General features: G+C 36.6%; 47 protein-coding genes and 1 other RNA gene. 26 read left to right on the plus strand and 22 right to left on the minus strand.

From position 1 onward, the window contains the following. Positions 1-147: 147 nt before the first annotated feature. The 5 genes from GGG_RS0110510 (at position 148) to GGG_RS0110530 (ending at position 6,679) form a co-directional block, all read left to right on the plus strand. Positions 148-2,199 (plus strand): hypothetical protein, encoded by a 2,052-nt coding sequence (locus tag GGG_RS0110510; protein ID WP_010114714.1) that lies wholly within the window; start codon positions 148-150, stop codon positions 2,197-2,199. A gap of 140 nt (positions 2,200-2,339) precedes the next feature. Continuing rightward, on the plus strand, positions 2,340-4,055 hold the full coding sequence (locus GGG_RS0110515; protein ID WP_010114715.1) for an AAA family ATPase: 1,716 nt from the start codon (positions 2,340-2,342) through the stop codon (positions 4,053-4,055). Positions 4,056-4,574: 519 nt separating this feature from the next. Then, complete coding sequence (locus GGG_RS0110520; protein ID WP_010114716.1) at positions 4,575-4,766, plus strand: hypothetical protein; 192 nt, start codon at positions 4,575-4,577, stop codon at positions 4,764-4,766. 340 nt (positions 4,767-5,106) lie between these two features. After that, positions 5,107-6,177 carry a RelA/SpoT domain-containing protein gene (locus tag GGG_RS0110525; protein WP_010114717.1) on the plus strand — a complete coding sequence of 357 codons (1,071 nt, stop codon included), beginning with the start codon at positions 5,107-5,109 and terminating at the stop codon, positions 6,175-6,177. 118 nt (positions 6,178-6,295) lie between these two features. Continuing rightward, the gene (locus GGG_RS0110530; RefSeq protein WP_010114718.1) at positions 6,296-6,679 is read left to right on the plus strand and encodes a 5-carboxymethyl-2-hydroxymuconate Delta-isomerase; all 384 of its coding nucleotides are present in this window, start codon (positions 6,296-6,298) and stop codon (positions 6,677-6,679) included. Positions 6,680-6,841: 162 nt separating this feature from the next. Here the strand turns inward: GGG_RS0110530 and thiM are convergent, their stop codons facing one another. The 3 genes from thiM to GGG_RS0110550 form a co-directional block, all read right to left on the minus strand. After that, positions 6,842-7,708 carry a hydroxyethylthiazole kinase gene (thiM, locus tag GGG_RS0110540; protein ID WP_010114719.1) on the minus strand — a complete coding sequence of 289 codons (867 nt, stop codon included), beginning with the start codon at positions 7,706-7,708 and terminating at the stop codon, positions 6,842-6,844. Positions 7,709-7,717: 9 nt separating this feature from the next. Next, the gene (locus GGG_RS0110545) at positions 7,718-8,878 is read right to left on the minus strand and encodes a hypothetical protein (protein WP_202945563.1); all 1,161 of its coding nucleotides are present in this window, start codon (positions 8,876-8,878) and stop codon (positions 7,718-7,720) included. A 283-nt stretch (positions 8,879-9,161) separates the two neighbouring features. Next, positions 9,162-9,425, minus strand: a complete 264-nt coding sequence (locus tag GGG_RS0110550; RefSeq protein WP_010114722.1) for a hypothetical protein — start codon at positions 9,423-9,425, stop codon at positions 9,162-9,164. A 1,020-nt stretch (positions 9,426-10,445) separates the two neighbouring features. Here GGG_RS0110550 and pepN point away from each other — a divergent pair. From pepN to GGG_RS0110580, 6 genes are all read left to right on the plus strand, one after another. Then, positions 10,446-13,055, plus strand: a complete 2,610-nt coding sequence (pepN, locus tag GGG_RS0110555; RefSeq protein ID WP_010114723.1) for an aminopeptidase N — start codon at positions 10,446-10,448, stop codon at positions 13,053-13,055. A gap of 233 nt (positions 13,056-13,288) precedes the next feature. Beyond that, positions 13,289-13,963: a 2'-5' RNA ligase family protein gene (locus GGG_RS0110560; RefSeq protein ID WP_010114724.1), complete on the plus strand. Its 675-nt coding sequence runs from the start codon at positions 13,289-13,291 to the stop codon at positions 13,961-13,963. Next, positions 13,951-14,472 (plus strand): bifunctional adenosylcobinamide kinase/adenosylcobinamide-phosphate guanylyltransferase, encoded by a 522-nt coding sequence (gene cobU / locus GGG_RS0110565; RefSeq protein WP_010114725.1) that lies wholly within the window; start codon positions 13,951-13,953, stop codon positions 14,470-14,472. The genes GGG_RS0110560 and cobU overlap by 13 nt, the downstream gene beginning before the upstream one ends. Continuing rightward, positions 14,469-15,521, plus strand: coding sequence for a nicotinate-nucleotide--dimethylbenzimidazole phosphoribosyltransferase (gene cobT, locus GGG_RS0110570; RefSeq protein ID WP_010114727.1), 1,053 nt, complete (start codon positions 14,469-14,471; stop codon positions 15,519-15,521). The genes cobU and cobT overlap by 4 nt, the downstream gene beginning before the upstream one ends. A gap of 46 nt (positions 15,522-15,567) precedes the next feature. Next, positions 15,568-16,197, plus strand: a complete 630-nt coding sequence (locus GGG_RS0110575) for a histidine phosphatase family protein (RefSeq protein ID WP_010114729.1) — start codon at positions 15,568-15,570, stop codon at positions 16,195-16,197. Next, positions 16,194-16,934, plus strand: coding sequence for an adenosylcobinamide-GDP ribazoletransferase (locus GGG_RS0110580; protein WP_010114730.1), 741 nt, complete (start codon positions 16,194-16,196; stop codon positions 16,932-16,934). Before GGG_RS0110575 ends, GGG_RS0110580 begins: the two co-directional genes overlap by 4 nt. Before the next feature lie 147 nt (positions 16,935-17,081). Here GGG_RS0110580 and GGG_RS0110585 read toward each other — a convergent pair whose 3' ends face one another. Both GGG_RS0110585 and GGG_RS0110590 read right to left on the minus strand, forming a co-directional pair. After that, entirely contained in the window at positions 17,082-18,575 is a 1,494-nt protein-coding gene (locus GGG_RS0110585) for an amidase (protein ID WP_010114732.1), read from the minus strand. Between the two features lie 61 nt (positions 18,576-18,636). Beyond that, complete coding sequence (locus GGG_RS0110590; RefSeq protein WP_010114733.1) at positions 18,637-20,127, minus strand: GGDEF domain-containing protein; 1,491 nt, start codon at positions 20,125-20,127, stop codon at positions 18,637-18,639. A gap of 434 nt (positions 20,128-20,561) precedes the next feature. On the opposite strand from GGG_RS0110590, the gene GGG_RS0110595 reads away from it, so the two are divergent. Continuing rightward, positions 20,562-21,038 (plus strand): hypothetical protein, encoded by a 477-nt coding sequence (locus GGG_RS0110595; RefSeq protein WP_010114734.1) that lies wholly within the window; start codon positions 20,562-20,564, stop codon positions 21,036-21,038. 97 nt (positions 21,039-21,135) lie between these two features. On the opposite strand, the gene accC is transcribed toward GGG_RS0110595, so the two are convergent. From accC to GGG_RS0110615, 4 genes are all read right to left on the minus strand, one after another. After that, positions 21,136-22,500, minus strand: a complete 1,365-nt coding sequence (gene accC / locus GGG_RS0110600) for an acetyl-CoA carboxylase biotin carboxylase subunit (protein WP_010114735.1) — start codon at positions 22,498-22,500, stop codon at positions 21,136-21,138. A 16-nt stretch (positions 22,501-22,516) separates the two neighbouring features. Beyond that, entirely contained in the window at positions 22,517-22,936 is a 420-nt protein-coding gene (gene accB, locus GGG_RS0110605; RefSeq protein WP_010114736.1) for an acetyl-CoA carboxylase biotin carboxyl carrier protein, read from the minus strand. A 17-nt stretch (positions 22,937-22,953) separates the two neighbouring features. After that, the gene (gene aroQ / locus GGG_RS0110610; RefSeq protein WP_010114738.1) at positions 22,954-23,409 is read right to left on the minus strand and encodes a type II 3-dehydroquinate dehydratase; all 456 of its coding nucleotides are present in this window, start codon (positions 23,407-23,409) and stop codon (positions 22,954-22,956) included. 1,141 nt (positions 23,410-24,550) lie between these two features. Further along, the gene (locus GGG_RS0110615) at positions 24,551-25,408 is read right to left on the minus strand and encodes a YbgF trimerization domain-containing protein (RefSeq protein ID WP_029574539.1); all 858 of its coding nucleotides are present in this window, start codon (positions 25,406-25,408) and stop codon (positions 24,551-24,553) included. 336 nt (positions 25,409-25,744) lie between these two features. On the opposite strand from GGG_RS0110615, the gene ffs reads away from it, so the two are divergent. Further along, positions 25,745-25,841: signal recognition particle sRNA small type (gene ffs / locus GGG_RS20660), an RNA gene on the plus strand. 194 nt (positions 25,842-26,035) lie between these two features. On the opposite strand, the gene GGG_RS0110620 is transcribed toward ffs, so the two are convergent. The 4 genes from GGG_RS0110620 to GGG_RS0110635 form a co-directional block, all read right to left on the minus strand. Next, complete coding sequence (locus GGG_RS0110620) at positions 26,036-26,659, minus strand: regulatory protein RecX (RefSeq protein ID WP_010114742.1); 624 nt, start codon at positions 26,657-26,659, stop codon at positions 26,036-26,038. Between the two features lie 213 nt (positions 26,660-26,872). Then, the gene (recA, locus tag GGG_RS0110625) at positions 26,873-27,919 is read right to left on the minus strand and encodes a recombinase RecA (protein ID WP_010114744.1); all 1,047 of its coding nucleotides are present in this window, start codon (positions 27,917-27,919) and stop codon (positions 26,873-26,875) included. 160 nt (positions 27,920-28,079) lie between these two features. Continuing rightward, on the minus strand, positions 28,080-28,520 hold the full coding sequence (locus GGG_RS0110630) for an RNA-binding S4 domain-containing protein (protein WP_010114745.1): 441 nt from the start codon (positions 28,518-28,520) through the stop codon (positions 28,080-28,082). Then, positions 28,504-29,202 carry an HAD hydrolase-like protein gene (locus GGG_RS0110635; protein ID WP_010114747.1) on the minus strand — a complete coding sequence of 233 codons (699 nt, stop codon included), beginning with the start codon at positions 29,200-29,202 and terminating at the stop codon, positions 28,504-28,506. Before GGG_RS0110635 ends, GGG_RS0110630 begins: the two co-directional genes overlap by 17 nt. Positions 29,203-29,220: 18 nt before the next feature. On the opposite strand from GGG_RS0110635, the gene GGG_RS0110640 reads away from it, so the two are divergent. Together GGG_RS0110640 and GGG_RS0110645 are read left to right on the plus strand one after the other, a co-directional pair. Continuing rightward, on the plus strand, positions 29,221-30,072 hold the full coding sequence (locus GGG_RS0110640) for a 3'(2'),5'-bisphosphate nucleotidase CysQ (protein WP_010114749.1): 852 nt from the start codon (positions 29,221-29,223) through the stop codon (positions 30,070-30,072). 147 nt (positions 30,073-30,219) lie between these two features. Next, on the plus strand, positions 30,220-30,954 hold the full coding sequence (locus tag GGG_RS0110645) for a histidine phosphatase family protein (RefSeq protein WP_010114751.1): 735 nt from the start codon (positions 30,220-30,222) through the stop codon (positions 30,952-30,954). A gap of 271 nt (positions 30,955-31,225) precedes the next feature. Here the strand turns inward: GGG_RS0110645 and rpsT are convergent, their stop codons facing one another. Further along, the gene (rpsT, locus tag GGG_RS0110650) at positions 31,226-31,492 is read right to left on the minus strand and encodes a 30S ribosomal protein S20 (RefSeq protein WP_010114753.1); all 267 of its coding nucleotides are present in this window, start codon (positions 31,490-31,492) and stop codon (positions 31,226-31,228) included. A gap of 215 nt (positions 31,493-31,707) precedes the next feature. Here rpsT and GGG_RS0110655 point away from each other — a divergent pair, with 215 nt between their 5' ends. The 8 genes from GGG_RS0110655 to GGG_RS0110690 all read left to right on the plus strand — a co-directional run bounded on the left by GGG_RS0110655 (position 31,708) and on the right by GGG_RS0110690 (position 41,360). Further along, positions 31,708-32,373, plus strand: a complete 666-nt coding sequence (locus GGG_RS0110655; protein WP_010114755.1) for an NAD(P)H-binding protein — start codon at positions 31,708-31,710, stop codon at positions 32,371-32,373. 12 nt (positions 32,374-32,385) lie between these two features. Beyond that, on the plus strand, positions 32,386-32,898 hold the full coding sequence (gene rraA / locus GGG_RS0110660; RefSeq protein ID WP_010114757.1) for a ribonuclease E activity regulator RraA: 513 nt from the start codon (positions 32,386-32,388) through the stop codon (positions 32,896-32,898). Positions 32,899-32,925: 27 nt separating this feature from the next. Beyond that, positions 32,926-33,714 (plus strand): glutathione S-transferase N-terminal domain-containing protein, encoded by a 789-nt coding sequence (locus GGG_RS0110665; protein WP_010114759.1) that lies wholly within the window; start codon positions 32,926-32,928, stop codon positions 33,712-33,714. A 291-nt stretch (positions 33,715-34,005) separates the two neighbouring features. Then, a complete protein-coding gene (locus tag GGG_RS0110670) occupies positions 34,006-34,947 on the plus strand; it encodes a Dyp-type peroxidase (protein WP_010114760.1) in 942 nt (313 codons plus the stop codon). Between the two features lie 123 nt (positions 34,948-35,070). Continuing rightward, on the plus strand, positions 35,071-35,424 hold the full coding sequence (locus tag GGG_RS0110675) for a hypothetical protein (RefSeq protein ID WP_010114762.1): 354 nt from the start codon (positions 35,071-35,073) through the stop codon (positions 35,422-35,424). Between the two features lie 172 nt (positions 35,425-35,596). Further along, positions 35,597-39,055 (plus strand): transcription-repair coupling factor, encoded by a 3,459-nt coding sequence (gene mfd / locus GGG_RS0110680; protein ID WP_010114764.1) that lies wholly within the window; start codon positions 35,597-35,599, stop codon positions 39,053-39,055. A gap of 368 nt (positions 39,056-39,423) precedes the next feature. Then, positions 39,424-39,858 carry an HIT domain-containing protein gene (locus GGG_RS0110685; RefSeq protein ID WP_004830893.1) on the plus strand — a complete coding sequence of 145 codons (435 nt, stop codon included), beginning with the start codon at positions 39,424-39,426 and terminating at the stop codon, positions 39,856-39,858. Between the two features lie 50 nt (positions 39,859-39,908). Further along, positions 39,909-41,360, plus strand: a complete 1,452-nt coding sequence (locus GGG_RS0110690; protein WP_010114771.1) for an adenylate/guanylate cyclase domain-containing protein — start codon at positions 39,909-39,911, stop codon at positions 41,358-41,360. A 95-nt stretch (positions 41,361-41,455) separates the two neighbouring features. Here GGG_RS0110690 and fdx read toward each other — a convergent pair whose 3' ends face one another. The 8 genes from fdx to GGG_RS0110730 all read right to left on the minus strand — a co-directional run bounded on the left by fdx (position 41,456) and on the right by GGG_RS0110730 (position 47,702). Next, complete coding sequence (gene fdx, locus GGG_RS0110695; protein ID WP_010114772.1) at positions 41,456-41,794, minus strand: ISC system 2Fe-2S type ferredoxin; 339 nt, start codon at positions 41,792-41,794, stop codon at positions 41,456-41,458. A 16-nt stretch (positions 41,795-41,810) separates the two neighbouring features. Beyond that, positions 41,811-43,670 (minus strand): Fe-S protein assembly chaperone HscA, encoded by a 1,860-nt coding sequence (gene hscA / locus GGG_RS0110700; RefSeq protein ID WP_010114773.1) that lies wholly within the window; start codon positions 43,668-43,670, stop codon positions 41,811-41,813. A 75-nt stretch (positions 43,671-43,745) separates the two neighbouring features. Next, positions 43,746-44,261 carry a Fe-S protein assembly co-chaperone HscB gene (hscB, locus tag GGG_RS0110705; protein WP_010114774.1) on the minus strand — a complete coding sequence of 172 codons (516 nt, stop codon included), beginning with the start codon at positions 44,259-44,261 and terminating at the stop codon, positions 43,746-43,748. A 99-nt stretch (positions 44,262-44,360) separates the two neighbouring features. Beyond that, positions 44,361-44,681 carry an iron-sulfur cluster assembly protein IscA gene (iscA, locus tag GGG_RS0110710; protein WP_010114775.1) on the minus strand — a complete coding sequence of 107 codons (321 nt, stop codon included), beginning with the start codon at positions 44,679-44,681 and terminating at the stop codon, positions 44,361-44,363. A 44-nt stretch (positions 44,682-44,725) separates the two neighbouring features. Next, positions 44,726-45,112 carry a Fe-S cluster assembly scaffold IscU gene (gene iscU / locus GGG_RS0110715; RefSeq protein ID WP_005010233.1) on the minus strand — a complete coding sequence of 129 codons (387 nt, stop codon included), beginning with the start codon at positions 45,110-45,112 and terminating at the stop codon, positions 44,726-44,728. A gap of 105 nt (positions 45,113-45,217) precedes the next feature. Then, the gene (locus tag GGG_RS0110720) at positions 45,218-46,435 is read right to left on the minus strand and encodes an IscS subfamily cysteine desulfurase (protein ID WP_010114779.1); all 1,218 of its coding nucleotides are present in this window, start codon (positions 46,433-46,435) and stop codon (positions 45,218-45,220) included. Between the two features lies 1 nt (position 46,436). Further along, on the minus strand, positions 46,437-46,910 hold the full coding sequence (locus GGG_RS0110725; RefSeq protein ID WP_010114782.1) for an Rrf2 family transcriptional regulator: 474 nt from the start codon (positions 46,908-46,910) through the stop codon (positions 46,437-46,439). Between the two features lie 138 nt (positions 46,911-47,048). Beyond that, complete coding sequence (locus tag GGG_RS0110730; RefSeq protein WP_010114784.1) at positions 47,049-47,702, minus strand: hypothetical protein; 654 nt, start codon at positions 47,700-47,702, stop codon at positions 47,049-47,051. A gap of 310 nt (positions 47,703-48,012) precedes the next feature. On the opposite strand from GGG_RS0110730, the gene GGG_RS0110735 reads away from it, so the two are divergent. From GGG_RS0110735 to GGG_RS0110745, 3 genes are all read left to right on the plus strand, one after another. Further along, on the plus strand, positions 48,013-48,480 hold the full coding sequence (locus tag GGG_RS0110735; protein ID WP_034599366.1) for a phasin family protein: 468 nt from the start codon (positions 48,013-48,015) through the stop codon (positions 48,478-48,480). Between the two features lie 165 nt (positions 48,481-48,645). Beyond that, entirely contained in the window at positions 48,646-48,918 is a 273-nt protein-coding gene (locus tag GGG_RS0110740) for an HU family DNA-binding protein (protein WP_010114788.1), read from the plus strand. A gap of 130 nt (positions 48,919-49,048) precedes the next feature. Then, entirely contained in the window at positions 49,049-50,917 is a 1,869-nt protein-coding gene (locus GGG_RS0110745; RefSeq protein ID WP_010114790.1) for a SurA N-terminal domain-containing protein, read from the plus strand. The last annotated feature ends 250 nt before the right edge of the window (positions 50,918-51,167 follow it).

Here is a 51,167-nt window from a genome sequence, read left to right on the forward strand (position 1 = left end):
GTGGATGCATTAAAGCATTGAATGTAAAGATATACTGTGCTGCATAAACAAAAAATTGCAAAAGTTAATCAAATGCAATAGGTGTTGTGACGGGGTTATCATAGAATAAGCCATTCATCGGCATGATATGAAAGATCGAGGCAAATTATGGCGCAGTTAATCTCGCATGAGCTGCAAAATAACCACCAGCTTGCTGCACAAGATTTGCTTTTGATTTCAACTGATTTGCGTCAAATTTATTTGGATCAGCTTTATTATTTTAAAAATATTAATTCGAATAATTTTTTCGAAGTGGATGATGCACAAAATAGTTTAAGCATTGCCAACCAACTTTTGCATATATCCTTAGATGAAACATTGGGTTTGGTTTTTAAGTTGAACCTTGAAAATCGGCAACTCAACGCAGATCTTTTAATTCGATTTATCACAGAAGATATCACTTTTTTTACGCATCAATATCATTCATTTCATCCAACAGATTTAAAAACCAAGACTCAGATTTTAAGGCAAACCTTTATTGAGCAAGTCTTTGAGTGGGTTGATGGTGAAAATCGGGTAGAGCAGTATTTATATAATATTCAGCCAGTTGATGCTTTGAAAATAGATCAAGTCTTGATGAAATATGGCTATTTCGAGTCACCTTATATTTCTGAATTTGCAAAATATGGTAAAGAAATTCCACTCGCTGTAGAAATAAATATTAAACATCTGCTTTTAATCAACTCAGTCTTGGGCAGTGAGTTTTTAGCAGTGGCTGAGTTGATGCCAAAATTGCAACAACTGAGTTTTAAATTACATCAATTTATACCTGCGCACTATTTACGCATCTTTAAAACTTTCTATCCAGAATCACTGCGACTGCAAGACATTATTCAACATTTTAAGAGTTATCAATTGCTGTCTAAACATGCTTTAGAGCAACCGCACCTCATCGCTTATGCTAAATTGATGCAACGTGGTTATTGGCAATATCAAGATTTATTCAATAAACAGCATTTCTTAAATTCACAGGCGACATATTGGGATCAGGATTTAATTCATAAACTTCCGTTTTGTCAGAACAAACGTAGCGTGAATTGGCTATTTAAACAGGATGCTTTGGTGAATGATTGGATTGCTGAACATGCCAATCACCTCAGTACACGCATTACGATGACTGCGTTGAGTTATGTAGACACATCTAAAATTGATGCGGAAGTAACAGTCTGTGTGCTTGAATTCTTTAAAAATATTTCAGCAAGATTGTTTCTACATGAAAGTTATACCTTTGCGTTAAAAAATCAATGGTTCAATGATCCTAAAAATCAACGTTATGATTTATATCAAAAAGATGCACAGCCTCAAAAGAATCGGAAATTCATTGCCAATTCTTATCTATATATTGAGGAATGGCTCGATTTTACTGCCTTAATGACAAAAGACGATCCGCAGTTATATAAAAAGTTGTTTACCAAGATCAATCGTGTTGTTCAGGCTTTTATGCTGTTTTTACAAAATATTGCCGATGATTTACCCAAAGCATTATTAAGTTTTATTGATCCACAAAAGCAACAACATGCTGAATTTTTTCGTTTATTGCAAAAGCATCAAATAAAAGTTGAAGATTTTAGGAAAAAATTTAAACACGTTCCTACACGTCGGATGGCTACACACAGTATTTTCGATAGTTTTGTTTTAGATTATTTAATGGATTCATTTTATCAGCAACGTGGTATTGGTAAAAATGTGACTTGGCTCGGGCTTTATCATCAAGCTGAGCGTTGGCATGAGCAGGTTTATTTTGATGAAACCATGTCGAAACTGAAACAACAAGTAGATATTGAAACGTGGGATCGTGTTTCGCCTATGCAGAAAATCTATTTTGAAGCATGGTGTTATGAAGAGTTAAATAGCTTAAAGCGGATTATTCAAGAGTCTACTGTATTTAAACATTGTCTAGCTTTGTCTTATACCAAAGCCATCATTGAAAAAGAATATGTGGCTTTTCACATGTCGAATATTGACGATCCGACTCAAGAGTTTACATTGGGTTGTTATTATCAATTGGGGCAATTGTCCTTTGATCAGATTCGTTTGCCCAATAATCAAATTCCAGATGATGTCTATATGATGCAAGCACTGCGCTTTATTCACGATGTAAATCAACATTTAAAGTGGAAGACCAGTATTCAACCCAATGAAGAGCTGGGTCATTTATAGGAACTATTGGTATTTCACACGGTCATAAGCTGGCGTAAATATCGATGAATTATGCTCAGAACGTAGCATTCTACTTAACTTTTTGCGTAAAAATCGTTAGGCTATAGCCGTCCTATCCTGTTTAGCTAAAATAGACTGTTATGAAACAAGAAACTGCACTAAAACTGATGAAAGCGGGCGAAAATGTCTTTTTGACAGGTTCCGCAGGTGCAGGTAAAACCTATACGTTGAACCAATACATCAATTATTTAAAAGCGCGTAAAGTTCCTGTTGCGATCACAGCTTCAACAGGTATTGCTGCAACGCATATGAATGGTATGACGATTCATACATGGGCAGGAATTGGCATCAAAGACACGCTTTCAGATGATGATTTGAAACGCATGAAAGAGCGTAAATATTTAAAAGAACATTTAGAAAATGCACAAGTTTTAATTATTGATGAAATTTCAATGTTGCATGCCAAACAACTGAATTTAGTCAATCAGGTTTTAAAATACTTCAAAGAATCAGATGATGCTTTTGGCGGGATTCAAGTCATTGCCGCAGGTGATTTTTTCCAGTTGCCACCTGTAGGTAAAAACAGCGAGCAGAATCGAGACAAGTTTTGTTTTATGTCGAATGCATGGGTCGAAGCCAAGTTTCGAGTGTGCTATTTAACAGAACAACACCGTCAGGATGATTCAGCGCTGAATGATATTTTGAATGCTATCCGTGCGCAAAATATTCAACAACAACATATTCAAGCTTTAAATGACACTCGCCATCAAGATATTGGTGATACGTTTACACGGTTATATACCCATAATATGGACGTGGATAGCATTAATTTTCAACATCTGAATGCAATTGAAGGGACAGACCATCAGTTTGTTGCAGTGACCGATGGCAATGAAAAACTGATTGAAACCTTAAAGTCTTCAGTTCGTGCCCCAGATGAATTAACCCTTAAAAAATATGCCAAAGTGATGTTTGTAAAAAACAACTTTGATATGGGCTATATCAACGGTAGCCTAGGTGAAGTCATTGGTTTTGAAGAAGATGATGAAATGGGAATGTTGCCAAAAGTCAAAATGACAGATGGCACGACTTTATTGGTTGCTCCTGAAACATGGTCTGTGGACAATGAAGGTGGTAAAACCATTGCCAGTTTACAACAAGTGCCTTTGCGCCTTGCTTGGGCGATTACCATTCATAAATCTCAAGGTATGACTTTAGAGGCGGCTGAAATTAATCTCAGCCACACTTTTGAAAAAGGGCAAGGCTATGTGGCTTTGTCACGACTTAAATCAATAAATGGTCTGAGATTGTTAGGTTTTAATGAACAAGCTTTAGAATTAGACAGTTTAGCTATCAAAGCAGATCGTCGTTTTCAAGAGCTTTCCAATGAAGCCGAACAACATTATGCAGATGTTGATTTAACACAACAGCACAATGCATTTATTCGTCATTGTGGTGGAACATTGAATGCGACTGAAATTGAGCGCAATGAAAAGAAAATTGCTCGGAATGCAGGTAAAACTAATTATGCCTCGGCAACTTTGGATGAAACACGTGAGTTGTTTGAAAATGGTTATGAAATCCAAGATATTGCTGTTGAACGTGGTCTTACTCCAGCTACGATTATTAACCATCTAGCTCGATTGCATCGTGAGCAAAATTTAGATATTTCTATTGCGAATCCAGGTGAAGAAGTGGTTGAACAGATTCGCACCATTTATAAAAAGTTGAAAAAACGCCAAGATCCAAGCCATTTTAGTGATGATGGTGCAATTAAGTTACGTCCGATTGTTGAGTTGACCAATCCTAAAATGGGTTATGACCAAGTTCGTTTGGCATTGTTATTTGTCGAATAGTTAATGTAGAGAGATGGAAAGGGTAAAATAGAATAACGTCAGTTCGGGATAAACTTTGATGTAAGTTATTGAAAAGATAGATCAGGCACAGCGGAGTCTTACCGTTTAACAGTCAAATGCAAGGATTAACCCACTTCGTCTTGCACTTCGCTTGAAATATATTTCAATCTTGTTCAGGTTCGACCTACTTTTCTTTCGGGAAAAGTAGGCAAAACCATTTGTCAGTCGCCAACTCGACAGATACTATCAAGTACCTAATATATCGCAAAAACAGTATATTGCAGATCTTGCGGAATATATTCCTCATGCCTCGAACAATGCGACTGACGTTTCCGCGTATCAGATAGTTGGGAACATATTTTATCCCGAACTCAGGTTAGAATAAATCTTGTGCTTGAATAGGTGCTTTAAGTTTTAAATAGTGTGATTTAAGTAACATTAAACCCATATAGGTTGATGAAATTGTACTTTTAAGTTAAGCTATACTCATATTGTGGTAGCTCTAAAGGGGTAACAGATATGATTATTTATGATGGCGAACAAGTGTTCCCAGAACGTGCTAGCAGTTTTAAAGCTTTTTTAAAAAAATACCTGACAGAGCAAGATGGTGAATATTTATTAGAAGAAAAAACATTTATTTATGACAGCGAGAATGATGAATTCCTAGAACATGATATACAAGAATTTTATGCGCTGTGGCTTGTTGCTTAACGTGGCTAGTCCTAAATGTATCAAACCACCTTCGGGTGGTTTTTTAATAGCTAAAAGTACAGGCTAGACATTTTTCTTTATGGAGAGCTGTTATAATTTTTGACAATTCATTGTTTATTAAGATAATATTTTTGAAGTAGAAGTAATTTATTGATTTTGTGTGTTGGTTTTAGCATTTTCAAAGGTAAAACAGCACCTTTATGCCTAAAGGTTATGGAAAATAAATAGTTTACATTTTAAGAAGTTAAAATTTATCTTAAATAACATAAATATAAGAGAAAATAGAATTGCCATTTTAAAAATTATGATAATATAAATGTAATAAAAAATGGTGGTCATCATGAGTAGTGTTGATAAATTTGCTGTTCCAGGAACAAATGTACTTAGAAGAGCTGGTCAAGCTCTAATAAATCCAGATGCGACTACTGAGGAGAAGCGATCAGCTTATGATGTTTTAAATAATTGGCGCTCATTACACTCCTATCCAATTGATGCATTCCAAAAAATGCTAAGAAGGAAATGTGGACAATTGAGGTTTAGGGACTTCACTGTTGCACAACGCTTAAAGCGTATGCCGTCTATTATTTCTAAATTAGAGCGCAATCCTTCAATGAATTTAGCTCGAATGCAGGATATTGGTGGATTACGTGTAATTTTACCAACTATTCATGATGTGTATAAGCTTCATGGTGATTTGCTCACACATAATAACCGCTTTAACCATGAAGCTAAATTACCTTTTCATGACTACATAAATTCGCCAAAAAAAGATGGTTATAGAAGTCTTCATCAAGTCTTTACATATAAAAGTCGAGATCATTCTGAACTTGATGGACTTAACATAGAACTTCAAATTCGTACGAATTTGCAGCACTCATGGGCGACAGCAGTAGAAACGCTTGGTGTTCTCGAAAATGCTTCGATTAAATCAGGTTTTGGATCTGATGATCACAAACTCTTCTTTAAGCTCAGTAGTGCATTATTTTCTATTAAAGAGCAAACTCCTGTATTGGATGAATTTCGTGATGTTGAGACAATAGATATAGCGAAACAAGCAAAAGAAATTGAGGATAGACTTCAAATTTTTAATAAGCTTAAGAGTATAGCAGTTACAGCTAAACACATTGAAAGTTCCTCAAGTAGTAAATATGCCTATCATATCCTTATTCTCAAGAAGGAAGATGAGACGTGGAAAGTTGATGTTTTACCTTTTTCTAAGACTCAAGAGGGACTGGCAAAGAAATTCTACGCGACAATGGAAGTTGATACGAGAGATAATCAGGAGATCGACATCGTATTGGTTTCAGTGGGTGATTTGAAAGCGATTAAAAAGGCATACCCAAATTACTTTTTAGATACCAATCAATTTATTAAGGAAATGCAATCGGCTTTCGTGAAATATATTGATTAGTAATTTCAAACCACCTTCGGGTGGTTTTTTAATAGCTAAAAGTACAGTCTAGACATTTTTCTTTATGGAGAGCTGTTATAATTTTTGACAATTCATTACTTATAAAGTTGTTCAGCACATGCCACAAATGTTCATTGATTATTCAGACAATATTCAGAATTTAGATAAAAAGAAGCTTATGTTAGGTTTAAATCATGCTTTGTTTGATACAGGCTTGGTTGGACATGAGCATGATATTAAGTCACGTGTGCAAGAAGTTTCTGATTTTTTGATCGGCTTTGGTAATGAAAATGGCGTAGTGAATAATCAAGCCTTTATCTTTGTACGTTTACAAGGTCTGAGTGGGCGCACTGAACAACAAAAAGATTTAATGACTGAAAATTTATCGCAGTTTCTGCAATCTTTTCAGGATTATTCAGCAAAAGGTTTAGAAATTCAGCTTTGTGTTGAGTTCGCTGAAATGCCGAGAGAGATTTATAAGAAAGTTTTGGTTCAGAAATGATTCAATAATGACTGAATCCTGAAGCAGGTTGCTTATTCACGAAATAAACAACCTGTTTGAGTTTTTGTAAATTTACAACCTAGATTTTTATTTAAGTCAAACTGATTTAGATCAATCAATAAAAACATTCAAATATAAGTGATTGAAAGTTATTCATAAAAACTACAAGCTTAAAACTTCAATATCCGCATATTCCAATAACTTGTCAGCAGTCATTGTATAAATTTCATCTAAGAAAGCCACATTAAAGTGACCAACACTTTGTGATTTCTCGAAAGCTAATTTTCCAGCAATTGCAAAGTGAATATGCGCAGAAATCGCTGCAATTGTTGGTGTAGCTACAGCGCTATATGCTGCAATTAATGCACCAAGCGCACAACCTGTCGCCGTGACTTTGGGTTGTAAAAAGCTTCCACCATTGATCTGAATGATTGCATTCATTTCCTTAGAAAGTAGAAAGTCAGATTCACCTGAAATGGCAACACATTCGCAATGTGCCAAAAGGGGTAAAGCTTGTAAATAAACTTGATTGCTCGACACGGTGCTGTCTACACCTTTGGACTCAACTTGATTACCTGCCAAGGCACTGATTTCAGAAGCATTGCCACGAATGATAGTCGGATTGAGTAATACCAATTGATCCACCATTTCGCTACGCCATTTTAAAATTGGGCCGTAACCAACAGGGTCGAGTACCCATGGTGTACCTTTTTCAGTCACTGTTTGTGCTGCAATTTGCATTGCCTGCATTTGTTCTGTAGTCGGTGTTCCTAAATTGATACTGAGCGCCGCTGCAATTGAAGCAAAACTTTCAGCTTCAAATGGATTATCAATCATTGCAGGAGATGCACCCGCAGCAAGGAGTATATTGGCTGTATAGTTCGCTGCGACACTATTGGTAATACAATGAACTAAAGGTTGTTTGGTTTGTAACTCTATCCACGCTGCAACGACTTTGTCTAAAATCACATCCGTATGGATATGCAGTTGATCCCGTTGAGAATTCGAAATATTTTCAGGATGATTCATAGAAAGTCCTTACTGGGTAAAATAATGATCTTGATGTTTACAGCTTCTGCAAAACAAAGTCACATAACTTTCTGCATCATAATCAACCGTCAATTCATTGGAACCACAGTACATACAGCGTTTTTGTGAATAAAAATTTAGACGTGATTCTATCTTTTTCCAAGACTTCCAAACAGGTTGAAAAAAGATATTTTCATCGTAACCCAAAAAACGATAAAAAAGTATTTCACTCATACGACTGAATGGGATATTAGGCGGGCGAGGCAGGGTACTGGTTTCCCATTTTTCAGCCAAAGCCCGCTCACGATATTGTTGAACAGTTTTCTTTAAAATATTGGTATTAATGAAATTATCATTTCGGACTTGTAACGCTTTCTTTTTATGCAAGTATTCAAGTGCTGTTTGAATAAGATAAAAGATTTGTCCCACAGCCAAAGTATCGAGTAAGCGATAACAGAACGCTTGGAAATTCTTATTCCCAGAAATTTGAATGCCCCAAGTACGACAATAATGTTGGGTAAATTGCACAATTTCCTGATACAACAATACATATAAGGTGTTTTTGACTTCTTCTGCTGTTTTAAACGGAATACCTAAACTTAGGTTTTCATAAAACCAATGTCGCAATTGCGTGGTAATACTAAACAGGCTGGGTTCAGAATAGCCATCTAAACGCACATTGATGTAATATTGATGTGCATCATCACTAAAGTCTTTTGGTGTCAGAATATTGTCTTTGATCAACTGATTTAAAAGCTGGCTTTGAAAATAGTAATTCGGCGTAATGGGATGATATTTAATCACTTCCCAATCGATAAATTCTTGATGTGTTGTATTTTCATGGACTTGATTGTCTAAAATACTCAATAGAAATAATTTATGTAAGAAGCTTAATTGGTTCAGACCGAATTCGAAATTGTCTTTTTTCTTACTATATTTACGAGCTTCTTGCTGACGTGTTTCTTTCATCAATTTTTTACGTTTGTTTTGGCATGTTTCACAATGACAAGTGAGTTGTTCATTTTGAAAAACTTGATGATGGCAATGGCTACATTGATGAAAATGAATTTCTTTTTCAAATTCTTCAGCTTCAACATAGTACATACTCGCTTGGCAGAGCGGGCAAAAGGTACTTTCATCAAGCTGTTTTTGGAGAATTTGAAGCATAATTGGCTATAAAAAAGGATAATTTTAGATTATACACATCTATACGATTGAAAGATGATTACTGAAAATGAATGACCAATTAATTTCACAAGTGCAAGTGCTTAGTTGTTCAGTATTTTTAAAAGGTAGACTTTAATTTAGATATTAGTAGATGATAAATAGCAACATTACTCCTAACCCACACACTGCCAAAGTCAGTAAATCGGCAAATAGAATTGATTAAAATTCTACTTACCTTGCTTTTTTATATGACTGTGCTATTTATTAAGTGATTAAAAATAAACAACTAATACGCCGTAGGGCAGGGTAATTCTGAATCTTCAAAATGATTCATTTTAGCTTGAATTAAGGCTCTTGCCTTTTTATGGGATACTTTGTGCTGTCCTAGCGAATTATATTGTTGCAAAATCGCACAAACATCTTCTTTTTGCAGAGCAACACCTTCACAGGTCATAAACATGGCAATGACTTGATGATCAAGTTTGGCGTTATTCAACATTTGCATCGTTTTGATATTTTCAATACGGACAATATGGTCTTTAAAAATCATGTTGCACCTCATTTTATTGTTTGATTCTTCATTGTGCGTCTTGCACAGATTTAAACAAGCAAGAACTGTGCTCAAAATGTAGTCAGTTTGCAAATAATGTAATTTTTGATGTTGCGAAATAAATTGAATAAACACAATAAACAGTCAAAAGCCATGTAAAGGGAACGTGAATTTAAACTGTAAAATAGCCTAAGCAAATTTAGGATAGATATGATATACGCATAATATTGAAGCAGATGGATTGTGATACTTTTTATTGATTTGATGATCCTTAGGAGTGATCAATGAATTTCATTGCTTAAATTTAGTAGAGTATTCTCTTGATTATTCTGTTTACATCATTTGGCAGACAACCCAGCTTATTTAAGCGATAAAGGTATGTTGATTCACAATTCTTCTTATTATGAGTAAATCTATTCTCATTTTAATGGTAACCAAGCCAGTGATACAGTGAATGTATTCAAGCTTGCTTAGGGTCTGTTGACATTTCATAAATGGCTTGCGTTGTAGGCTAAAATTGAGCAGACGAGGAATGAAACGAAGAGAATAGCGAGACTATTTTCAAGTTTCATAACGAAGGCTGAGATAATTTTAGCCACAACCCTGAGCAAGAACAAAGCACTGCTTTGTTCGCAGCGCAAGGCGCAGCGGGGGACTAGAGTGTTTTTTGACGCTACGTTGTTGTGAACTACTCATTTAGAATGACTAAATTTCGTATTTCACGCCTAGTATCGCCTAAAAAACACTCATAGTCGCAAACATAGACGAATTGTCAACAGACCCTAATGATATTGCAGAATTTTTGCATTTATATTTATCAGTAATCATTTAATTTTTTTGTAAAAAAGTTGTATAAATAAAGTTTAATCCGCATGATTTTTGCATTTCAAGATTGAAATTAATTTCACGCAGACCCATATAGAAATTAAGCAACAGCACAGACAAATTGTGAAATTTGACTTATGCTCAAAAGACTTCACAACGATAAGTCTAAGCTAAACAACAGAATTAGGACATTATATGAATATTGCGGCAAACCCAGTAGTTGAAGCAGATCAAACGGTATATTTAAAAGATTATCAAAAGCCTTCTTTTCTTGTAGATTCAATCCAACTTGATATTCAGGTTTACGATGATCACACCAATGTAAATTCGAAGTTAGTCATGAAAAGACAAGCTGCTGGCGCTTTGGTTTTGTTGGGGCGGGATCTTGAATTAAAATCAATTTCTATCAATGGTAAGCAACTTACTGAAAGTGAGTACACGTTAGATTCTGAACAACTGGTGATTCCAAATGCACCTGATCATGCTGTTGTTGAAACAAGTGTTGTGATTCATCCTGAAACGAATACACAACTTGAAGGTTTGTATCTCGCTGGTGGTGATTTATTCGTTACTCAAAACGAACCTGAAGGTTTCCGTAAAATCACCTTCTACCCAGACCGTCCAGATGTTTTATCAGTATTTACCACACGTGTTGAAGCTGATAAAAAATACCCAGTGCTTTTAGCCAATGGTAACTTGATCGAAGCAGGTGAAGCGGCAAACAATCGTCATTATACGATTTGGGAAGATCCAACTAAAAAACCTGCTTACTTATTCGCTTGTGTGATAGGTGATTTGGCTGTACTTAAAGATCGCTATACCACTTCAGAAGGTCGTGACGTTGCTTTAGAAATCTATGCAGAAGAAAAAGATATTCCAAAGTGTCATATTGCCATGGAAGCTCTAAAACATTCGATGCGTTGGGATGAAGAGCATTATGGTCGCCCATATGATCTTGATAATTATATGATCGTTGCAACGAGCCAGTTCAACATGGGCGCAATGGAAAATAAAGGTTTAAATATTTTCAATACCGCATGTGTTTTAGCCGATGAAGAATATACAACTGACTTGGCGATCATGCGTGTACAGTCTGTGATTGCTCATGAGTATTTCCATAACTGGACAGGTAACCGTATTACGTGTCGTGACTGGTTCCAATTGTGTCTAAAAGAAGGCTTAACAGTTTTCCGTGATCAGTCATTCTCTGAGGATTTACAATCTGCGGCAGTACAACGTATCGACGATGTGGCTGTATTAAAAGCACACCAATTTCCAGAAGATGCAGGCCCGTTATCGCACCCACCACGTCCAGATCATTTTGTTGAAATTAATAACTTTTATACGGCAACAGTGTACGAAAAAGGTGCAGAAATTAACCGTATGATGGCGACATTACTCGGTAAAGAGAAATTCCGTAAAGGTACAGACGAATATTTCTTACGCCATGATGGTCAAGCGGTAACAGTTGAAGATTGGGTTGCGGCTTTAACAGCGGGTTCAGGTGTAGATTTATCACCATTCTTGATTTGGTACAACCAACCAGGTACGCCAAAACTTGAAGCGCAAGGTGAATATGATGCAGCAAATCAAATTTATCGTTTAAGCTTTAAACAGAGTCTAAAAGAACATCCGAAATATCCAAATCTTAAAGCTGTGCCGATTCCTGTAGCTTTGGCGTTGTTCAATGCAGAAACAGGTGAGCAATATACGCTTCATTCTGATGCTTTGGTTGAAAATGATGTCAAAGATGGTGTGTATTTATTTGATCAAGATAAAGCGACGATTGAATTTACAGGTGTTACTCAAAAACCTGTGGCATCGTTATTGCGTAATTTCTCCGCACCTGTAAATCTTGAATTTAATTATTCAGATGAAGAGCTTGCATTCCTATTGCAATACGAAACCAATGGTTTTAACCAATGGCAGGCGACTCAAACCTTACTTGAGCGTATTTTGTTGAATGGTCACGATGCACAAGTCTATATCAATGCGATTCAACAGGCTTTACCATTTGTGATTGCAAAAGATCCGCTATTGGCTTCTCGTCTATTTGATGTGCCTACAGAAGGCTATTTAGGTAGTCGTATTGATACGGATTATAATCCTGTTGTAGTGAATGAAGCACGTGAGGCTTTATTAAATCAATTGGCTAAAATCCTAGGTGATTTTGCTAAAGAAACCTATTTATCACTTGACCCTGATACGCAAAATGAATTTTCTCAAGCAATGGGTGTACGTGCGTTGAAAAATATCATGTTGAGTTTTATGGCGCGTCAAGGTAATGCTGATGTGTTTGATTTGGCGTATGCGCAGTATAAAAATACAGGCAATATGTCTGAACGTTTAGGTGCACTTAAAGTATTGGTTTGGAATGATGCACCACAAGCCAAAGATGCTTTGCAAGATTTCTATAATCGTTTTAAAGATGAAGATTTGTCAATGGATCAGTGGTTTATGATTCAAGCTGCACATCCAAAAGCGACTGCTGAAACCATTCAGTATTTAACCTCACATCCAGATTATGATTTGGGTACACCAAACCGTATCCGTTCGGTGAGTGGTGGTTTAAATGCTAATCCTGTGAATACGTGGAGCTTTGGTATTCAGCATTTTGTAGATTTGGCGAAGTATTTAGATGAGAAAAATCCGATTGTTGGTTCTCGTTTATTACAAGTTTTAACTCGTTGGTACACATTAGCTGAACCGCAACGCAGTGAAGTTAAATCAGCACTTGAAGCGTTAAAACCGCAAGTGAAGTCTAAAAATGTCAGTGAAACATTGAATAGTATGTTAAGTGTTTAATTGATATTCATAGATTGATTTTTAAGGTATCCCTCTTATTTCGATAGGAGGGATTTTTTTTGAGATGGAAAAATTCATTTTAAATATCTAGTTCACGGATTATTTTATAACAATCAATCATTCTTAGAACTGAACCCTATTCATCTCCAACTGAATAGCATTCATGCAATCAAGTATCCATAAAATGCGTGAGCATGGTTTAATAGCAACCATCATATCACCGTGTTTTTAATGTGTTTTTACAATCCTCAAAATTAACCATTCCGACAGCAACGCATGATTATCCTGAATGGCACAAAGGGCGCGAGCACTATGCACTGTGGTATATTGAAATTCATCAACCTGAACTGATTGCATATTTAAATCAGCTTCGACAACATTTTTCTAATTATCTATTACAACCCAATATTCGTCAGTTTCATATCACCTTATACATTTGCGGATTTTTAAAACAAGATTCTATTCAATATGACGATGATTTTGCACAAGACCAGTTTCAGCAACAATTAACACGATTAGAAAGTATCAATTTTAAAACGTTTAAACTCAGCACAGGGCAAATCAAAAGTTTTGAAAGTGCCTTATTTGTTGAGATATTGGATATTGAAAATAGCCTAAGCAAAATAAGAAAATTATTCTCTAGTTGCCATCAAGAAATTGCCGCACTAAATTATTGTCCTCACATTACATTAGGCTTATATCAAGCAGCATTTGAGTCTGAACAGATTTTCGAAGAAATTTCAGCGATAAAACAAAAAACTTTTGAAATTTCAATTGATCATCTCACTTTTGGGATGTATAAAGCCAAAATTTTACAAGGCAAACTCTATCCCTTGTATCAATATAAATTCGGTCAATACAATGACCAGCCAGCTTTATTTCAGGAGCAAAACACATGTTGCAATTAATATTGGGTGGTGCTCGATCTGGAAAAAGCCGATTGGCTGAACAGACAGCAATTCATTCAGAAAAATCAGTGTTTTATATTGCTACAGCTCAGGCTACTGATGATGAAATGCATGAACGGATTTCACATCACCAGTCACAACGTCCTAGTGAATGGATTGTGATCGAAGAGCCTTTATATTTAGCGGATTGCATACAAAAAATTGATGCAGTAGGGCAAGTGATTTTAATTGACTGCTTAACACTTTGGATGAGCAATTTACTGATGCATTCCGATTCTGATTTACAAATAAATCAATGTCAGAAATTTTTAGCACTGCTTCCACAGTTGCAATCTGACATTATTCTCGTAAGTAATGAAACTGGATTAGGCGTTGTTCCAATGGGTGAAATTACCCGAAAGTTTGTGGATGAATCAGGTCGCTTACATCAACAGTTAGGACAAATTGCCGATAAAGTTGTGTTCTGTGTGGCAGGTTTTCCAATGATTTTAAAAGGAGATAAGCAATGAAGTGGTGGTCAGATGCCTGTAAGGTTGCAAATGCTGATGTAAGAAAACTAGCAGAAGAACGTCAGCAACAATTGACGAAGCCAACAGGTTCACTCTCTGTATTGGAAAATATTGCCATTCAATTAGCCGCTTTACAAAATAATCCACAGCCAAATGTGAATTACCCTTGGATTGCTATTTTCGCAGGTGATCATGGGGTGATGGAAGAAAATATTTCGGCATATCCGCAAGCAGTTACTCGTCAAATGCTACAAAATTTCGCCACAGGTGGTGCATGTATTAGTGTAATTGCAAAAGAATACAGTGCAATTTTACAAGTGATTGATTGTGGTTCAGTCGGTGGTGATTATGAATATGCGGGTGTAGAGCGTCATTGTATTGCTCAAGGGACTGCAAATTTCGCAAAACAAGCTGCTATGACTGAAGAGCAATGCATTCAAGCAATGAATTTAGGTTGTGAAAGCGTAGAAAAAGCCATTGCCAATGGTGCATCTATTTACATTGCAGGGGAAATGGGGATAGGAAATACATGTTCCGCCTCTGCGCTTTCTTGTCTATTATTAAACGAAACTGCTGAGCAGTTAACAGGTGTCGGTACAGGGATTCGTGCAGAACAATTACAACATAAAAAAGATATTATTCAGCAAGCGATTCAATTGCATCAAAACCATGTTGCCGATGATCCATTGAAAATATTATGTGCAGTTGGTGGCTTGGAAATTGCAGCGATGACAGGGGCTTATATTCGCTGTGCGCAGTTGGGTTTAGCCGTTATTATTGATGGTTTTATTAGTACAGTTTCAGCCTTAATTGCAGTTCGTTTAAATCCAGAAGCGCGCCAATGGATGATATTCGGTCATCAATCAGCAGAGTATGGGCATCGTCGTTTACTCGAGGAATTGAATGCTGACCCATTGTTGAAGTTGAACTTACGCTTAGGTGAAGGCAGTGGTGCAGGGGCTGCTTTAGGTATTATCAAGTTAGCATGTAGTTTACATAATAATATGGCGACTTTTGCTGAAGCAGCCGTGATTGGTGAAAAGGTTTAATCGTCGGTTTGGTCATTGGTTTAGTTAAAAGTAAAGTAGAAGAAAAATGACGTTGAGAATTGATTTACTACGCCATGGGGAAACTACACTTGGTCATACTTTGCGTGGTTCTACGGATGATGATTTGACAGCATTGGGGTGGCAACAGATGCAGCAAGCTGTGCAAATCACGGATCAAGACTCAACGTTTCAAACTCTTGGGCAAAAACCTTGGGATATGGTTTTTTCTTCTTCGTTAAAACGCTGTTGTTTATTCGCTGAAGTGATTTCCAAACAGTTCAATATTCCATTGGTCATCGATTCACAATTGCAAGAAATGCATTTTGGTGACTGGGAAGGCGTTGTCATTCAACAGATATATGAAAATGATCCTGAATTATTAGCGAATTTTTGGCAACAACCTACTCAATTTACGCCACCAAATGCAGAAAGCATGCAAAAATTTTCTATGCGTATTCAAAATGCATTACACAATATTCAACAATATATGCTGCAAAAAAATGTACAAAGGGCATTGGTTGTGACGCATGGTGGTGTGATTAAGCTTTTAAAATGTATGGCTACTCAACAACCTTTAGATGATATTTTGAAAATGTCTGCAGAATTAGGGCAGTTGAATTGTTTTCTTTTAGACTATGAAATAATGAAGCTGGAATGGTTGGGAGAGAAAATATGACACCGTTTTTAATCGCTATTCAGTTTCTCACCATATTTCCAATACATCTTAAAGCCATGCCATCCAAGCAACAAAATGCGCAATCATTATTGTTTTATCCTTTGGTTGGTTTGATGTTTGGCGGTATTTTGTATGCTGTGGCATGCGTATTACATGCTTTACCTGTTGTATTGCTCAGTTCAGTTATTCTCGTTATTTGGATTTGGGCAACAGGTGGTTTGCATTTAGATGGTTTAGCAGATACAGCGGATGCATGGGTCGGTGGTTTTGCCGATAAACAACGTACTTTAGCCATCATGAAAGATCCTGCCTGTGGCCCCATTGGGGTACTCAGTTTGATCATCATTTGTGTAATTAAATGGTCGGCATTGTATGTTTTATTAGAAAAGCAGTTATATGCTGCTTTAATTTTATTTCCAGTTTTTGGGCGTTTAGTCCCATTATTCTTATTTTTAACCACAGAATATGTTCGTGATACTGGTTTGGGTTCTGCAATTGCGCAACATATTTCTAAAACTTGGGCCGTTCTGATTTTTGCAATCAGTTTATTGTTCAGTGGTTATTTTGTTTGGGTTGGACTGGTCACAGCCATTATTTTCATCCTAACTTTATTGTATTTGCGGTTTAAATTTATTCAACGCATTGGTGGAATCACAGGTGACACTGTGGGTGCGAGTATTGAGATTACAGAAGCTGTGTGTTTACTCAGTTTTGTGATCGCGAGTGTTTACCTATAAAGCAAAGTTCATTTGAGAAAAACGTTTCTAAATTTGAAAAAAATATAGTGATAAAATGAGTCATTAGACTGACTCATTTTATTTACTCAATTCAGTTATCTATTCAATTCTGCTTTTTATTCAAAAATACTTCACTTAATTAACTACTTATAACTGAATAGATTGATACTTTGGCATCCACGGCTGAGCTGTTTCTAATTGTGTCGCCAATTGTAAAAGTACATCTTCACGTCCGAAAGGTGCAACAAATTGTGATCCGAGCGGTAGATTGTCTTTATTCCAATACAATGGAACAGACATGGCTGGAAGGCCTGTAATATTCGCCAATTGAGTGAAAGGGACCCATTGCAAGTTGTTTTTAATCAGCTGTTCAACCAATTTACCTTTTGCCAATAGATGAGCTTGGTCAACTTTCAGTAAGCCTTTGATAATAGGGACTTGCCATGCAGGTGTTTTGACTTCGCCATTCTTTGGTGCGACAGACGCCGTTGCAGGGAGGAGGAATAGGTCATAATGATCAAAAAAACGATTCATTTGAGTGACGTAAACACCCCAATTATTGAGGTTATTGATATAGTCCACAGCAGATGCTTTTGCGCCAAATGCAGCAATAGCCAATGTATCTAATTCAAAGTGACTGTCTTTGGCATTGAATTTCTGTTTGACTTGATTGACTGTAAATGCGCATTGACTAAACCATGTAGTAATAAAGTCTTTCGCCAACTTCATACCATCAATTTGTGGTTTGGCTTCTTCGACGTGATGCCCCAAAGATTCTAATAATTTCGCTGTATTTTGAACGGCTTGGATCGCATCTTTAGAGACTTTAGTGCCAATAGGAGATTCAGTTGAAAAACCGATCTTTAGGCGTTTCGGTGCTTTCTGTATGAGTTGTAAATAACTTTCTGTTGGACTTTGGATATTAAATAACGATGTATGATCTGAACCTTGTGTTGCATCAAGCATAGCAGCACTGTCACGTACTGATTTGCATAAAACATGTTGCATTGCTGCGCCATGCATGGCTTCACTGATTTGTGGCCCCCATGGTGTCCGTCCTCGGCTTGGTTTTAATCCAAATAAACCGCAATAAGAAGCTGGAATACGAATTGAACCACCGCCATCACTTGCACCAGCAATCGGAACAATACCCGCAGCAACAGCAGAGGCTGAACCACCAGAAGAACCACCACTATTATGTTTTAAGTTCCATGGGTTTTTACAACTTCCCCATGCTTCAGGTTCTGTTACACCTTTAATCCCAAATTCTGGAGAATTGGTTAAACCAAAAGTGATCACCCCTGATTTTTCCCAACGATTGACGATTTCTGAGTTCTCAGTAGCGATATATTTCTTCTTTTTATAAGCATTTGATCCAAATGAAGTTGCAACACCTGCATACTCTTGATGTAGATCTTTAAGTAAAAAGGGGATACCTGAAAATTCACCTGAATTTGAATGTTGTTTAGCACGTTCAATGGCATGTTCATACATGGGGATGACAATGGCATTTATTTTAGGATTGACTCTTTCAGCTTGTTGCATTGCAACTTGGAGGAGTTCTTTGGCTTGAACTTCTTTATTTTGAATGAGTTGTGCTAAACCTAAGCCATCGTATTGAACATATTCTGAAAATTTCATTGCATTCCTTTGCTTTTTACTTTTGTTGAATGGATTGTGATTCAGTGCGAATCAATCTAAGTTAAGGCATTTGTAAATTTTGTGGTACATCTAAAGTACGTTCAAAATTTAAATTACTTTCTAAGCAAAGTCGATTACGTCCTTTTTCTTTTGCTTGATAGAGAGCTTCATCTGCACGTTTTATCAACTGTTGAAACGGTACGCAGTAGGGTAAAGTCTGATAACTCAAACCAATACTGACACTAATGTTTAATTCACGATGATCATCTAAATGAATGGGTGTACTAAAAACACTATTACAAATCCGTTGAGCAATTTTGATACTTTGTTCTAATGTTAAATCTTTGAGTAATATTGCAAATTCTTCACCACCTAGACGACCAAATAAATCATTAGAACGCAGTTGTGCTTTGACTTGTTTAGTAAATTCTTGCAATACAAAATCACCAACCACATGCCCATATTGATCATTAATTTTTTTAAAATGATCTAAATCCAAAGCCAAAATTGTGACACTGTGGGCATGCTTTTTTTCTGTATCTTCTGTGACAGCGCGTTCACTTTGCTCATAAAAAAAACGACGATTCATGGTGGTCGTGAGTCCATCATGATTGGCAAGATATAAAATCTGATGATAAAGCTTTTGACGATTTAAACTGATAATCGTCAGTGTCAGTGGCCCCAAAGCCAGCATGAATAAGCCAATTCGTACGGAAATAGTCGTCGCTAAATAAGCATCAGGTGATTGGGTAATGTAGTAAGCAGTCAAACTGTTATAAAGCAACATGCAGACAATACAGTTAATGATCGAAACGAAGAATAAGTTATAACTCAGTGAAGCCCAAACCAAGGCCGCAATAGGGAACATTATCGCACCTGGACCAATAAAGAAATGGGTCAAAGTGACAGAAACAATCACGGCGATTAAAGGCAGTAAAGTTTTGAACTGAAAAGGTTTCTTATGATATTCGGCAATATAACCTATAAAAGTATTTTTTTCTGGAAAGGCTAAGATAATCGGTAAAAAAGCAATTACATTCAAAATTTCACCTGTCCACCACATGCCAAAGTCAATCCAAATACGATCCATCGACATAAAGGTATTGGGTAAATACGGTACAGTGAGACAAGCAAAGACAGGCGCTGCAAGGCAACCACCAAAAGCACTAATCACAAACAAATAAAGAAAAGTAAGTCCTCTATTGTAGTGTTTATAATTGAGTTTAAAGAGACGAATCAGCGCAAGTGTAACAATAGGGTTGAGTAAATTTGCAATGGTTAGAAATAAGGTGAGTAAAAAATAATTACCTGTAATGAGGTCAGCAGTCATTAAGGCGGTAAAAGCGCCAAGCCATCCACCGACGTTATTTAAGTTTTGAAAGCGTAGAAATAGGCCCAATAACACGGCATTGGCAGGCCAAAAAATAGCAAGAAAGAATAATGGGCGACCGAATATACCAATTAACGCACAAGCGAAAATAATCACTGCAACAATAAAGAAGGCAGTTAAATTTTTTCTAAATGCTTGATTTGAAAATGTTATTCCTGACAATTGACTAACCTGTTGGATTAGAATGATTCATTGATAAAACTATTATATGCAATTAATCAATAAATCGGATTGGTGAGTAATAAGAATATATTTTTTGGTCTATAAATCAATAGTTTTAATCGTTATTTTAGAAATGCTTACAAAATAATGATCTATGGCTGTGAACATTTCATAAATCACTCAGTTTTATAAATCACTCAGTTGTTTGCGTGAAAAATAGTGTTCCTTATCATCTGGCAGAGCTGAGTTTTATGTTTTTAACTTGTATCTCTTAGGTGAGTTTTTTAAATAATCGTTGCCATAAACATTGATGAATTGTCTATAGCTTCTTACTGCATACGGTGATAAAGATTGTTCTTATATGGTTATTTTTGCATGCTTTATTATAAATATATGCTAATTTAGTTTTGATGAAATCTTTATATAGATTAGGTATGAAAAAAACAGCACTGATTATTCCTTTACTGCTTAGTCTTTCAGCACATTCTTTTGCAGATCAAAAAGTTCAACCACAAACGAAAAATAGTACAAATTCGGCGAATTTAATCCGTATTGATACCCGTCCTGAAATTTTAGGTTTATGGGGGATGGAAATTCCAAACAATAAAAAATGCACTGAATATTATAATTTTAGAGGTTCAAATGAAGTTGTAGTTAATAGTGGTAAAGAGTGGTCAATCGGTCTCTATGATTATCAACCATCACCTGATAATACTTTAGAAAAACCACCTGCATTAATTATGCAAATCAAATATGAAAATAACGAAACGGATTGTTCAGGTCGTAAAGAAGATCAATCTGGTGAAGTTACACAATATTTTGTGAAGTGGAATAATCCAAATACAATAAACTTTTGTGCTTCTGAAAAAGGTGACCAATGTTTTGCAACATTACACCGCATATTGCCATGATTAACAGATTTTTATAGTAATAAATAAAATTGAATGCATAAAAAAACCTCTGATCAATCAGAGGTTTTTTTATGCTCAGAAGACTTGCTGATTCTGATTAAGCATCATTTTCATGACCTTGTACTTGTTTAAGCAAATGCTTTTCAAGGTAGTGAATATCCATCGCTTGTTTACAGAATTTTTTATCTTCTAGAATTAAATCTTTATGTAATGGAATATTGGTTTTAATTCCAGTCAAAATCATCTCATCTAAAGCTTGTTTCATGCGAGCAATCGCAGTTTCACGATCTTTACCGTGTGCAATGAGTTTTGCAATCATTGAATCATAATATGGAGGAATGCTATAGCCTTCATAAATATGAGAATCTAGGCGAATACCTGCACCACCTGGCGCATAGAAACTTTCAATTTTACCTGGTGATGGTAAGAATGTCGTTGGATCTTCAGCATTGATACGGCATTCAATCGCATGACCTTTCACTTCAATTTCTTCTTGTTGAAGATTCAGACCTAAACCAGCTGCAATACGTAACTGTTGTTCAATAATATCGATACCTGTGACTTGTTCAGTAACAGGATGTTCTACTTGAACACGAGTATTCATTTCAATGAAGAAAAATTCACCATCTTCAAATAAGAACTCGAAAGTCCCTGCACCACGGTATTGCATCAGTTTACATGCATTTACACATGCTTCTAAGATTTGAGCACGAGCTTCATCAGGTAAACCCGGAGCAGGCGCTTCTTCTAAAACTTTTTGATGACGGCGCTGTAAAGAACAATCACGATCGTATAAATGTACGGCATGACCATTACCATCAGCTAAGACTTGTACTTCGACATGACGTGGCTTTTGTAGGAAACGTTCCATATAAACCGTATCATCACCAAACCACATTTCAGCATCGCGTTGTGCAGCCTGAACAGATTCAAGCAGGGTGTCTACACGTTCAACAATACGCATCCCACGACCACCACCACCTGAAGCAGCTTTTACGATCAAAGGGAAGCCAATTTCTTTAGCTTCAGCCAAAGCATTATTGGTGGTGACTGCATGAGCTGAACCCGGAACTGTTGGAACACCAGCTTTACGCATGGCCATGATTGCAGAAACTTTATTACCCATTAAACGGATATGTTCTGGACGTGGGCCAATGAAAATAAAACCAGAGCTTTCTACAATTTCTGCAAATTCAGCATTTTCAGATAAGAAACCATAACCAGGATGGATGGCATCTGCACCTGTGATTTCAGCAGCAGTAATCAGTGCAGGGATATTTAAATAGCTTTCACTACTCGCACCCGGCCCAATACACACAGCTTCATCACAAAAACGAAGATGCATCAAATCTTTATCGGCATCTGAATAGATACCAACCGTTTTGATTCCTAAAGTTTTGCAAGCTCGGGTAATGCGTAAAGCAATTTCACCACGGTTTGCAATTAAAACTTTTTGCAACATATCAACCCCCGAGGTATTACGCGCGGTAGCGGAATAAAGGTTGACCGAATTGGATTACATCGCCGTTTTTAACTAAAATTTCTTCAACTACACCACTTTGCGTTGCTTCAATTGGGTTCATAATTTTCATTGCTTCAATGATACCAAGAGTTTCACCAGCAGAAACAGTTTGCCCAACATTGACAAAAGGTGCTTCACCCGGACTTGGAGCTGAATAGAATACGCCAACCATTGGAGAAGTCTCTACTGCACCACGTGGCGCAGTTTTAGCTTTAGGTGCTTCTGCGATTGGTGCTGCAAGAGGTGCTACGCCAGCAGCAACCACAGGATTACGGCGAGTTAAAGCAATCGATTGATCTCCTTCTTTCACTTCAATGGCTTGAAGATCAGATTCAATCATCAAATCGATGAGCTTTTTGATTTTGCGAATATCCATGGGTTCGTATTCCTAAATTATGATTGAGTTGAAGATTGAATTTTGTCGATTACGTAATTGAGCGCAAAAGCATAGCCTTTTGCACCTAAACCACAAATTACGCCTACGGCTTTATCCGATAAATAAGAATGATGTCTGAATGTTTCACGTGCGTGTACATTAGAAAGATGGACTTCAATAAAAGGTATGGCTACACCTAGAAGCGCATCACGTACAGCGACAGAAGTATGTGTCAATGCTGCTGGATTTATAATTATAAATTGAACACCTTGTTGCTGTGCTTGATGAATTCGATCAACAACAGCACCTTCCCAATTACTTTGGAAAGTGTCTAAAGATAAGTTTGCTTGCTGAGCTTGTTGGATGAGTTGCTGGTTGATGTCATCCAGTGTGAGGTGACCATAAACCTCTGGTTCGCGCTGTCCTAGCAAATTTAAGTTTGGTCCGTGGATGACCAAAATGGTCGAACTCATTGAGCATGCTCCAATTCAAAAGTTGCAAAAAACTTTGCAAGATGTCTGCAAAGTTTGCATATTATGGCATGTTTTTCTACAAATACTTTATATTTTCTTTGAATTGACGTAGAAAGCTTGTGCCTCGTATGGGCTATATAATGTTAATTTTGTCTGTAAATGGCAATGCTAAAATATGACAAATTTTATATCTGTTTCGTAATGCTTACATTTTAGACCGAATGACCAAACTATTCATTTGATTTGTGTAACAAGCCTATTTGAACGGACGGTAGAGAGAATGCTATTTAATCAAATGGAATAATCAACAAGGCAAGTTGCTTACTCTATTTAACCTTTCTGAATGTTGGAATATTAAATCTTTGAAATAGCACTTAGGGTTGAGCGACTTTTTAGATTTATTTGTGTTTGGATGAGTCATTTGCATGATTGACTAAGTGCTATGCATTGTCAAAAATGCTAAATGTGCAATTATATTCAAGGCATTATCGCAAAACCAACTTATATAATATTGATATAAAACAAACATTTAAAATTAAAATTAAATTGATTTAATAGAGTGGGATAAGTGATTCTAGGTATTAAACCAATAAGCACATGATACATTTTGATTTAAGACACAGTGTATTTTGATGACGTGCAGGATAAAGAAATCAAGTTGCATGCTTATTTTATAAAGTAATGCACTGTTCAATAGTTCGATTAGTCATGTCTTATCCAATGATTTTAATTTTTTGAATGTTGCTGAAGGCGTGTACATGATGGAAGTCATTTAAGCTTAGAATTAAAAATAGCGAAAAGCATACACAATTGACCGTTTAGTTCATTGCTCGTAGGTTTGATGAGCGTGAATCATTTTTTAGAATAGGCATGTGCATTGGCAAAAGTTGAGTCTTTGCAATTATAAATCGTCTTAGAATGCTGTCCGGAGCTTGATTTAGGTAGATTGATATTCTGAATGGATTGGTTTTAAAAGATCAGTTTTAAATCAAAACCATTTTTAATAAGAATAAAAGAATGGCCTTGTAATGAAAAACATCAACGTAAAGCAATACATGACTTATTTACGTTGATGTCGAAAATCAGAGCCATTGAGCAATAAAGGCTTTTATAGATCAGATCTTTATTGCTCAATCATAAGTTAAGCTTTTTTAAAATAGCTGGCTTCTTCAGATTTTGGATAGGTTGTTAAAAGTTTATTTTTATAAACATTTGCCGTTTGTGTATTTTTATTTACATCTTTAGCAATGCTATAAAGTTGGTAAAGTGCGCGTGGGGCTTTGGATGAATTTGGAAATTTTGCAGCCACAATTTCATAGTTTTTCTTCGCTTCATTATAATTTGGCGGATCAATGGCCAAATTGAACTCGGCTAACCAGAAATAAGCATTTCCTGTATAGATACTATTTGGGTTGTTTTTAATAAAATTTTGCATCGGTGCAATGGCTTGTTTCGCGCCACCTTTCTTATAGGCATCAAGTGCGATGGTATAAGCCGCTTTTTCTAAAGCGATTGGATCACTACTATTAATTGTGCTCGATGTTGAAGGTTGTGTCGTGCTTTCAGTAGTTGGTTGTGGTGCAGGTACAGTCGTATTCGTGTCTGTTGGTGCATTGTTTGTAGGTGCATTGCCACCAGTAGCAGGCGCATTTTCGGTTGGCGTTGTTTGCTCACTGCTTTCTGGGTCAAGCTTTTGATTCAATAATTCAAGGCGTTGATCTAAATCGGTATAACGATTTTTCAGTTCTTTGCTTAGCTGGTCAATGGTATTTTCTTGCTCTTCAATTTTCCCACGAAGCTCTCGAATTTGGTTTTCTAATTGTTGATTTTTTTGAATTAAATCCCAACTCATATTGCCTGCAATCGGCGTACCAGCATCTGAAACAACATTTGCAGCAGAGCTGGAATCACTTAAACCACGAGATTCAATAGGAATTGCATATAAAGACGCTGAACTGAGTAAAGCAATAGAAAACAGGGCATGCTTCTTTAGCATAATTTTAGATCCATCAAAGTTAGTTTTTACATATATGCTTAATTAGCGCATGTATGAAAATAAATATTTGTCCTCATTTAAAACGGCTGAAAAGGGAAATGCAAGATGCTTTTACAAACTTCAGCTAATTCTAATCAGAATGTGAATGATTTTTGTATAAAACAACAAGAAGCGTTTTATCCTAATGTTGAAAAGACGATGTTTTAAGATAGTATTTCTCTGTTTTTTGAACAGATTGATGATGAAATAAGCAAATGAATGAATAACTTGAGAAAATCACAATGTTTGGCTTGAAAGAATATAAAAAATCTCTATACTCTGATCTTGCAATGGTAGCCCTGCTGGTGGCTTCGCAATTGTACTCTGAAAACCCCGCCAGGACCGGAAGGTAGCAACGGTATCAGAAATACGATGTGCCGAGGTTTTGCTAGTAGGGTTGCCACCAGTTTCTAAATTATATAAATAAATTATTATTCACCTCTTTTTTAAATATCTTTTCAATCCATTACCTTAATTTAATTTTTCTTATTGCTATCTATTTTTTTAATTGTGATTGTTTTTTTATTTTGTTGTTTAGTCTTATTTTTTATCTATGATCAATTTCTATTTTCATCTATATCATTATTGTTCTTAATCAGTTTCTTTTTTAGAAATTGCTTTCATAATCGCATCCATTTCAAAACCACGATATTGCAAAAAACGAATCTGCTTGGCTTTGATCTTTGGGTCTTTCGCTACTTCGGTACCGTATTTTTTAACCTTGAGTTGATACGCTTGTTCATACCAATCAATTTCAGCTAAATCCTCTTGTACCAGTGCTTTATCTAGTTGTTTACTTCTCAATGCGAGTTTAATACGGTTTGGGCCTTTGCCTTTACGCATCTGACTGCGTACGGTCATTTCAGCAACACGTTGATCACTTTGATAATTATTCTGTGCTAATTCCTCTACTAGACTAATAACTTCGTCTCGGTCTTGAGCATAGGTTATTAACTTTTCAATTAATTCTGCTTTGGAATATTCTCTACGTGTTAGTACTGCAAAAGCATAGGAACGTAGGCGAGTGCCTGTTAAACCTTGAGGTTTTGGAGTGGCTTCTGTTTCGTCATCTGTGAATGCTTTTTGAAGCTCTGCATCGTCAATATCTTGATATTGTGTCTCTGTTTGATGATGGGTTTGATCGGGTTGTTGTTTGCCAAATTGCTGTTTTAATTTTTCATAATCGAGCATTTTGGGAAAGTTTGGATTAGACATCTTGGGCTTTACTATTTCAAATAAATTAATGAATAGAAGCTTATTTTAACAGTATTGTGAATTGGATATGGCTTTTTATTTTTATCACGTTAAAAGGTTTTGTTAGTCGCGTATCAATATTTATTTACACTATAAGATTTTTAAAATTTATCTATAAAAACCACACTAAAAAACGCCCCGAAAGGCGTTTAATGTATTCAATGGATATCGATATTAAACTTCTAAGAAATCAGGTTCTTCTTCATCTTTCTCATCCGCTGGTGCTGCAATCGCTGTAGTCAAAAGCTTTTCACGAATCATACGATCAAGATCTTGCGCCAATTGAGGCTTTTCTTCTAAGTGACGAATGACGTTGTTTTTACCTTGGCCAATTTTATCGCCTTGATAAGAGTACCAAGCACCTGCTTTTTGTACCAATTCTTGCGCTACAGCAAGGTCAACCAACTCACCTAAGTGATTTACACCTTTGCCATACATAATTTGGAATACAGCTTCTCTAAATGGAGGTGCCATTTTGTTTTTAACGACTTTAACGCGAGTTTCAGAACCCACAATTTCATCGCCTTCTTTAACTTGACCAATACGGCGAATGTCTAAACGTACAGAGGCATAGAATTTCAGTGCATTACCACCCGTTGTAGTTTCTGGGCTACCAAACATGACACCAATCTTCATACGGATTTGGTTAATGAAAATCACCATACAGTTTGAACGTTTGGCATTACCTGTAATTTTACGCAATGCTTGGCTCATCAAACGTGCTTGTAAGCCCATATGTGAATCGCCCATTTCGCCTTCAATTTCAGCTTTCGGGGTTAGTGCAGCAACAGAATCGACAACGATCATATCAACAGCGCCAGAGCGAACTAACATATCTGCAATTTCAAGCGCTTGTTCACCATGGTCGGGCTGTGAAACAAGCAGATTGTCAATATCAACCCCAAGTTTACGTGCATATTGTGGATCTAAAGCATGTTCGGCATCAATAAAAGCACATGTTCCGCCAGCTTTTTGACATTGTGCAATCGCTTGAAGTGTCATGGTTGTTTTACCCGAAGATTCAGGGCCGTAAATCTCTACGATACGACCTTTCGGTAAGCCACCAATACCCAGTGCGATATCAAGCGTTAAAGAACCTGTAGATACAGCTTCTACGGCTTGAACAGTATTGTCGCCAAGGCGCATAACTGTATTTTTACCAAACTGCTTCTCAATTTGGCTGAGTGCCGCATTGAGCGCTTTGCTTTTGTTATCATCCATCTCGTAAACCTCAAACGATGTAATATCACTAATATCTTAAGTGGATGTGATTAAATTTGATCTTTCGTCCACGGCAGTAATAGTGACAGAAATTAAAAATCTGTTCTATGTTTAAATTTATTTGTGCGACATGAAATGTCGCGATAGACCAAAACGAATTTCAGTCATCATCATAAGACCAGCTTTGGTCAAATTGTTGATCATTTTCTTGTTTAAATTTATGAATTTCACGTCGATCTTTTTTACTTGGTCGATGATCAGGTCGGGCAAGATTATGCAATTTTCTTTGGGTTGAAATCAACTCTCTACGTGCAATACTGACTTCAGTTTCTTCGTAAAGTTGTTGTGCAATTGGAGCACCACCACGTACAGCAGAAAGTGCTTTAATCACCACAGTTTTTCGGTCAAAACCTTGTTGTATGGTGAGTTCCATACCGACGCGAATTTCTTTAGACACTTTAACGCGTTCATTATTGTGATGAACTTTACCACCTTCAATCGCATCTTTAGCGATTGAACGTGTTTTAAAAAAACGTGCAGCCCAAAGCCATTTGTCTACACGCATTGATTCTACAGGTGGGTGATTAGGCTGTTTTGACATCGACATCCTTATTTTGAATTTGCTCTAGTATAGGTAAAAGCTCAGTTAAATCATTGATCGCAGGAAATTCAAGCTCTAATGCATGGCGTGGCGCACGTAAGCTTGAAGGTTGAGTAATGGTAACCAAATGGGCTATTCCAAATTTTGCAGCACCGTTTAAAACAGGTGCAGTATCATCCACTAAACATGCATTTTGTGGGTCAAAAAAATGTTTAGTTTGTAGGATTTGCCAAAACTCGACAAACTCTTTGGAGTAGCCAATTTCTTCACTGCTGATCATGACTTCAAAATAAGGGCTTAAATCAACATTTTCAAGTTTAAGTTTTAACCCTGCGCAATCTGCATTGGTGAGTAACCAACAGCGATAACCTTGTTGTTGTAAAGACTTTAATAGCTCAAAACAACCTATTCTTGGGGCAATTTTGTCTTTAAAGTCATATTGTAGTTGTAATACATCTACACCAACTTTTTCAGTCCAGTAGGTAGATGAATACCAAGATAGTGTATGCTTATGCTGTTGATAGAAATCAGACAGAATGGAATGACTTTGTTCCAATGAACATTGGTATGTTTCTGCATGACGTTCTGGAAGTTTGGTATTCCAGATCAAATCATCAAAAGCTAAATCGAGTAGTGTGCCGTCCATATCAAAGAAGATAATCGGCTGAGTAGAATCAGACATAAAATAGGTTTTTAATCAATGTTTATTACAGTTCCTGCACCGCAAGATGAACAAATTTTAAAATTAGTTCCGATTTTGGCGCATGCAAGTCAAATCTTGTTAGAAGAATACCAAAATTATTGTGCAGGGCGTGAGTTTAATATTGATGAAAAAGATGATCATTCGCCTGTAACGCAAGCTGATTTAAGAGTAAATGATTATTTAATCAAACAGTTGGCACTACTTACACCTGATATTCCTGTTTTATCGGAAGAAAGTGATAATTCTCAACGTCACGAGTGGAAAGTGTGTTGGATGTTAGATCCTTTGGATGGAACTAAAGAATTTATTCATGAACGTGATGAATTCACAATTAATTTAAGTCTCATTCAAGAGCATCAAACTTTACTTTCAATTATTGCTGTGCCTACTGAACAGGTGATGTATATCGGCTATTTAACGGAATTGCCTTATAAATATTCCTTTATTCGAGAAAGTTGGGAGCGTTATTGTAAATATAAAAATACAGAAACGGATGCTATTCAAGTTGGCTTAAGTCATAGCAGTAAAAACCCAAAATATCAGCAATATATTGATTATATTGAACAAGAAATACCTGTTATTCGCCGTGAGGCGGGCAGTGCTTATAAATTTTGTATGATGCTTGAAGGTGAAATTGATATTTATCCACGCTTTCACCCTACATCAGAATGGGACACCAGTGCAGGGCAAGGCTTATTAGAGAGTATTGGTGGTGGGTTACTGAGTTTGGATGCTGTGCCTTTTACTTATAATCAGCGTAGTACTGTTTTAAATGATGGTTTTATTGCTTATAGAAATGCAGAGAATAAAGATATTGCATTGGAAGCATTATCTAATGTTAATTTATAGTCTGTTGTTGTCTATCGTGATATAGAGCTAAAGCATTAAATTTGATGAGATTATCCGTTTTATTGCAAAGCGCCGATTTTAGATTTGATTGAGAGTTTTGTCTCACATGGTATAGTGGAGCAGTATAGATAAGAGTTGTAATTGAATATGGCCTTAGAGTTATTGCCAAAGAGTATGCTGAAAGCAATTGATTTATTGCCTGATGCAAATACCCCAGTGACATTATTTACTCGACATTCGATCCGTGAAGTGGTCAATGGTCAGGGTTTGTCGGGTTATGATTTGCAATTGACTTCTGAAGGTCGTGATTTGGCGCAAGCTTGGGGTTCATACCTGATTGATCATACCGACCGTATTATTCAACATTGTATTTCGAGTCCAATTCAACGTTGTGTAGATACTGCTGCTTTGATGATTCAAGGAGCTGATGCAATTCTACCTGATAATAATACACATCATATTGAAATCGTTGAGAAAGGCTTATTGGTTGAACCGGGAAGTTTTGTGCTCGATATTAAACAAGCAGCACCATATTTCCGCAAACAAGGTGCTTTAGGTTTTATCAATAGTTTCGTGAATAATACCTTACCTGGTATGAAGCATCCAATTACTGGTGTGGTTGATGTACTTGAATTGATTTACGAAACGCATCCGACTGGACAGAATCAGCTAAGTCTTGCTGTGAGTCACGATACAATTCTCGCCGCAATTATTGCGGTTATTTCTAAGCGAACTCAGATCAAACAAAGTGATTGGCCTGAAATGATGGAAGGCTTATTTGTGTGGTTTGAAGGTGATAATTTTGCAGATTGTCATTTGAAATGGATTTGGCGTGGCGAAAAGGGTGATCTTTCGATTCGAGAATTTGATCAGCCACAATGATTTAGAAATGTGTATAGATATATTGAGTGACTATTTTTCGTCATACATTAAACCATTGTGAATGTATTTAAGCTGAGTTAAGCAAAGTATTCGATGTTTTTGATTGTTTTATCATTCATTAGAAAATAGTTATAAGAGAATGATTTTATCTTTAAAATTTTTAGCTTTGTGATGTGACTGAATTTTGATGTTATGAATAGATGTTATGAATATGCGACGAAAAATAGATACAAAAAAAGCCCTAAACTAGGGCTCTTTTTTATGCAACAACTTAGTTAGCTAAAGCTTTAACTTGTGCATTTAAACGGCTCTTATGACGAGCAGCTTTGTTTTTATGGATGATACCTTTATCAGCCATACGGTCGATTACTGGAACAGCTTTTTTGTAAGCATCAGTAGCAACAGTATAGTCACCAGCAGCAATAGCAGCTACTGTACGTTTGATATAAGTACGAACCATAGAACGTAAGCTTGCGTTGTGTTTACGTGCTTTAACGTTTTGTTTAGCACGTTTTTTTGCTTGAGCAGAGTTTGCCACTCGTGCACTCCTTGAAATAGATTGGTCTGGGCGGGCTGAAATCACATCTGAAAACCTACATCAGAGAATTTTCACCAGCCCGTAAACAAGTGCCATATTGTGATTAAAACCAGCTCCAAAGTCAAGTCTTGGCTTGCTTTGGCTACATTATAGATGCAGAAAAATTTTAAATAAAACGTTAGATTACTCATTAAGTTAGGGAGATTGTTTAAAAAATGACTAAATCAATTAAAAGTGCAATTGTAATTGGAGCAACAGGTTTGGTGGGGAAAGCTTTGATTGAGCTACTTCAGCAAAATCCAAATTGTGAAAAAATTACCGCTATTGTAAGACGTGAGTCAGCAGACTTTAAACATTTAAATAAAGTTGAGCAATTTGTCCTAGAAGACTTTTTATTGCTCAATGACCAAGACGTGAGTGGCTATAGCCATGCATTTAGTTGTTTAGGCTCAACCATTAAAAAAGCAGGTTCAAAAGAAGCTTTCTATAATATTGATTTTGAAATGAATGCACACTTCGCTGATTTACTTGAAATGACAGGAACGCATTTTGTACTGGTCAGTGCCTTGGGCGCAAATGCAGGCTCACCTATATTTTATAATAAAGTGAAAGGGGAGCTAGAACAATATATACAAAAGCTTGATCTATATCGGGTTTCTATTGTTCGTCCATCCTTATTATTAGGTGAGCGTCAAGAGCAAAGAACGCTTGAAGATGTGATGCAAAAATTTTATCAAAAGGTTTCGCATTTGGTACCCAATTCATTTAAATATAAGCCAGTGACAGCGGATCAAGTGGCTCATACTATGGTCGATGTGGCGCAAACGCAGACTGAAAAGTTTGAAATATATGATAATTTACGCATACAAAATGCCAAATAATGGAGAATTAAAGTGACGACAGTCCCATTTGTAACTTGTGATTTATTAGATGACAATCCAGAGAAGGATATTCAAACCTTAATTCCATCGATGGATGGTAAATTTTTCAGAAGTTATGGCGCACGTAAAACATTTGGTGGTCAAATCGTGACTGTAAAATGTTTTGAAGACAATTCACGAGTAAAAGAATTATTAGCAACAGATGGAGCTGGTAAGGTTTTAGTTGTAGATGGTGGTGCATCTATGCGTTGTGCATTGATGGGCGATATGATTGCTGAATCAGCTGTTAAAAATCACTGGAATGGTGTTGTGATTTACGGCTGTGTCCGTGATGTGGATGCATTGGCAGAACTTGATCTGGGTGTGCATGCATTGGCTGCAATTCCACAAAAAAGTAATCGCAAGGGTATAGGTGAAGTTGATGTTGCCTTGTATTTTGGCAATGTAAGCTTCAATTCTGGTGATTATCTGTATGCAGATAACAACGGAATCGTAGTTGCAAAAGAAAAATTAGTCGATTTATAAGATTAGGCAAATCATAAGGACAATAAAATGGTGCACCATCAAATTAAAGTTGTACAAGCATTACTTTCAAGCCTGACAGCGGGTGGTCGAGGCGTTTCAGGGACAGCATTTCCGAATCAACCTGAAAAAGCATTAAAGTTGTATGAATTTGAAGGTTCACCATTTTGTCGTCGTGTTCGTGAAGTTTTGACTTTATTAAACCTTGATTACGAAGTGTATCCATGTCCTAAAGGTGGAACGAAATACCGTAAAATTGTGAAAGAACAAGGCGGTAAATTACAGTTTCCTTTCTTTGTGGATGAAAATACAGGTGAAAAACTGTATGAATCCAAAGCCATTGTGAATTATTTATTTAAACACTACGGTAAAACGGGAAAAACACCAGAGAAATATTCGAAGTATCCAAAATATCCGAGAGTGGCATTGGTTGGAACAATCATCAATGGAGCACGTGGTGTGTGGATAGATAAAAAAATTATCAATCGTGAAGCACCTGAGCAATTGTTGGAATTGTGGGGTTTTGAGGGAAGTCCTTATTCACGTATCATTCGTGGCGTACTTACAGAATTAGAATTACCTTTTAAATTACATAATGTTGCTAAAGAACGTTGGCAAGATATGGGGCCTGCGGTACTGCGTTTAAAACCGGGTAAATACGAACCATTGAAAGGTGGAAAACGTGAAAAAACAATTCCGATCATGGGGCGTAAGAAAAAAGATATTCAAGTGCCATATTTAATCGATCCTAATACTGGAACACATTTATTTGAATCGGAAGCGATTGTAAAATATTTGCAAAAACAATATGGCGCATAACTTTGTGCATATATTGATTGTATTGGAATATTTATGTTGAAAATAGAAGCATCTGAAAAGATGCTTTTTTATGGTCAATGACTGAAAAATCATTTTATTTATGCTCTATTAGATTTACACAAGGTTGGAAGCAGTTTGGAATAAATCTTTTTAGAGATTGTTTTGAATACTATTTTGAATATTAAGTCACACTAAATCATAAGATTGCTTATGAATAGTTACGGTTATTGACAAAATTTTAGTGAGATTATGATAAATTGACAAAAATATTATCAATTTAGGGATGTTTATATGACTACAACTCGAATTCAACCTGTAATCAGCCGTCCTGGTGAGAATGCATTATTTATTGTTTTGGGCTTAAAGCAAGGTGCAGAGGTTGTAGATACTGTTATTGATTTTTCAGCTAATTTTTCAGCATTAACCCGTAGTTTAACCAATCGTTACCCTGATGCTCAATTTAATGCAACGATGGGTTTTGGTTCAGATGCATGGGATCGTTTATTTCCAGAAGAAGCTAAACCTAAAGAATTAGAAACTTTCCAAGAAATAAAAGGCCCTAAATATACGGCTGTTTCAACTGCGGGTGATTTATTTTTCCATATTCGTGCAGACCGACAAGCATTGTGTTTTGAGTTGGCCAGTATTATTCAAGAACAATTACAAGATGTAACCACGCCAATTGATGAAGTCCACGGCTTCCGTTATTTTGATGGTCGTTCAATTATTGGTTTTGTAGATGGTACTGAAAACCCTGAACATGAAATTGCTGCCGAATATGCATTGGTTGGTGATGAAGATACTGAATTTAAAGGCGGAAGTTATGCTTTTATTCAAAAATATATGCACGATATGGAAAAATGGCGTGCATTGAGTGATGAAGAACAAGAAAAAGTGATTGGGCGTAAGAAATTTAATGATGTTGAGTTAGGTGATGATGTTAAACCGAAAACTGCACATAATGTGGTGAGTAAGGCACATGACGAAGATGGAAATGAATTGAAAATCATGCGTGCAAATATGCCGTTCTCATATCCTTCAAGAAATGAGTATGGAACTTTCTTTATCGGTTATGCACGTAAATTCAGTGTGACACGTCAAATGTTACAACATATGTTCCAAGGCGATGCTGAAGGTAACTTGGACAGTTTATTGGATTTTAGTACAGCAAAAACTGGAACTTTGTTCTTTGTACCGACTGTCGATTTCCTAGATGATTTGGGTGATGATTAATTTGATCATTTTCTAAAAATATTACACATTGTTTTAATATTGAAGGATGCGAAGTGCATCCTTTTTTATGCTCAGATGAAATTTTGATATGATGCTTAAAGCATTGATTGAGGATAAGTGAAAATGTTGAATAAGCTTGTAGAACTATTTAAAGGCAATAAAGAAAGTGCTGAACATGTTTTTCTACGAGAAAATAATATTCAGATTGATGCTGAAAAAGGCTATATCGTAGATGGCATAGTTGTGAATGAGTTATCTGAACGACTGGAATACTTTTCCAATCGTAAATTAACAGATTTTGATGATTTAGAAGCGTTGTTTTATAAAGCGATTTTGATTAATGAAAAAATTGATTTAGAAATTGCTTCACAGCGCTATGTCGCAAGACTGGGCAATACAGAAGAAAACTTGAAACAATTGAAAACGATTATTCAAAAACTTAATGATTATTATAAAGAATTTAAAAGAGCAAGATAAAATATGAATCGTGAGCGTTAAATTGCATTATTGACGAAGCTTATTTCTTGTTTTGAAGTGGGACTATTTTTGAAGGCTATTCAGCAACTTTATCAATCAAATAGAAAATCTACTCAACTCAAGAAAGTCATCATGCTAAACTATCGCCATGTCTTTTAGACCTATAGCGATCATGTTCCAAAAAGAAATCTCTGAACTTAATTTAAAACAACTTAAAACAGGTGGAAAGCGTTGGATCGGCTCGATGCTCGGTTCTTCTGCAGCTTTATTATTTAAAGAAATTTCAGAGGAATCTGAACAACTATTTGTTTTAGTTGCAAGAAATAATCAACATTTAGGACAGCTTGAAAGCGAACTTGAATTTTACGGGATTAAACCCACAATTTTTCCTGATTGGGAAATATTGCCATACGATCGCTTATCTCCACATCAAGATATTGTTTCAGAACGTCTATCCATTCTTTCAAATATGCCTAAAAAGGGCATTTTATTGATTTCAGCAAGTACACTTGCGCAACGTGTTGCTCCAACCTCATGGGTGTTGGGAGAACATTTTGATATCAAAGTAGGGCAGAAATTTGATTTAGAACAACAAAAGCTTAAATTGGTTCAAGCAGGTTATCATCTGGTCGATACTGTTTATGATCACGGTGAATTTGCTGTACGTGGCAGTATCATGGATATTTATGCATCGGGTCAAAATGCGCCGATTCGTATTGATTTGTTTGATGACGAAATTGATAGCTTGAAGTTCTTCGATCCAGAAACACAACGCACCACAACAAAGTTGGATCGATTCACTGTTTTGCCTGCAAAAGAGTTTCCACTGAAAGAAGCACGTTCAGTTTTTCGTGATCGTTATGCAGAAAGCTTTCCAACTGCAAATCCTAAAAAGAATCCAATTTATCAAGATGTTTTAGACGGCATTGCATCACCGGGCTTAGATTTTTATTTCCCATTATTCTTTAGTAAAGAAGCGATGCAGTCACAAAGTAGTTTAACATCGTACTTACCAAGTAATGCGGTTGTCATTACAGATAAAAATATTGATGAAGGATTAACGAATTTTTGGAAAGATGTGATGCGACGTTATGAAGACCGTCGTCATAACGTTGATCAGCCTTTATTAGCACCAGAAGAAATCTTTTTACAACCCAATCAAATATTTGAATATTTAAATCAATTCTCAAGAATTATCGCATCCACTGAAGAAATTGAAAAAAAAGCAGGTGCGATTAATTTAAATGTAACAGAACCCCCAAAGTTACCTGTAGATCCTAAACAGGAAAAACCTTTTTCAGCGGTTAAGAAATATATTGATGCTGCAAATCATCCAGTTTTATTGGTCGCTGAAAGTGCGGGACGTCGTGAAACCCTGAAAGATGCGTTAAGGGCCAGTGTTGGGGAAATACCTGTTGTTGAAAATTTTGAAATATTCCGTAAATCAAACTTTTCAATTGCGATCACCAATGCACCTTTAGATCGTGGTTTGGTGGTTGTCGATCAGTTATCGGTGATTTCAGAAAACCAACTGTATGAACATCGTGTTGTCCAACGTCGTCGAAAACGTCAACAAGAAGTTTCAGAAGAGTTTTTGATTCGCAGTTTGACCGAACTGAGTATGGGAGCACCCGTTGTTCATATTGATCATGGGGTTGGCCGTTATGCAGGTTTAGTGACACTCAATATTGACGACCAAGATTATGAATTTCTTCAACTGAATTATGCAGATGAAGCCAAAGTCTATGTTCCAGTGACGCATTTGCATCTCATCAGTCGTTTTAGTGGTGGTGATCCTGATTTAGCACCATTGCATAAACTGGGTACAGATGCATGGAATAAAGCAAAACGTAAAGCTTTAGAACAGATTCATGATGTTGCAGCGGAACTATTACATATTCAAGCTCGTCGCCAAGCTAAACCAGGTATGAGTTTTGAACTTGAACAAAGTAGTTATATGCAATTCTCTAGTGGTTTTGCCTATGAAGAAACACTCGATCAAGCCAATGCGATTGAAGCCACTTTATATGATATGCAGTTGGCTAAACCGATGGATCGTTTGGTTTGTGGTGATGTTGGTTTTGGTAAAACCGAAGTTGCAATGCGAGCTGCTTTTGTCGCTGTACAAAATAACAAACAGGTCGCTGTACTTGTACCAACCACATTATTGGCACAACAACATTATGAATCTTTTAAAGATCGTTTTGCCGATTGGCCAATTCGTATAGAGGTACTTTCTCGTTTTGGAACCAATAAAACCCATACTAAAATTATTGAAGATTTGGCAAATGGCAAAGTTGATATCGTCATCGGTACACATAAAATTCTTCAAGAAAATGTGCAATTTAAAAACTTAGGTTTAATGATTGTCGATGAAGAACACCGCTTTGGTGTACGTGATAAAGAGCGCATTAAAGCGCTACGTGCTGATGTGGATATGTTGACCCTGACTGCGACCCCAATTCCACGTACTTTGAACATGGCTTTTAGTGGGATGCGTGATTTATCGATTATCGCAACACCACCTGCACGCCGTTTGGCTGTAAAAACATTTGTGAATGAGCAAACCAATGAAACCATGAAAGAGGCGATTCTTCGTGAATTGCTCCGTGGTGGACAGGTTTATATTTTACATAATGAAGTGGATACCATTGAACGAGCAGCTGAAAATATTCGTCATTTAGTGCCTGAAGCACGTGTAGCAGTCGCACATGGGCAAATGCGTGAACGTGAGTTAGAACAAGTGATGCAACAGTTCTATCACAAAGAATATAACGTTTTGGTGTGTTCTACGATCATTGAAACAGGGATTGATGTTCCAAATGCCAATACCATTATCATTGAACGTGCAGACAAGCTTGGTTTGGCGCAGTTACATCAATTACGTGGTCGTGTTGGACGTTCACACCACCAAGCCTATGCCTATCTGATGGTGCCATCAATTAAAGGGCTGAAAGGTGATGCGGAAAAACGTTTAGATGCAATTAGTCGAGCGTCTAATCTTGGTGCAGGTTTCATGCTAGCCACAGAAGATTTAGAAATTCGGGGTGCTGGGGAATTACTTGGCGAGCAACAAAGTGGTTCTATGCAAGCGATTGGTTATAGCTTGTATATGGAAATGTTGGAAAAAGCCACCAAAGCAATTCAAAATGGCAAAACTCCGAATTTCGATGCACCATTATCATTAACTGCTGAAATTAGCTTGCATATGCCTGCATTGATTCCAGATGATTATTTGGGTGATGTTCATCAACGTTTATTATTTTACAAGCGTATTAGTAATACTGATACGCAGGAAAAATTAGATAATATTCGCATGGAGCTGATAGACCGTTTTGGTGTGCCACCACAAGCAGTGAAGCAATTGTTTAATGTGCATCAAATTCGAATAAAAGCTGAATTCTTAGGTATTACCAAAATTGATATTGGTGCAAATGGTGGTGTTGTAGAATTTTCACCAGATACACCAGTCCAAGCGATGAGTATTATTCAACTTATGCAAAAACAACCGACCTATTATCGTATGGAAGGTGGTCAGCGTTTAAAAGTGATGGTGATGTTGGAAGAATACGAAAAGCGGATTCAGTTTATTCAAGAGTTATTAAATAAGCTGATTTCAGAGCTAAAGTGATTTGAATTCAACTTTGATTTTGCCTTTGCATGAATGATTTGTATCGGCTAATGTTATCGATAGTGCTGTTTAAATGTCCTGAACTGAGTGAATAAAAAGTGTCAACAGTTCAGGCAGATTACTCGATTTTGAAGTTCACTTAAAAATCATTGAAATATGAATGCACTATAAAAATAAATTACAGAAAATAATAGAAAAATTTAGTTCAAACATCTTGAAAAAAAATTATGATTCTTTAAAGTGTAATTGTGACTAAGTTCAGATTAATCTGTATTAATTTGTGCAGAAACACAAGCTAACTAATACTCACATGAAAACCGATGTGGTAGTATTGTCCATCATTTTAATTTTGCGTCATTTATAAAGATATGTTTAGTTTGCATCCACAACTTGCTCAAGATACTTTTTTTGTAGGCGATTTTCCGCTTTCAACATGTCGTTTAATGAATGATATGCAATTCCCGTGGTTGATTCTCATTCCACGTGTACCGGGTATTACAGAGCTTTATGAACTGAGTCAAGCAGATCAAGAGCAGTTTTTGCGTGAATCAAGTTGGTTGTCTAGTCAACTTTCTCGTGTTTTCCGTGCTGATAAAATGAATGTAGCAGCATTGGGGAATATGGTTCCGCAATTACATTTTCATCATGTTGTCCGTTATCAGAACGATGTGGCTTGGCCTAAACCAGTGTTTGGTCTTCAAGCAGTTCCATATACAAATGAAGTTTTAGCCCATATGCGTCAAACGCTGATGTTGGCTCTACGTGGTCAAGGTGATATGCCATTCGATTGGCGTATGGATTGATCCAGCAACACATGGAAGTGTTTAATAAATGACATTCGAGGTGAAATATTTTGCCATTTGACCGTATGTTAGATAAAGAGCCTAAGCAATTTGAAATATTCCAAAGATTTATGGGGTATCTAATTATTGCTTTGGTGGTTGTTATTTATTATTTCACTTCGCCGCTTGCGAATTATCAGATTTATGTACCTGTTTTCATCGCCTTTATTTTTCTTATAAGTCCAAAGCTTTCTCGCTGGCTTGAATATCGTTATGGATATAAAGCGAGAAAAAATATTTATTTTTTAATCGATGTAGTGGTGGTTTCTACTGCACTTGCTGCTGTTCATTTAAGTTTAGTTGTAACTTTTGTGCTGTTTTTTGCACTGATTTATACTGCAATCAACAATAAAATCTCATTTATGATGGGATCTTTAGCCACTTTAATTGCTTTTGTGGTTTTTTATACCAATATTATTTTTCTGTTTGGTTTTAATGGTTATTTCGAGCAGACCAGTATTGAACTTTCAGTTTTATCCTTTGTTAGTTTGATCATGTTCGTAAATATCGGAAATTATTACCAAAGTCGCCGTATGAAGAATGTCGAAAAGCAAAAGCAAACTTATTTTAATGAAATGAATCGTTATATTGAATTATCAAATCAGCTCAGTCGTTATGCGCCGTTACAATTGTGGCAAGCAATTATGCGTGGTGACTCTGAAGCGAAAATTGAATATAAGCGTAAAAAAATAACAGTATTCTTCTCCGATATTCAAGGTTTTACCGAACTGTCTGAAACACTGATCCCAGATGATTTAGCCTTTGTTTTAAATGATTATTTGAGTCATATGACTGAAATTGCGAAACAATATGGCGCAACCATTGATAAATTTATGGGTGATGCGATTTTGATTTTCTTTGGTGATCCAGATTCTCAAGGCGTAGAGCGAGATGCGAAAAACTGTATGGATATGGCTTTGGCAATGCGTCAACAAATGACATTTTTGCGAGAGCGTTGGGTGAAAATGGGTTATGCACCATTACATATCCGTATGGGAGTGAGTACAGGTTACTGCCACGTAGGAAACTATGGCGCAGTGCATCGGATGGCATATACCATTGTAGGGCGTGATGCGAATTTGGCTGCACGCTTACAATATGCTGCTGATATTGATGAAATTTTAATTTCTGAAGAAACATTCAAACTGGTTAAAAATGATTATCTCTGTGCACCTAAAGCACCGATTGAATTGAAGGGAATTCAAGGTAAAGTTCGTACTTGGCAAGTCATGGAAAAATATTCAGCTGGTAAAAATGAAAATCAACAATGGTTTGATTATGAGTATAAAGGTTTTCATTTGGTGCTTAATTTAGAAGAAGTACAAAATTTTGAATATACCGAATTGGTTGAAGTTTTAGAGAAAATGGTGCAACGTATTAAAATTCAGCAACAGTTAACCAATTCTCAAGGTGTTGCGAAATTAAATGCTGAAGATGAAGTGAAGTCGAGTTATTTGATCTAATTGATCTGTCATTTGCTTTGTTTTGTTGAATATAAGCCATAAAAAACCACTCATTAGAGTGGTTTTTTTAAGGCATGCAATTTTCTGTCTGAGAATTAATGGTTCTCTGAAGCATGATTGATGGTGTATTTTGGAATTTCAATTTCCATATCTTCATCAGTAATTTTAACTTGGCAAGAAAGGCGAGAGTCTGGTTCTAAGCCCCAAGCACGGTCAAGTAAGTCAGCTTCTACATCATCCATTTCATCAAGATTATCAAAGCCTTTGCGTACTACGACATGGCAAGTTGTACATGCTTTTGACATATCACAAGCATGCTCAATTTTGATGCCATTATCGAGTAAGCTTTGACAAAGGTTGGCATTTTCTTCAACTTCAAACTCAGCACCATTCGGGCAAATTGTTGCGTGAGGTAGAACTTTAATACGTGGCATAGTCTTTACCTATCATTTAGTTTGAGTTTGACCAGTCATCAAGTTTAGTGCCTTTTAAAGCATGATCAATATGTTGATTCATACGTTCAGCAGCAAAAGCATCGCTATGAACTTTTAACTGTTCAACGGCATGTTCAATGGCTTTGATGTCATCTGTTTCAAGTTGTGCTTTTAATTGTGCAGTTGCTTGATTAAGTAAATCTAATTGTTCTGAACTTAAAAGTTGCGCATCAACTTTTAAAGCCTGTTCTAAAGCTTCAAGTTCACGACGAGCTTCAACTTTGGTTTCATTCAGATGGCGAAGATTTTTATCTTCTTCTGCAAATTTATAACCATCTAAAAGTAAACGTTCAGTATCTGTTTCAGACAATCCATAAGAAGGTTTGATATCAATCTGCGCATGTACACCTGAAGTCGTTTCTTTGGCAGATACAGTGAGTAAACCATCAGCATCTACTTGGAAAGTCACTTCAATACGTGCTTGACCAGCAGTCATTGGGGGAATGCCACGTAAAACAAAACGTCCTAAGCTACGACAGTGTTCTACGAGATCACGTTCACCTTGTACCACATGAATCAACATGGCAGTTTGACCATCTTGATAAGTGGTAAATTCTTGGCGACGCGCTACTGGAATGGCGGTATTACGTGAAATTAAGCGTTCAACCAATCCACCCATGGTTTCTAGACCCAGTGAAAGAGGAGTGACATCAAGGAGTAAAGAGCCATCTTTTGAATTACCAATCAATTGATTGGCTGTAATGGCTGCACCAATCGCAACGACTTCATCTGGATTAATTGTGCAAAGCGGTTCTTGGTTAAAAACAGCTTTTACAGCATTTTGTACAGCATAAGATCGTGTAGAGCCACCAACCAAAACAACATTTTGAATATCGTCTAGTTCTAATTTGGCATCACGCATGACACGTTTGCACACGCTGATGGTTTTATCTAATGCAACTTTAATAATATCTTCAAATGTGTTTCGATCTAAAGTTAAGCTGTGATTAAGTACTTTAATATCAACAGATTCAGCATCACTTAATGATTCTTTGGCTTTGCGAGCAGAAACAAGAAAATGTGCATATTCAGCATCATCTAATGTATCAATATTGAGTTGTTTTTTCGCCCATTTCACAATTAGGCGGTCTAAATCATCACCACCCAGAGCCGTATGACCACCTGTAGCTAAAACTTCGAATACGCCTTGAGAAAAACGTAAAATCGAAACGTCGAAAGTACCACCACCTAAGTCATAAATCACATAATTGCGATCATTTTCAAGGTTACTTTCTTGATCTAAACCGTAAGCAACAGCAGCAGCAGTGGGTTCATTAAGTAAACGTAATACATTTAAACCTGCTAGCTCAGCAGCATCACGTGTTGCTTGGCGTTGTGCTTCATCAAAATAAGCAGGAACAGTAATCACTGCACCATTCACAGGATTGTTTAAGCTTTTTTCAGCACGATCTTTGAGTTGTTTTAAAATTTCTGCTGATATTTCTACGGGTGTTTTGCGTCCCTGAATGGTTTCGAAAGCTGGCATTTCATTGTCCGCACCTACGAGGTGGTATGGATGTTGAAATTTAATATCCGCTTTAGAGCGTCCCATGAAACGTTTAACTGAAACAATGGTATTTTTTGGGTCTGTTGTGATGAATGGTTTTGCTGCATCGCCATATTCAGTTGTATTTTTTGAATAATGGGCAATAGATGGCAGAAGTACACGACCTTGTTCATCATTGAGGACTTTAGCTTTTCCAGACAATACTGTGGCAACTAAAGAATGCGTTGTTCCTAGATCAATACCAATTGCAATACGGTGTTCATGTGGCGCACTTGATTGACCTGGTTCAGCAATTTGCAAGAGTGCCATGTGTTACATCCTTAAAATATACTAGCTTTAAAATATACAAAATAGCGCGTTAGGTGAATGAGTAAAAATCAGAAATTAAAAATCGTCATCTAAATCAAAGTCTTCATCATCTAAAAGTCGATCTTCAGCTTTTTCAATATCGTTCATGACTTTTTGGAAAAAACGCAATTTACGCACAGTATCTCGTGCTTCAGCCCAATCTTCATCAACATAATCAATTTTGAACTCACGAACCAAGCCATCAATCCATTGCTTTACTTCGTTTTTGAGTGAATTTAATTGTTCTGTAGAGCTTGCTTCATCCAATTGTTCACGGATTTCTAAAGCAGATTGCAGAAACTCAAAATCACTAATCGATTGATCGAGATGATAGTCTTGTTTTTTGAGTGCTAATAGGTAAGCGGCTCGACTGTCCACGTTGGATAAAGCTTTATAGGCTTGATTAATTTCACTTGATTTAATCAGAGCTTGATCTTTATCTTCGGCTTTATCAGGATGATATTGTTGTTGCAATTTTAAAAAATTAGTTTTTAAGGTTGCTTGATCAATATCGAGTGCTTCTGGGAGATTAAACAGCTCAAAATGACTCATGGGAGATACTCATCCACGATGTTTTGCAAGAAAACGGTATAAATAAATATGATTAAAACAGTGCGGAACACTGTTTTAATGTGAAAAGTGCAGGGGTTATTAAACAGTGAAAGATTCACCGCAACCACATTCACCTTTTTTGTTTGGGTTATTAAACTCGAAGCCTTCATTTAGACCATTTTTTACATAGTCCATTTCCATGCCTTCGAGATAAACCAAACTTTTTGGATCTACAAAAACTTTAACACCAAACTGTTCGAAAATTTGATCATGTGTATCTATGTCATCAACAAATTCAAGCACATAAGCTAAGCCAGAACAGCCTGAAGTTTTCACACCAAGACGAATACCTTCACCCTTACCGCGATTTTTTAAATAATTGCTGATATGAGTTGCAGCATTTTCAGTTAAATGGATCATGAAAACTCCGTTATAAAATGATCTGTAAAATAAACCTACAGATATTAGGCTTTAGTTTTCTTGCTACGGTAATCTTCAACAGCAGCTTTAATGGCATCTTCTGCAAGTACAGAACAGTGTACTTTTACAGGAGGAAGAGCAAGTTCAGTTGCGATATCAATGTTTTTGATTGCCTGAGCTTCGTCTAAAGTTTTGCCTTTCAACCATTCAGTTACAAGTGAACTTGAAGCGATTGCAGAACCACAACCATAAGTCTTAAAGCGTGCTTCTTCAATGACACCATTATCATCCACTTGGATTTGAAGGCGCATAACATCGCCACAAGCTGGTGCACCGACCATACCTGTACCAACATTTTCTGCGTTTTTATCTAAAACACCTACATTACGAGGGTTTTCGTAATGATCAATTACTTTTTCACTATAAGCCATGATGCTTCTCCAAACCTCGGGGTCAGCGTTGATAATATGTATTGCTACAGTCTAATATGAGGGCATTTTACTGATTTTCAATAAAATGCCGAGTTTTGATTATGATTAGTGTTCAGCCCATTCGACTGTACTTAAATCAATTCCTTCTTTGTACATATCCCAAAGAGGAGAAAGTGCACGTAATTTTTCAACGGCAGCTTTGGTGATTTCAATAACATGGTCAATGTCAGCTTCAGTTGTGTAATGACCAAAACTGAAACGGATCGAGCTGTGTGCCAATTCGTCAGACAGACCGAGTGCACGAAGTACATAAGAAGGTTCTAATGTTGCAGAAGTACATGCTGAACCTGATGATACCGCAGCATCTTTCAATGCCATCATCAATGATTCACCTTCAACAAAGTTAAAGCTTACATTCAGATAGTTCGCAACATTATAAACAGGGTGTCCATTGAGGAAGACTTGTTCTAAACCTTGTAAACCATTCCAAAGTTTGTCACGAAGTACACGTAAACGTGCTTGTTCAGCTTGTAAATTTTTGCCAGCAAGTTCAAATGCTTCACCCATACCAACGATTTGATGCGTTGCAAGTGTGCCTGAACGCATACCACGTTCATGACCACCACCATGCATTTGCGCTTTGATACGAACACGTGGGCTACGACGTACAAATAAAGCACCGATCCCTTTTGGACCATAAACTTTATGTGCAGAGAAGCTCATCAAGTCTACTTTCATTTTTGTTAGGTCGATTTCAACTTTACCAGCAGCTTGTGCAGCATCAACATGGAAATACGTTTTATTGGCACGCGTCAATTCACCGATAGCAGCAACGTCAGTCACAGTACCAATTTCGTTGTTGACCATCATCAGTGAAACAAGAATCGTATCTGGGCGTAATGCAGCTTGAACCATTTCAGGTGTAATTAGACCTGTTTGTGGTTCTGGTTCAAGATAAGTAATCTCAAAACCTTCTTCTTCTAGTTCACGACAAGTATCTAAAATTGCTTTATGTTCAATTTTACTTGTGATGATGTGTTTGCCTTTTGATCCGTAAAATTGCGCAATACCTTTAAGCGCAAGATTATCTGATTCTGTTGCACCAGAAGTCCATACGATTTCACGTGGGTCAGCTTTAATTAAATTTGCGACTTGCTCACGTGCATATTCAACTTTTTCTTCAGCTTGCCATCCATAAGCATGGGAGCGAGATGCTGCATTACCGAATGTACCGTCAAAGGTTAAACATTCCATCATGCGTTCTGCTACTTGAGGATCAACAGGTGTAGTTGCTGCGTAGTCAAGATAAATCGGACGTTTCATGTCAAATACCTGTAACCGATAATAGGGCTGAATCAAGGGGAGCTGAATTTTGGCGAACGGCAACGGTTTGCACGTTGTCACGAGCGACTAAATCTGCAAGCGTGATGTTAGCTAGATAATCGGCAATATGGAGAGAGAGTTCTTGCCATAAATCATGAGTTAAGCACATTGCACCATTTTGGCAGTTTCCTTTATGGTCACAACGTGTTGCATCAACTGTTTCGTTTACGGCTTCAATAATTTCTAAGACAGTAATTTCTTCAGCACTACGCGCTAAGTGATAGCCACCATTTGCACCACGGACGCTTGAAACCAAACCATGACGCTTTAATTTTGCGAACAATTGCTCAAGGTAAGCGACTGAGATTGTTTGGCGGGCAGCAATTTCTGCAAGCGTTATCGTTTGTTCAGCTGGCTGCAATGCTAAGTCAAGTAGTGCAGTCACTGCGTAGCGACCGCGAGTAGTTAGGCGCATGATTCGATACACATGTTTTAGACTAGATGTTCGAATTTTATGAATCCTGACTAAAATAGTCAAGTATTTTTGAAGTTAATTCTGACTAATTTAGTCAGAATTTGTAATTATTCATTTTATTGCAGATTCTCTTAAGAATTAAGAAAAAATCTGCCATAAATTATACACGATTAACGCTATAAATAGAAAGCCTACTACGCCAAAAGCAGTATTCATTCGCGCTTGATTTTGTTTCATACGCTTAATACGGTTTTGATATTGCTTCACTTCGACCTGTAGTGTATTGATTTTAGAGCGTTGTTGGTCAATTTTTTCTAAAAGAGGGGCAATACGCTTTTTTGAAGCACGTGTTTCATTATCATCATCAGGGTGGGTTAACCAGTGCTTCCAGTCAGACAATAGCTTTGGCGCTGTTAAATGAATGACTAAATCACGAAATTGGTCTTTAAGATCAACACTACCTTCCAAACGCATTTTTTTCATACTGCGACGGTTGGCAAATACAAAGATTTGTATTAAATCAAGTAAAGTGCTGCTTGCGGTTAAGTCCACATCTTTTTCGAAAGGATGTAAATCGAATAATATTCCACGATCTGTAAATTGAATATAAAAATCAAAATAGGGGATGTAGCTATTCACTTTAATGGTAATTTGTTGTGCAACAAATGTTTTTGCCTGTAAGCGAACAACACGATCATGCTTCAATACGAAAGAATAAATTGTCTCCAATATAATCATGACAATGTTTAGCAACAAACGAGTTTGACCTTGTTTTTGTTGCGCATCATTCATATAAAATTCCTATAGCAAAACAGAGAGTCCGATCTCTTAAATCAAAAAAGTGAATTCATTCACAAAATTCATTTACAAAAAATATTCTCAAAAAAACAACACTCAATTTTCTAAGATGGTTAGGAAAATATTTATCGCATAACCATTGTTGAATTGCAAAGTGTTACTTAACATTAAATAATTACTTTTGCTTTGTAGAACAGTTTAGCAAAAGGTTCAATACTTTTATTTGATATTATAGAGATATTTTCTACATAATTTGGTCATTTAAGCGATTAAATGCAGGAGTGCGGGGCAGATGGAGCAAGATATGAAAAATAACAGTGTAGAACAATCAGATCAAAGTCAGGATCGAAAGGAGCAGATTTCAGCTCAACAACGAAATAAATTTCAAAAAAAATCGGCTTTAGATTTTAGAAAATATACCAAGCAAATCTGGTTGGCAGGCTTGGGTGCTTTTTCTCGCGCAGAAGAAGAAGGCAATAAATTATTTGATTCATTGGTGAAAGTTGGTGAAGAGCTTGAATCTAAAACGGTTGAAGTCACTGATCAAACCGTGAATAAAGTCGCCGAAAAGACCAAGGAGTCTGTGACGGATACTAAAGATAAAGTCGAAAAAATTATCGATCAAAGTGTGAACCACTCACTTAACCGAATTGGCTTAGTGACTGCAAAAGATTTACAACATTTAGAAAACTTAATTTTACAGTTACATAGCAAGGTTGATGCACTGGTAGATGAGAATAAAAACTTACGTGAACAATTGCTAAAAAAATGAAATAATTGCTGTGAAAGTAAAAAAATCTCATTTTTTGGTCATAATTTTTGTGAAAAGCATGTTTGGAGTCTTGCGTTTTCCCCCAAAGCATTGCTATAAAGTCGTCATGGCCTTTGATCTACAGCCTTGGAACTTAAACAAACGATATAAGAGGACGTAATCTTCATGAATAAATCAGAATTAATCGACGCGATTGCAGAGAAAGGGGGATTGTCTAAGTCTGATGCAGGTAAAGCATTAGATGCGACTATTGCTTCAATCGGTGAAGCACTTAAAACGGGTGATACAGTTACTTTAGTTGGTTTTGGTACTTTCAGTGTGAAAGACCGTGCTGCACGTACAGGGCGCAACCCGAAAACTGGTGAAGAACTACAAATTAAAGCAAGCAAAGTTCCTAGCTTTAAAGCAGGTAAAGGATTAAAAGATTCAGTAGCTTAATCTTTTGTTGCTATAGGCGCGCCCAAGTGGCGCGTTTTTTATAAAAAATTGTCGAATTATAATAGATTGCTCATTCATTCATTTCTTAATTTCAGTTAGAATCCCTACGAAATAAAATATTGGAATACTCATGGAATCGTTTCGTACGCTCATAAGGGGCTGGTTTGGTAAAGTTCTCCTTGTGTTATTTTTAGCGCCATTTGCTGTCGTCGGTATCGAAGGTTATTTCAGCGGTGGGCAAAAAGAAGACGTAGCTAAAACCGTTAATGGTCAAGATATTTCGAAAAAAGATTTAGAAGCGCAAACAAAAGCGTATAAAGATCAATTACTACAACGCTTAAATGGCGATGAGTCTTTGCTCAATCAATCTTATATTCAAAATACTGTTCTTGATAATTTAATTGCACGTTCATTGCTTATTCAGCAAGCGGACAAGCTGGGTATTTCATTAAGCGATGCGCAAATTGAGCAAATGATCGCTCAACAACCAAGTTTTCAAGAAAATGGTAAATTTTCACAAAATTTGTATGCGAACTATTTGCGTTCAGTGGGCATGACCAATCAAACGTTGATTGCGAGTTTACGTCAAGACCATGCTTTGAAAATGTTGATGACAACATTTACTGATTATGCATTGGTAAGCAAAACCGATATTCAGCAGATTGCAAACTTACAAACAGAACAGCGTGAATTATTTCTATCAAGTGTGAAACTTGATGAATATAAAGCTGGTGTTAAAGTAACGAATCAGGAAATTACTGATTACTACAACAAACATCAAAATAAATTCAAGCAAGTTGCTTCTGTTGATGTTGATTATGTTGTTTTAAGTCCTGCGACTTTGACTCAACCGAATACGGCCGTATCTGATGCAGAATTAAAACAAGCGTATGAGCAGTTTGTAGAAAAACAAAACAAAGATGCTAAACGTGATGTTAAACATATTTTGATCACTTTGGATAATCGCACACCTGAGCAAGCTGAAAAAATTGCCAATGATGTCTATGCGAAAATTCAAGCTGGAACTTCATTTGCAGACGCAGCAGCACAATATTCAGAAGATCCAGATTCTAAAGCCAAAGGTGGCGCACTTGCAGCATATGCACCAGGCGTATTTGGTACGGATTTTGACAATGCAGTTTTGACCACTGCAAATGGGCAAGTGTCTAAACCTGTAAAAACACAGTTTGGTTATCATTTACTAGAAGTACAAACAGTTGCAGGTGCAATACCGTCATTTGAAGCTAAAAAGGCTGAATTAACGGCTGAAGTATTGAAAAGCAAATCTGCAAATTATTTCGCAGATACGGTGAATACTTTAAATGAACAAGTAGTGAGTGGCGACAGCTTAGATGTAATTCCTGAAGCGATTAAAACGGTGAAAGTTGAATCTGCAAATGGTGTAACTTTAGGAACAACCAATCCTGTATTTGCTGACCCTGCAGTTAAATCTAAATTGTTTAGTGAAGATGTGAAAGCGGGTAATCAAACTGCGTCAAGTAACATTCAAACTGCAAATGGTGATACTGTTTGGATTAAAGTACGCAAGTATCATGCAGCAGGCGTTCAGCCTTTGGCACAAGCAACTGCACAGGTTAAAGCGCAACTTATTGAGCAAAAAGCGTTTGATGCTGCACATGCGAAACTGAATGCAATGTTGGCAGACTTCAAAAAACTTCCTGCGCAAGATGTGACGAAGAAATATCAATACAACTTCGTACATGCAGGCACTTTTACACGTTCGCAAGGTTTGAAACGTCAAATTGAACGTGCTGCATTCAGCCAGCCTACACCTAAAGCAGGTATGTGGTCTGTGACGACTGCTAAACTACCTGATGAATTGGTTGTAGTTGCGGTATCAAATGTGAAGCAAACACCTCTTGATGCGTTGAGTCCTGCTGAAGTTGAACAATTGACTCAGATGTATCAAAAATTTCGTGGTGATCAAATGCTTGATGATTACTCTCGTTATTTAAAATCACATGCAAAAATTAAATAATTTTGCATTTAATTCGAGTTTGGAAATAAATTAATTTTATTTCACAAAACGCCCAATGAATTTCATTGGGCGTTTTGTTTTTTAAATGCTTTTAGAAAATTAAAGATTCTAATTTCTTAGATTTTTAGAAAATTCGAGTTGTGATTACAATGGGAGTTCCCTCTCCTTTATAAAGGATGAGCGTTATTACGCGCAAGAGGGAGAGGATTTATATGATAAATCTCCCTCATCCTAACCTTCTCCCAGAGGG

The organism is Acinetobacter sp. P8-3-8 (genome assembly GCF_000214135.1).
Classification (GTDB): Bacteria; Pseudomonadota; Gammaproteobacteria; order Pseudomonadales; family Moraxellaceae; genus Acinetobacter.

Bases quoted from the DNA above. Each gene is read 5' to 3' on its own strand.
- GGG_RS0110510 (WP_010114714.1), top strand. From the start codon at position 148: ATGGCGCAGTTAATCTCGCATGAGCTGCAAAATAACCACCAGCTTGCT.
- GGG_RS0110515 (WP_010114715.1), top strand. From the start codon at position 2,340: ATGAAACAAGAAACTGCACTAAAACTGATGAAAGCGGGCGAAAATGTC.
- GGG_RS0110520 (WP_010114716.1), top strand. From the start codon at position 4,575: ATGATTATTTATGATGGCGAACAAGTGTTCCCAGAACGTGCTAGCAGT.
- GGG_RS0110525 (WP_010114717.1), top strand. From the start codon at position 5,107: ATGAGTAGTGTTGATAAATTTGCTGTTCCAGGAACAAATGTACTTAGA.
- GGG_RS0110530 (WP_010114718.1), top strand. From the start codon at position 6,296: ATGCCACAAATGTTCATTGATTATTCAGACAATATTCAGAATTTAGAT.
- thiM (WP_010114719.1), bottom strand. From the start codon at position 7,708: ATGAATCATCCTGAAAATATTTCGAATTCTCAACGGGATCAACTGCAT.
- GGG_RS0110550 (WP_010114722.1), bottom strand. From the start codon at position 9,425: ATGATTTTTAAAGACCATATTGTCCGTATTGAAAATATCAAAACGATG.
- pepN (WP_010114723.1), top strand. From the start codon at position 10,446: ATGAATATTGCGGCAAACCCAGTAGTTGAAGCAGATCAAACGGTATAT.
- cobU (WP_010114725.1), top strand. From the start codon at position 13,951: ATGTTGCAATTAATATTGGGTGGTGCTCGATCTGGAAAAAGCCGATTG.
- cobT (WP_010114727.1), top strand. From the start codon at position 14,469: ATGAAGTGGTGGTCAGATGCCTGTAAGGTTGCAAATGCTGATGTAAGA.
- GGG_RS0110575 (WP_010114729.1), top strand. From the start codon at position 15,568: ATGACGTTGAGAATTGATTTACTACGCCATGGGGAAACTACACTTGGT.
- GGG_RS0110580 (WP_010114730.1), top strand. From the start codon at position 16,194: ATGACACCGTTTTTAATCGCTATTCAGTTTCTCACCATATTTCCAATA.
- GGG_RS0110585 (WP_010114732.1), bottom strand. From the start codon at position 18,575: ATGAAATTTTCAGAATATGTTCAATACGATGGCTTAGGTTTAGCACAA.
- GGG_RS0110595 (WP_010114734.1), top strand. From the start codon at position 20,562: ATGAAAAAAACAGCACTGATTATTCCTTTACTGCTTAGTCTTTCAGCA.
- accC (WP_010114735.1), bottom strand. From the start codon at position 22,500: ATGTTGCAAAAAGTTTTAATTGCAAACCGTGGTGAAATTGCTTTACGC.
- accB (WP_010114736.1), bottom strand. From the start codon at position 22,936: ATGGATATTCGCAAAATCAAAAAGCTCATCGATTTGATGATTGAATCT.
- aroQ (WP_010114738.1), bottom strand. From the start codon at position 23,409: ATGAGTTCGACCATTTTGGTCATCCACGGACCAAACTTAAATTTGCTA.
- GGG_RS0110620 (WP_010114742.1), bottom strand. From the start codon at position 26,659: ATGTCTAATCCAAACTTTCCCAAAATGCTCGATTATGAAAAATTAAAA.
- recA (WP_010114744.1), bottom strand. From the start codon at position 27,919: ATGGATGATAACAAAAGCAAAGCGCTCAATGCGGCACTCAGCCAAATT.
- GGG_RS0110630 (WP_010114745.1), bottom strand. From the start codon at position 28,520: ATGTCAAAACAGCCTAATCACCCACCTGTAGAATCAATGCGTGTAGAC.
- GGG_RS0110635 (WP_010114747.1), bottom strand. From the start codon at position 29,202: ATGTCTGATTCTACTCAGCCGATTATCTTCTTTGATATGGACGGCACA.
- GGG_RS0110640 (WP_010114749.1), top strand. From the start codon at position 29,221: ATGTTTATTACAGTTCCTGCACCGCAAGATGAACAAATTTTAAAATTA.
- GGG_RS0110645 (WP_010114751.1), top strand. From the start codon at position 30,220: ATGGCCTTAGAGTTATTGCCAAAGAGTATGCTGAAAGCAATTGATTTA.
- GGG_RS0110655 (WP_010114755.1), top strand. From the start codon at position 31,708: ATGACTAAATCAATTAAAAGTGCAATTGTAATTGGAGCAACAGGTTTG.
- GGG_RS0110665 (WP_010114759.1), top strand. From the start codon at position 32,926: ATGGTGCACCATCAAATTAAAGTTGTACAAGCATTACTTTCAAGCCTG.
- GGG_RS0110670 (WP_010114760.1), top strand. From the start codon at position 34,006: ATGACTACAACTCGAATTCAACCTGTAATCAGCCGTCCTGGTGAGAAT.
- GGG_RS0110675 (WP_010114762.1), top strand. From the start codon at position 35,071: ATGTTGAATAAGCTTGTAGAACTATTTAAAGGCAATAAAGAAAGTGCT.
- mfd (WP_010114764.1), top strand. From the start codon at position 35,597: ATGTTCCAAAAAGAAATCTCTGAACTTAATTTAAAACAACTTAAAACA.
- GGG_RS0110685 (WP_004830893.1), top strand. From the start codon at position 39,424: ATGTTTAGTTTGCATCCACAACTTGCTCAAGATACTTTTTTTGTAGGC.
- fdx (WP_010114772.1), bottom strand. From the start codon at position 41,794: ATGCCACGTATTAAAGTTCTACCTCACGCAACAATTTGCCCGAATGGT.
- hscA (WP_010114773.1), bottom strand. From the start codon at position 43,670: ATGGCACTCTTGCAAATTGCTGAACCAGGTCAATCAAGTGCGCCACAT.
- hscB (WP_010114774.1), bottom strand. From the start codon at position 44,261: ATGAGTCATTTTGAGCTGTTTAATCTCCCAGAAGCACTCGATATTGAT.
- iscA (WP_010114775.1), bottom strand. From the start codon at position 44,681: ATGATCCATTTAACTGAAAATGCTGCAACTCATATCAGCAATTATTTA.
- iscU (WP_005010233.1), bottom strand. From the start codon at position 45,112: ATGGCTTATAGTGAAAAAGTAATTGATCATTACGAAAACCCTCGTAAT.
- GGG_RS0110720 (WP_010114779.1), bottom strand. From the start codon at position 46,435: ATGAAACGTCCGATTTATCTTGACTACGCAGCAACTACACCTGTTGAT.
- GGG_RS0110725 (WP_010114782.1), bottom strand. From the start codon at position 46,910: ATGCGCCTAACTACTCGCGGTCGCTACGCAGTGACTGCACTACTTGAC.
- GGG_RS0110730 (WP_010114784.1), bottom strand. From the start codon at position 47,702: ATGAATGATGCGCAACAAAAACAAGGTCAAACTCGTTTGTTGCTAAAC.
- GGG_RS0110735 (WP_034599366.1), top strand. From the start codon at position 48,013: ATGAAAAATAACAGTGTAGAACAATCAGATCAAAGTCAGGATCGAAAG.
- GGG_RS0110740 (WP_010114788.1), top strand. From the start codon at position 48,646: ATGAATAAATCAGAATTAATCGACGCGATTGCAGAGAAAGGGGGATTG.
- GGG_RS0110745 (WP_010114790.1), top strand. From the start codon at position 49,049: ATGGAATCGTTTCGTACGCTCATAAGGGGCTGGTTTGGTAAAGTTCTC.